This is a genomic window from Burkholderia sp. BCC0322 (genome assembly GCF_902833045.1).
In the GTDB taxonomy this organism is placed as follows: domain Bacteria; phylum Pseudomonadota; class Gammaproteobacteria; order Burkholderiales; family Burkholderiaceae; genus Burkholderia.
In genome coordinates this window covers 112,849-156,260 of the sequence record NZ_CADFDU010000016.1, presented here as the reverse complement: position 1 = coordinate 156,260, position 43,412 = coordinate 112,849, and the positions used below count along the sequence as shown (strand labels likewise).

Sequence of the window (43,412 nt, the reverse complement as noted above, 5' to 3'; positions counted from 1 at the left end):
CATCGTACGGCTCCTTTCATACTGAAAAAGTCCGCCGAAAACTCGCTTACATCATGGCACTGTTTACTGGGGGCCGCTCAAAAAACTGCTGCTTCGTGTCGTGCGCCCGGGTGAACTGCGCAGGCGTCAGATAGCCGAGCGAACTATGAGGCGGTCGGTGTTGTACTCGATACGCCATTCCTCAATCAGCCGCTTGGCGTGGCGCATCGAGACGAACCAGTGCTCGTTCAGGCATTCATCGCGGAACCGCCCGTTGAAGCTCTCGATATAGGCATTCTCCACCGGCTTGCCAGGCCGAACGAACGACAGCGTGACACCGGCTTCGTAGGCCCATGCATCCAGCACCTTACCAGCGAACTCCGGCCCGTTGTCGACCGTGATGGATGCGGGTAAGCCTCGCATCTCCTTGAGCTGCTCGAGCACTTGCTGCACTCGTAAGCCCGGCAGCGAAGTATCGACCTCGATGACCAGGCACTCGCGCGTGTACATGTCGCAGAATCATGGTCACAACCTGATCTTCGTATCGGAACTGGCGGCGATAAATCGGCTGGCCTCGATTACCGAGGAGGCGAACGCCGGCAAAGCGTTCGGGCTAGTCGTGCAAGAGGTCGTCGAGGTCGCCGGCTTGTATAGCGACTACGTTGTCGCGGTCTTGACGGCATTGCTTGGAAACGATGTTATTGATTCACTGATGATCGAGGAGATGCCGCGGGCAAAACAGATTGAACCTAGATCCGACAGGATCATGTTCTTTGAGCTGCCTGTCCGTGATTAGGGATGTTTCGTATTTTTAGACGATCTTTGTGAAACCAAATGAAGAGTTGATTTTGACCACAAAAATACTCGAAGAGCGGGGCTACTTCTGGTGGAACGACACACCGCTGCCGGACAATCACTTTGCACCGCCGGAAGCCATAACGGGTACGCTTTCTATCGATGAGAGCGGGCGAATTCGGCTTAAGCTCGACAACTACTTCGATAACGAACATGGTCCCATGGCAGTGCTAGTTTCAGGAGCGCAGGAGTTGCCTCCCGACAGGACTATCCAGGGGCGACTCATAGACAGCAACAAATGCGTACTGTTGCTTAGCTTGCGGCGACGCGGTGGGAGATTTAGCAGCAACGGCGTCTCATTCGACGGCTTTGCAGCCGACTACTGTTTGATCTCGCGGTTGACCAGACCATTTGGCGTGAAGCCGATTCTTTTCGACACAATGGACGTCGACATGGACGGGTTCGAGGGGTGGTTGAGACTCGGCAGTATTGAGACGAAGCGAACGAGATCAAGCGTCGCCGCGAAACATCGTCTTCCGAAGCCTTGTCTATATGAGCTCGGTGATTGTGCACTGTCAGTGCGCTATGACATCTTGGCGCCGTTTCCGAGTTCTCATGTACATCGATCGCATGAGCTCCGACTCGTCGAGAGCGCGTTCATTCGCGTGAAGTACAAGCAGAAACGTTCGCTGGACGAAATGCTCGAAGAGTATCGACTTGTTCAGGACTTGTTCATCTTGCTTACAGGTTCAAATTACTCGCTGGCGCGGCCGCGCTTAAAGGCCAATCGTAGTATTTTTGACGTGTACTTTTACGGCCAGCGTCGGTCTTCAGAGATGCCGGAGTGGCGAGACTGCTGGACAAATTTTATTCAATTGCGAGAAAGTTTCGGGAGGGTATTCGATGCTTGGCGACAAAAGCATAGCGAATTTGGGCCCGGTTTCTACCTGTATCTTGGTACGCGCCGTGGTATGCAATTGTATGTCGAGCATCGGTTTGTGAATCTCATCTGGGGCCTTGAGTCACTCCATCGTCGTAAGGAAGGAAATTTCGCGCCTGCTCCGAAGTTGCAGGAAAAGATTCAGCGCATCTTGGGGCAAGTTGCTAACAAACGTGATCGTAGTTGGCTTGAAGGCCGACTTAAAAATGCAAGCGAGCCATCGTTGCAGGAACGACTGTTCGAGATGTTCCGCGCGCTTCCGCTCGATTTTCTCGATGTGAATTTGCAAAATTTTTGTGCTGCGTGTGCTAAGGCCCGCAACGATATTTCGCACTTTGGAGGTCAACGTCACGAGGGGAAATATCAAGACTTCGTCAAGGATGTAGCAATGAAAACGGAGGCTGTGGCGTACATGTACCATGCACTGCTGCTAAAGGAGATTGGCGTCGATATGGAACAGACTAAGCAATGGTTGTTCGATGGACCCAAATCACACGAGGTACTGCACGCATTTCGGGAAACCGGGCTCTTGGCATGAAGTAGCGCACTGAATGTTCATATCCTCGTGCAGATTTGCTCCATTCCACCTAAGCCTAGCTATCGCCCAACGTTGATCGGGATGACCGAAGCGCCAGCCTCAAGGGCGTCGAGGTGATCTGCCCAGTGCTGCATCATCTTTCGGCGCTCATGCAGGAATTCGGCGTGCACGTATGCGGCAGTGACTTGATTGCGTTCCGCATGCGCGAGCTGACGATCGACGACGTCTCGACTGTAACCGAGTTCCCTTAGCACGGTTGCGGCCAAGCCGCGGAATCCGTGGCCGGTCATTCGCGACTTGTAGCCCATGCGATAGAGCGCGTAGAGCATGGTGTTGTTCGAGATGTGGCTTCGACCTTGGACGCTATAGAACACATGCCGGTGGGCGCCGTTCAGCTCACGCAAGGCGGCCAATGTGTCGAGAGCCTGACGCGACAGCGGGACAATGTGCGGGTCGCGCATCTTCATCCGCTCGGGAGGAATCCGCCACTCGGCGGCACGTTCGTCGAACTCATCCCACTCCGCGTTGATCATCTCGGTTGTTCGAGTGAACGTCAGTGCCATGAAGCGGAGCGCCAGCCGCGTGACGAGATCGCCTTGGTACGCGGCGATGTCTCTCATGAGTTGCGGGATTTCAACGGGCTTGACCCGCGCCATGTGTTTGACGCCACTACCTTTCTTGAGAACAGTCTCGGCGTCGATGTCGGCAGCGGGGTTGCGAGGGCATCGCCCCGTCATGATTCCGTACTGGAACACCGCCCGCGAGCGCTGGAGGATGCGCCTTGCTGTCTCTCGCACACCGCGAGATTCGACAGCTCTCAGGATCTCGAGCATGTCGGGCGCCTCGATGTCTCGGATCGGACGGTGGCCGATTCGGGGGAAAACATCGACCTCAAGCGAATTGATCACTTTGCCGGCATACACTTCGGTCCAGCCATCCTTCTGGGTCACAAACCACTCGCGCGCGACGGCTTCAAACGTCGACGCGGCTTCGATTGCCCGGGTGCGTTTAACTTCCCGCTTCTGCTCGGTGGGATCGGTGCCGGCGGCCAGTTGCTTCCGCGCATTGAGGCAGGCCTGTCGAGCCTCAGCCAGTGTCACCTCTGGATAGACGCCGAAGGCGGCGCGGTTCTCTTTGCCGTCGAATCGATACTTCATCCGCCAGTATCTTGATCCATTCGGCATGACCTCGAGATACAAGCCCTTGCCGTCAGCTAGGCGGTAGGGCTTGTCGGCCGGCTTGGCCTTGCGGATCTGCATCTCGGTCAGCGGAGTAGCGCGCTTCGGCATGGCGTGGGGGCATCGAGTTTGGGGGCATGGAGGCATGTCCCAAAAGATGCCCCCAAGTTAGGTTGCTTGTAGTGGGTAACCTTGGGCAATGATGGCAGCGAAAGTCCGGGCGACACAAGGCTGTGTGCGACCTTTTGGGTAACCATGGGAGACGATGGGAACTTGTTTGGTCCCCCCGACAGGAATCGAACCTGTATCTAGCGCTTAGGAGGCGCTTGTTCTATCCATTGAACTACGGGGAGAGCCATGTCCGGGTAATCGCAAAACACGCGAACCGGACGGCGGTGTGGACAGCGCGCAGAGTATAGCAAACACGCGGCGCGTCGGCGGGGCGGAATGCACGCCGACGCGTGTGATCGCGCAATCGGCCGCGACCGGAAAATCAAAGAATCAGCGAATCAGAAATCGACGACAACAAAATCGTCCTTGCCCACATCGCACAGCGGACAGCGCCAGTCGGCGGGAATGTCGGCGAAACGGGTGCCGGGCGCGATGCCTTCGTCGGGCAGCCCTTCCGCTTCGTTGTAGACCCACCCGCAAATCAGGCAGACCCAGCTCTGGTATTCGGTTACTTCGCTCATGTAGCGCTCGGGAAAAATGGAAATCCGGTGATGCCGTCCGCGGCCTGGCCGGCGGACGAAAGGCGCAATGGTACCGGAATTTCGCCGAACGGCTCCGCAACGTCGTGTTAAACGTACGCATCGCGAACAACGCAACCGAAACACATGTGCCTTGCGTGCGGTGTATGCTTCCCGGGCTGTCCAATCATAAGGAGAATGCGATGCTGAACAGAAAGTGGATCGCGGGTGCGGTGTGTGTGGCGGCGATGGCCGTGTCGACGATGGCGCGGGCCGAGGCGCGCGTGTATTTCGAAGCGCCGAGCGAAGGCGCGACGGTGTCGAACCCGGTGCACGTGAAGTTCGGGGTCGAAGGGATGGAACTTCGACCGGCCGGCGACATGACGCCGAATACCGGCCATCATCACCTGCTGATCGACGGCCGGCCGATTCCGAAGGGCGACGTGATTCCCGCGAGCGAACGTTCGCTGCACTTCGGCAAGGCGCAGACCGAAACCGATATCAAGCTGCCGCCCGGCCAACATACGCTGACGCTACAGTTCGGCGACGGCATGCACCGGTCGTACGGCCCCGAACTGAGCTCGACGATCTCGATCAATGTGAAGTAAGCGCGTATGCCGCGTACGGGCGCCTTGGGCGTCCGGCGCGGAATGATCGATCGGCCGGCCTTGGGCATCCGGCCGACGCGGGCCTTTTGCCCGGAACCCGCGCCCGGCGTCTGCGACCGGCAGCCGGGCGCACCCGGTGTACGATCGCATCGCATCGACGCGCTTCGCTGGACACGGCCTGCCAGCCGTCGAAGGCGCGTTCCAACCCGCCCCTCGACCCGTTTGCCGGGCTTATCCGTCCGGCCATACCGGTGGCGTCGCCCGCGACCGGTACAATGGGCGCTTCCGATTTCTCTCATCGCCGTCTCCCCATGTCGCTCTATTCCATTTCCGGCGCGCAACTCGCGTTCGGTCACGTCGCGTTGCTCGATCACGCGGATTTCTCGCTGGAAGCCGGCGAGCGCGTCGGCCTGATCGGCCGCAACGGCGCGGGCAAGTCGTCGCTGTTGAAGATCGTCGCCGGGCTCGCGAAGCCCGACGACGGGCTGGTCACGCGCCAGCAGGAGCTCGTGACCGTCTATGTGCCGCAGGAGCCTGAATTCGAGCCGGGCGCGACGGTGTTCGACGCAGTGGCATCGGGGCTGGCGCACACGCGCGAACTGCTCGAAGAATACGATTCGATCGCGCACCGCCTCGCGGATATCCCCGAAGGCGCCGAGCACGATGCGTTGCTCGCGCGGATGAACGCACTGCAGTCGTCGCTCGATGCGCACGACGCGTGGAGCTGGCGCACGCGCGTGTCGATGACGCTCGCGCAGATCGGCCTGGCGGACGTCGACGCGCCGGTCGACGCGCTGTCGGGCGGGATGCAGAAGCGCGTCGCGCTGGCGCGCGCGCTGGTGCTGCAGCCCGACGTGCTGCTGCTCGACGAACCGACCAACCACCTCGACTTCGACGGCATCCGCTGGCTGGAAGAGCTGCTCGTCGCGCAGCGCGCGGGCCTGCTGTTCATCACGCACGATCGCGCGTTTCTCGACCGCGTCGCGACGCGCATCGTCGATCTCGATCGCGGCCGGCTGCTGTCGTACCCGGGCAATTTCTCCGCGTACCAGACGCGCAAGGCGCAGCAGCTCGAAATCGAGCGCGTGGAAAACGAGAAGTTCGACAAGCTGCTCGCGCAGGAGGAAGTGTGGATCCGCAAGGGCGTCGAAGCACGCCGTACGCGCAGCGTCGGCCGCATCGCGCGGCTCGTACAGATGCGCAACGAGCGCGCGGAGCGCCGCAACGCGCAGGGCAACGTGAAGCTCGACGTCGCGCAGGGCGAGAAGTCCGGCAAGATCGTCGCGGAGCTGACCGACGTGACGAAGCGCTACGGCGGCCGCACGGTCGTCGATCGCTTCTCGACGACGGTGATGCGCGGCGACAAGATCGGCTTCATCGGCCCGAACGGCGCCGGCAAGACGACGCTGCTCAAGCTGATTCTCGGCGAACTGAAGCCCGACGAAGGCACGGTGCGCACCGGCACGAACCTGCAGGTCGCGTATTTCGACCAGATGCGTGCGCAGCTCGACCAGGAAAAGAGCCTCGCGGATACGATCAGCCCCGGCAGCGAATGGGTCGAGATCGGTGGCGTGCGCAAGCACGTGATGAGCTATCTCGGCGATTTCCTGTTCGCGCCGGAACGCGCGCGTTCGCCGGTGAAGTCGCTGTCGGGCGGCGAGCGCAACCGGCTGCTGCTCGCGCGCCTGTTCGCGCGTCCGGCCAACGTGCTGGTGCTCGACGAACCGACCAACGACCTCGACATCCCGACGCTCGAATTGCTCGAAGAACTGCTGGCCGACTACGACGGCACGGTGCTGCTCGTCAGCCACGATCGCGCGTTCCTCGACAACGTCGTGACGTCGGTGATCGCGGCCGAGGGCGACGGCAAGTGGCGCGAGTATGTCGGCGGCTTCACCGACTGGCAGATCCAGAGTGCGCGTGCGGATCAGCTCGCGCAGCAGGAAGCGGCAAAGCGCGTGGTCAAGGACGCGGCGCCCGTCAAGGAAGAGGCCGCGAAAAGCGCTGCGGGCCGCAACGCGCAACGCACGGTGAAGCTGTCGTTCAACGAGCAGCGCGAGCTCGATTCGCTGCCGGAGAAGATTGCCGCGCTCGAAGAGGAGCAGAAGACGATCAATGCGCAACTCGAAGACGGCTCGATCTTCGCGAAGGATCCGCAGGAAGGCACGCGCCTGACCGAGCGGTTCGCGGCGATCGACGACGAATTGCTCGCCGCGCTCGAACGGTGGGAAACGCTCGAGGCGAAGCGCAAGCCCGCGTAAAACGCTTGACGCGTCGCGCGGCCGGCGGCCGCCGCGCGCGATTCCGCGATTGGCGTGCCACGCGGAACCAGTAAAATACCGCGCGTCCCGGGCAGCGCAGCGCACGCCGCGCGCCCGCTTTCGGAGCAGTCCAAGCACACCGTTGTTTCGATTCGCTTTTTTACGGAACTCAACGTTTTGTCCACGACGTTATCCACACGAGGTGTGGACAACGTCCCGATGAATGACGAAATTCAGCGCCTATGTCAACGAAGAAACCCAGCGCGGCCTATAGCGAAGCATCGATCAAGGTGCTCAAGGGTCTCGAGCCGGTCAAGCAGCGCCCCGGCATGTACACCCGTACCGAGAATCCGCTTCACATCATCCAGGAAGTTATCGACAACGCGTCCGACGAGGCGCTCGGCGGCTACGGCAAGCAGATCACGGTCACGCTGCACGCGGACCAGTCGGTATCTGTCGAGGACGACGGCCGCGGCATCCCGTTCGGCATGCACCCGGAAGAGGGCGTGCCGGTCGTGGAGATCGTCTTCACGCGCCTGCACGCGGGCGGCAAGTTCGACAAGGCCGCGGGCGGCGCCTACACGTTCTCCGGCGGCCTGCACGGCGTCGGCGTGTCGGTGACGAACGCGCTGGCGACGCGCCTCGACGTGACGGTCTGGCGCGACGGCAAGATCGCGGAACTCGGCTTCGCCGACGGCGATGTGGTGAAGCCGCTCGCGACGCAAGGTGCGGGCCGCGGCGAGAAGAAGTCCGGCACGCGCGTGCAGGTGTGGCCGAATCCGAAGTACTTCGATTCGCCGAACCTGCCGCTCGGCGAACTGCAGCGCCTGCTGCGCTCGAAGGCCGTGCTGCTGCCGGGCGTCGAGGTCGTGCTCGTCAACGAGAAGACCGGCGAGCGCCAGACGTGGAAATATGAGGACGGCCTGCGCGGCTACCTGCTCGACGAAATGAACGGCAGCGAGCTGCTGATCCCGCTGTTCGAAGGCGAGCGTTTCGCCGATTCGCGTTCGGGCGACGACACCTTCGCCGAAGGCGAGGGCGCGTCGTGGGTCGTCGCATGGAGCGAGGAAGGCTCGCTCGTGCGTGAGTCGTACGTGAACCTGATCCCGACGCCGGCCGGCGGCACACACGAATCCGGCCTGCGAGACGGTCTCTACCAGGCGGTCAAAAGCTTCGTCGAACTGCACAACCTGCAGCCGAAGGGCGTGAAGCTGCTCGCGGAAGACGTGTTTGCGCGCGTGTCGTTCGTGCTGTCCGCAAAAGTGCTCGATCCGCAGTTCCAGGGGCAGATCAAGGAACGCCTGAACAGCCGCGACGCGGTGAAGCTCGTGTCGTCGTTCTCGCGTCCGGCACTGGAGCTGTGGCTGAACCAGCACGTCGAGCACGGCAAGAAGCTCGCCGAACTGGTGATCAAGCAGGCGCAGGCGCGCACGCGTGCGGGCCAGAAGGTCGAGAAGCGCAAGAGCTCGGGCGTCGCGGTGCTGCCCGGCAAGCTGACCGATTGCGAGACGGAAGATATCGCGCGCAACGAACTGTTCCTCGTCGAGGGCGACTCGGCGGGCGGCTCAGCGAAGATGGGCCGCGACAAGGAATATCAGGCGATCCTGCCGCTGCGCGGCAAGGTGCTGAACACATGGGAAACCGAGCGCGACCGCCTGTTCGCGAACAACGAGGTGCACGACATCTCGGTCGCGATCGGCGTCGATCCGCACAGCCCGGACGACACCGTCGACCTGTCGAACCTGCGCTACGGCAAGATCTGCATCCTGTCGGACGCGGACGTCGATGGCTCGCACATCCAGGTGCTGCTGCTCACGCTGTTCTTCAAGCATTTCCCGCAACTGATCGAGCGCGGCCACGTGTACGTCGCGCGTCCGCCGCTGTTCCGCGTCGATGCGCCCGCGCGCGGCAAGAAGCCCGCGCAGAAGCTCTATGCGCTCGACGACGGCGAACTCGAAGCGATCCTCGACAAGCTGCGCAAGGACGGCGTGCGCGAGACGCAATGGAGCATCAGCCGCTTCAAGGGTCTCGGCGAAATGAGCGCCGAGCAGCTGTGGGATACGACGATGAACCCCGACACGCGCCGCCTGATGCCGGTGAAGCTCGGCGAGCTCGACTACGAGGCGACCGTCGCGCGCATGACGATGCTGATGGGCAAGGGCGAGGCAGCCGCGCGGCGCGGCTGGCTCGAGGAAAAGGGCAACGACGTCGAAGCGGATATCTAAGCCGAGCGCCCGCGCGGCCGCGGATGACACCCGGCCCGGCCTCACGCCACTTACGAATACGGAATTCAGATGGACGACAACACTTCCGATCTCTTCGCCGGTTCCGATGCACCGGACGCCGAAGCGCTGACGCTCGGCAACTACGCGGAGCAGGCGTATCTCAGCTACGCGGTCAGCGTCGTGAAGAGCCGCGCGCTGCCCGACGTGTGCGACGGCCAGAAGCCGGTGCAGCGCCGGATTCTCTACGCGATGAACGAAATGGGCCTCGGCCCGGACGCGAAGCCGGTGAAGTCGGCGCGCGTGGTCGGCGACGTGCTCGGTAAATACCACCCGCACGGCGACCAGTCGGCGTACGACGCACTGGTGCGTCTCGCGCAGGATTTCTCGCTGCGCTACCCGCTGATCGACGGGCAGGGCAACTTCGGCTCGCGCGACGGCGACGGCGCGGCGGCGATGCGATACACCGAAGCACGCCTCACGCCGATCGCGAAGCTGCTGCTCGACGAGATCGACCAGGGCACGGTCGACTTCATGCCGAACTACGACGGCTCGTTCGAGGAGCCGAAGACGCTGCCGAGCCGCATGCCGTTCGTGCTGCTGAACGGCGCGTCGGGCATCGCGGTCGGTCTCGCGACCGAAATCCCTTCGCACAACCTGCGCGAAGTCGCGGCGGCGGCGGTCGCGCTGATCCGCAATCCGAAGCTCACGCACGCGGAGCTGATGAACCTGATTCCCGGCCCGGATTTCCCGGGCGGCGGCCAGATCATCTCGAGCGACACGGAAATCGCGGCGGCCTATGAAACCGGTCGCGGTAGCCTGAAGGTGCGCGCGAAATGGAAGATCGAGGATCTGGCGCGCGGCCAGTGGCAGCTCGTCGTCACCGAGCTGCCGCCGAGCACGTCGGGCCAGAAGGTGCTCGAGGAAATCGAGGAGCTGACGAACCCGAAGCTCAAGCTCGGCAAGAAGACGCTCACGCCCGAGCAGCTCAACACGAAGAAGGCGATGCTCGACCTGCTCGACGCAGTGCGCGACGAGTCGGGCAAGGAAGCGGCGGTGCGGCTCGTGTTCGAGCCGAAGTCGCGCACGATCGACCAGACGGAATTCGTGAACACGCTGCTCGCGTATACGAGCCTCGAATCGAACGCGACGCTGAACCTCGTGATGATCGGCGCCGATGGCCGGCCGGGCCAGAAGGGCCTGCTGACGATCCTCGACGAGTGGGTGAAGTTCCGCCAGTTGACGATGACGCGCCGGTGCCGCCATCGTCTCGCGAAGGTCGACGACCGCATCCACATCCTCGAAGGGCGGATGATCGTCTTCCTGAACATCGACGAGGTGATCCGCATCATCCGCGAGTCGGACGAGCCGAAGGCCGCGCTGATGAGCGCGTTCGGCCTCAGCGAACGGCAGGCGGAAGACATTCTCGAAATCCGCCTGCGCCAGCTCGCGCGGCTCGAGAAGATCAAGATCGAGAAGGAACTCGAAGCGCTGCGCGACGAAAAGGCGAAGCTCGAGGAACTGCTCGCGAACGAAAGCGCGATGAAGCGGCTGATGATCAAGGAGATCGAGGCCGACGCGAAGCAGTATGGCGACGACCGCCGTACGCTGATCCAGCAGGAAAAGCGCGCGACGTTCGAGGCGAAGGTGGTCGACGAACCGGTGACGGTCGTCGTGTCGCAGAAGGGCTGGGTGCGTGCATTGAAGGGCCACGGGCTCGACCCGGCCGGCTTCACGTTCAAGGCCGGCGACCATCTGTATGCGGCGTTCCAGTGCCGCACGCCCGACCGCCTGATCGCGTGGGGCAGCAGCGGCCGCGTGTACTCGGTCGACGTGTCGGTGCTGCCGGGCGGGCGTGGTGACGGCGTGCCTGTCACGTCGCTGATCGAGCTCGAATCGGGCTCGCACCTGATGCATTACTTCGCGGCGCCGGCCGACCAGCAACTGCTGCTCGCATCGAGCAACGGCTTCGGCTTCCTCGCGAAGGTCGGTGACATGGTGAGCCGCGTGAAGGCCGGTAAGGCATTCATGACGATCGACGCAGGCGCGGTGCCGCTCGCGCCAATGCCCGTGCTGCCGAATGCAACGCAGATTGCGTGCCTGTCGAGCGGCGGCCGCCTGCTCGTGTTCGGGATGGACGAGATGAAGACGCTGTCCGGCGGCGGGCGCGGCGTGATCCTGATGGCGCTCGACGACAAGGAAACGCTCGTTCAGGCGCTCGCGATCGATCCGGCGGGCGTCGTGCTGATCGGCACCGGCCGCGGCGGCAAGGCGATGGACGAGACGCTGTCGTATGCTGGGCTGGCGCCGCACGTCGGCAAGCGCGCACGCAAGGGCCGCGCGCCCGACACGAAGCTCAAGGTCGTCAGCGAACTGCGTCCGCTACTCGGCTGACGCTGCGCACGTTCGATCGTCCGGCTCGGCCGCGATCGAAGGCCGCACCTCCGCTTCGGCGGACGTGCGGCCTTTCCTTTTGGAGGGACGATTCGGGTAAGCAAGTGTGGCGCTGTCGCGCGGAACTTGCAAAATACTGTGAAATCGCGCCTGGGGTCTGAACCGTACAGCGACAATCCGGTCGAACGTCGCTTGAGCCGCGTGCGACGCGGCCGTTCGCCGCACCCAACTCCTCACAGGATCGCCGTCATGTCCCATGCTGTCTCCGTCGCGCTGTTTCTTCATCTGCTGGCCGTCGCCGTGTGGGTGGGCGGGATGGTCTTCGCCAACTTCTGCCTGCGTCCGGCGCTGTCCGACCTGTCGCCGCAGCTTCGGTTGCCGCTGATCGAAGGCGTGTTCGGCCGCTTCTTCAACTGGGTTTCGGGTTCCGTGATCGTGATCCTGCTGTCCGGCGGCTTCCTGCTCGTGGAATTCGGCGGCGCGCACGCGACGTGGTCGCTGCACGCGATGGCCGGGCTCGGCGTCGTGATGATGCTGATCTTCGGGTATATCCGGTTCGCGCTGTTCCCACGCATCCGCCGTGCCGTGCAGGCACAGAAGTGGCCGGACGGCGCGCGCGCGGTGAATACGGTGCGCTTGCTCGTCCTCGTGAACCTCGTGCTCGGCGTCGTCACGATCGGCGCGGCGGTGCTGTCGCGCGGGTTCTGATCGACCGGGGCTGGCCGGCTCGCGTGCAGCCGCCGCTGCACCGGCAAGCGCTGTTACGCGGCCAGCATCGCATCGAGCAGCCATGAGCCGACCGGGCCGAGCGGCCGGTTGCGCGACCAGACCGCATCGACCCGTACGCGGCGAGGCCAGCCGCGTGCACACAGCTCGCACAGGCGATCGCGCGCAAAGTGGTCGACCATCCAGCGCGGCAGTTCGGCCCAGCCGAATCCCAGCACGGCCATCTCCAGCAGCATCAGGTAGCTCGGCGCCAGCCAGTGCTGCGTGCCGACGACGATCCGGTCGTCGGCGCCGCGGCCTTCCGTTTTCACATAGGTATTGAGGCGCAGTTCGCGCACGTCGCGCAGCGCGGCGTGCGGCACGTCGGCATCGCCGTATGCGGCGAGCGCGTGCGTGCGGCCGACGAACAGCCCGATCTCCGACTCCTCCGCGATCGTCGCCGCGCCGATATCGGCCGGGTAGCTCGCCCGCGCGGCCATCAGCCCGAGCTGCGCGCGCCCCTGCTGGATCAGGTCGAGCACGTCGTCGTGCTCGGCGATCTGGCATTCGAGCTCGAGCGCCGGAAAGCGCTGTTCGAGCGCCAGCAACGTTTCCTCGTAGCGCTTCGACTGGTACGTATCCGATACGACCAGCGTCAGCCGTGCTTCTTCGCCACGCGCCAGCCGCGCGGCCGTGCGGTCGATCGCCGCGCCGGCTTCGAGCGCGCGCTGCACTTGCGGCAACAGTGCGCGCCCGGCGTCGGTCAGCGTCGGCGCGCGCGTCGAGCGGTCGAACAACTGCACGCCGAGATCGATCTCGAGGTTCGCGATCGCCTCCGACACGGTCGACTGGCGCTTGCCGAGCTTGCGCGCAGCGGCCGTGAACGAGCCGAGCGAGGCGGCTTCGGCGAATGCGAGCAGGGCTTCGGGTGTATGGCGCATGCGGCGCTCCGGATGGCGATATATCGGTGAAACCGATGATATCAAACTGGATTCACACGGTTTCGCCGATCAAAATGGCTGCCATCAGTGAAGTACACGAATCGGAGGGAATCATGAAACAGGTCAACAAAACGGTGACGGAACGGCTGCTGCATGCACTGACGTTCGAGCTGGTTGCGATCGCGCTGTGCGCGCCGATCGGCGCGTGGCTGCTCGACATGCCGGTGGCGCACGTTGGCGTGCTGACGGTGATGGTGTCGCTGATCGCGATGGCGTGGAATATGGCGTTCAACACGCTGTTCGACCGCTTCGAGCGGCGGGCGGGATTGAAGCGCACGCTCGGCATGCGGATCGCGCATGCGGTCATGTTCGAGCTCGGCCTCGTCGCGATGGTGGTGCCGGTAGCCGCGTGGTGGCTGAACGTGAGCCTCGTCGAGGCGCTGCTGCTCGACCTCGGCATCGTGCTGTTCTTCCTGCCTTACACGTTCTGCTTCAACCTCGCGTACGACGCGTTGCGCGCCCGCTGGATGGCGCGCCGGGTCGCGGTGCAGGCAGGTTGAAGACGCACGGGCGAGAGGGGCGAATGCCGGTAGCACCCGGCGGGGCGGCGGCGGTCGCCCGTCAGCGCGCGGCGGCCAGCAGCCACACGCCGCACGCAACCGCGACCGTGCCGTACACGGCATAGACGGGCACCTTGAAGCGCGCAAAGCATAGCGTCGCGAACGCGCCCGTCAGCCAGTAAACGGGGTCGGCTGGTTCGCGGTACAGGATCTTCACGACGGCGACGACGAGAAAGCCCGTCGTCGCGGCACGCAGCAGGCGCATCCCGTGCTCGAAGCGCGAGTGGCGCTTGAGCCGGAACAGGTGGTTCTGCGCAAACACGACGAGGCACCCCGACGGAATGAACAGCGCGGCCGTCGCGAGCAGCGCGCCGACCCAGCCGTCGGTCAGGTAGCCGAGAAACGGCACGACGTTCAGCAGCGGTCCCGGCGCGACAGGGGACAGTGCGAACGCAAGCGTGAAGTCGTGATCGGAGATGCCCGTTGCGGGCGTGACGAACAACGTCTTGAGCACGGGCAGCGCGGAAAAGCCGCCGCCGAACAGCGTCATGCCGGCGCCGGCGAGGCGAGGCCACAGCAGCGTCGCCTGGTAATCGCCGGGCAGCGGCACCGCGAACAGCGTGACGAGCACGCCGAGCAGCACGAGCAGGTTGCGGTCGCGGGTCGACAGCGTGAAATCGACTGCGTCGCGTTGCGGCGGTCCCGTCAGCCAGCCCGCCGCGAATGCCGCGAAGAGAATCCCGACGAAAGCGGCCGCATTATGCGCGAAAGCGAGCAGAATCGTCGACAGTGCGGCGATCAGTTGTTCGCGCCGCGTGCGCGCGAGCGAGCGCAGCTGCTTGGCCCACGTGACGCCGATCAGCGCGGCGAGCACCATCCCGAAGTGATTGATCAGCATCGGCGCGGCCAGCGAGCGCACGAGCGGCGTGCGATAGAAGATCGCGAACAGCGTCATCAGGATGGAGAACGGCAGCACGCTGGCGATGCCGGCGATCCACGCGCCGACGCGGCCGTGCAGGATCTGGCCGACCTGCACCGCAACGTTGCAGCCGACGGGGCCCGGCACCAGCCAGGCAAGCGCGACGAGATCGCCGAATACGTTGGGCTCGATGCGCCGCAGCCGTTCCACGTAGTGGCGTTCGAGCTGCGCCATCATCGACAGCCCGCCCCACGAAACCGCCGAAATGCTGGCGACGACCTTGAACAGGTCCCACAGGGAAGCCTGCGCCTGTTCGACATCATCGGTCGCTTCGATTTCGACGGTGGTCATGTTGGTGGTGTGGGCAAGGGGCCCGATCTCTCGCGTGTGGCCATGCCGGCGGCCCGCCGACACCTTGGCCCTCCCGATTGTCCGCCGCGCACCGTGACACTGCCATGCGCGAAAACGCTAGTTCATGAACCAGGCAATCGGATCGGAAAACGAAACAATGACGGCGCGCCACGGCCGCGGGGCGCTTACGCGCCCGTGCTGCCGGTCGCGCGGTGCGCGATCACGTTCGGCGAGTCGCCGCGAACGCCGAAGCGCGCGATCAGCGCAGGAATCGCGTCGGCCGGCACCGGTCGCGAGAACAGGAAGCCCTGCGCCTCGATCTCGCCGAGCGCGGCCAGCCACGTGATCTGCTCCTCGGTTTCCGTGCCTTCGACGACGACGGTCAGGCCAAGCGAGCGCGCGAGATGCACGATCGACGACACCATCACGCATACGCTGCGGTCGTTCGGGATGGCCTGCACGAACGAGCGGTCGACCTTCAGCGTGTCGACGGAGAAGCGGTGCAGGTACGACAGCGACGAATAGCCGGTGCCGAAATCGTCGAGTGCGATCCGGATACCGAGTTTCTTCAGTGCGACGATCTTCTCGGACACGAGCTCCGGATATTCCATCATCGCGGTTTCGGTGATCTCGATTTCGAGCCGGTTCGCGTCGATGCCGGTTTCCTGCAGCGTGCGCGAGATCGTCTCGATCAGGTCGCCGCGCCAGAACTGCACGGGCGAGATGTTGACCGCGAGCGTCAGCGTGTCGTGGCCCTCGTCGCGCCAGCGCGCGATCTGCTCGCACGCGGTGCGGATCACGAAGTCGCCGATCGGCACGATCAGGCCGGTCGATTCGGCGATCGAAATGAATTCGTTCGCGGAGATGATCCCGTGCTCGGGGTGATCCCAGCGCGCGAGCGCCTCGAAGCCGGTGATGTGGCGGTGCGTGAGGTCGATCTTCGGCTGGTACGCGAGGAACAGCTGCCCCTCGGCGAGCGCGACGCGCAGTTGCTGTTCCCAGCGCATCAGGTGGTCGGCGCGGTGCGACAGGTGCGGCGCATAGAACTGGTAACAGTTCTTGCCGGCGTCCTTCGCGCTGTACATCGCCAGGTCGGCCTTCTTCAGCAGGTCGATCTCGCTTTCGTTCGCGACGGAGTGCAGCGCGATGCCGATGCTCGCATGCAGCACGAACGAGCTGCCGCGCACGTCGAACGGGTCGCCGAACATCCGGATGATCGCCTCCGCGAGTCGCACCGCGCGCCGCTCGACGTCGTCGCCCTTCATCACGACGACGAATTCGTCGCCGCCGATGCGCGCGAGCGAGCCTTCGTCTCCGACCGCATCGGACAGGCGCGACGCGGTCATCTGCAGCACGATGTCGCCGGCGTTGTGGCCGAGCGTGTCGTTGACGGTCTTGAAGTTGTCGAGATCGATGAACAGCAGCCCGAGCCGCGACAGGCTCGTCGGCATCGACACGTCGTTGCGCAGCCCGCGCAGCGTCGCGTAGCGGTTCGCGAGGCCGGTGAGCAGGTCGTATTCGGCGAGCTGCGTCATTTCGCGCTCACGGCCGAGCAGCTTGCCGATCAGGCCCGTTGCGACGCCGAAGAACGCAAGCATCGCGAGCGTGATGAAGCTCGTCATCAGCAGGTAGACGTTGCGCGTGTGGTAGTAGTCCGCGAATTCCTCGGTTTGCGACAGCCCGACCATCACCGCGAGCGGGTAGCCGTCGAGGTGGCGGTACGACACGATGCGCGTCACGCCGTCGATCGGGTCGATGATCGTGCCCGTCACGCGCTCGGCGATCGGGTAGACGCCCGACGCCGAAAACGCGCCGGGTGCGTTGCTGAGCGAGCCCGTGCGCCGCGCGAGCACGGCGCCCGTGTCGGACACGACCGCGATCACGCCTTCCTTGCCGATCGCCGCGTTGTTGTAGAAGTCGTTCGTGAAATAGCTCGGGTCTTCCGACACGACGACGATGCCCGCGAAGCTGCCGTCCGGGTTGTTCAGGCGCCGCGTCATCTGCAGCGTCCAGTGGCTCGACACGCGGCCGAGCACGGGCTTGCTGATGAACAGGCGGTCGTCGTTGTGCGCGAGGTGGACCTTGAAGTGCTCGCGGTCGGACAGGTTGATCGGCTGCGGGTGAAGCTCGGCCGTGTTCGCGAACAGGATGCCCTTCGCGTTGACGAGCGACACCTGGATCAGCGTGTCGCTCGGCACGACGCCTTTCTCGACGGCGCTGGCGAGGTTGAAGCGGGCCGGCGACTTCTCGAATTCGAACTTGACGAAGCGGGTGATCTGGTCGACCTGGTGGATCGCCTTGACCGTATGCTGCTCGAGCGCGGAGGACAGGATCGCCGCGGAAGCCGCCGCTTCCTTGTACGCGCTGTCCTTTTCCACCGACAGACGCGCGATGATCACGGCCCACAGCAGCGCAAGCGCCAGCATCCCGAGCAGCGGGATCGCAAATAGCGCACGCCGGCGCGATCTGCGCGGCGCGCGTAGCGGCCGGGTCGGCGGCGTGTGGTTGGACCGGGCGGAGCTCATCGAAGAGGGTGGCGTCCTGCTCGCGTGCGCCATCCGTCCGGATGGCTGGCTATGGTTCGGGTTGTCCCGACGTCTGTTCGTTCGCGGGACACGCAACCATGGACAGACCTCCGAAACAACGGATTAGGCCCGATATTACTGGCTGGAACGTTTTTGCGATAGCCGGGCAAATCGTAGGCGGCGCCGGACGGACCGGCGCCGTCGCACATCGCGAAATGTCAGGCGGGTGACAGGAAGGTGCCGTCGACGACCGTGACGACATGGCCGCCGACCCACGTGGTGCCGTCTTCGTCGTAGCTGACGAAGATGCGGCCGTCGCGGCCGATCGCCGTACCCTGGCGGGCCGTATACGACTGGCCGGGGCGGCGTTCCTGCCGCGTCAGCAACCCGGCGAGCGCGGCGTTTGCGCTGCCGGTGACGGGATCCTCGCCGAAGCCGAAGTTGCCGCCCGTCATCAGGCAGCGGATTTCGAACGTCGCGGGGCCGCCTTCGGCGTGCGGCGCGTAGAGCGCGACGCCGTCTGTGTCGTAGCGGCGCGTGAGCGCCGCCAGCGCGGCCGGATCGGGCGTCAGGCCGAGGCAGGCGTCTGCCGACTTCAGCCGCACGACCAGCCACGGTGCGCCGTTGTCGACCGCGCAAGGCTCGGCATCCAGATCGAGCGCGTCGCTGCGCAACGCGGCAGCCAGTGCCGCGTAGTCCGAACGGTCGAGCGGCGTGACGCGGGCCGGCGGCGCGGCGAACGCCCAGCCGTCGGCCTGCTCGCGCAGCGCGACCCGGCCGACCCCGCACTGCTGGATCAGCCGGCCCGGCGTGCGCGGCTGTGCGCCGCTTTCCAGGAACGCATGCGCGGTGCCCAGCGTCGGGTGGCCGGCGAACGGCAGCTCGCCCTCCGTCGTGAAGATCCGGACGCGGTAGTCGGCTTCCGGATCGGTCGGCGTGCAGACGAACGTCGTTTCCGACAGGTTCGTCCAGCGGGCGATGGCGAGCATGTCGGCGTCGCCGAGCGAATCGGCGTCGAACACCACGGCGAGCGCGTTGCCCTTGAACGGCACCGACGTGAACACGTCGACCTGCTTGAAGCGGACCCGATGACCGGACATCACGGTGCGTCCGTTACGCAACTTCGGCGATCAGTTCGATTTCGACGCACGCGCCGAGCGGGATCTGCGCAACGCCGAACGCCGAGCGCGCGTGCTTGCCTGCGTCGCCGAACACTTCCGCGATCAGTTCCGACGCGCCGTTCGTCACGACGTGCTGTTCGGTGAAGTCGAGCGTCGAGTTGACGAGGCTCATCAGCTTGACGATGCGCGTGACCTTGTTCAGGTCGCCGGTGTGGGCGTGCAGCGTCGCGAGCAGGTCGATCGCGATCGAGCGGGCGGCGGCCTTGCCGTCTTCCGTCTGCAGATCCGCGCCGAGCTTGCCGGCCCAGACCTTGCCGTCCTTCTTCGCGATGTGGCCCGACAGGTAGACCGTGTTGCCGCTTTGTGCGCTCATCACGTAGGCGGCGGCCGGTGCACCGGCGGTCGGGAGCTCGATGCCGAGCGACTTCAGCTTGTCGTAGACGTTAGCCATGTGTTCGATTCCTCGTAAAGGGTCGTGACAGGAAAAAGGGGATCAGAGGCGCTCGCGCAGCAGCTTGCCGAGGCGCGCGACGCCTTCCTCGATCTTCTCGGGCGGCACCGTCACGAACGACAGGCGCAGCGTGTTCTGCTGCGCGTTGTCCGCGAAGAACGGCGCGCCCGGCACGAACGCGACGTGGTTGTCGACGGCCGCGGCGAGCAGCTTCATGCTGTCGATCTGCCCCGGCAGGTTCACCCAGATGAACATCCCGCCTTCCGGGCGGTTCCACGTGACGCCTGCCGGCATGTGGCGCTCGAGCGCGCCGAGCATCGCGTCGCACTGCGCGCTGTACAGCTCGCGGATCGTCGGGATGTGCTCGTCGAGGAAGCCGTCCTTGATCACTTCGTGCGCGATGCGCTGCGTGAGCGTCGGCGTGTGCAGGTCGGTGGCCTGCTTGGCCTGCACGAGCTTGAAGTGGAGTTCCTCGGGCGCGATGATGTACCCGATCCGCAGGCCCGGCGCGAGCACCTTCGAGAACGTACCGAGGTGCACGATGTGGTCCGGCGCCATCGACAGCATCGTCGGCAGCGGCTCGCCGCGGTAGTTCAGCGCGCCGTACGGATCGTCTTCCAGCACCGGGAACGGGCTCGACTGCGCGAACGCGGCAAGCGCGCGGCGGCGCTCGACGGGCAGGCGGCGGCCGGTCGGGTTCTGGAAGTTCGGCTGCGCGTACAGCAGGCGCGCGCCTTGCGTGAGTTCGGGCGTGAGGCCGTCCGGCAGCAGGCCCTGCTCGTCGGTCGGCACCTGCACGTAGCGCGGTTCGTACAGCGAGAACGACTGCAGCGCGCCGAGGTAGGTCGGGGTTTCGACGAGGATCGGGCTGCCCGGATCGACGAGCGCCTTGCCGAGCAGGTCGAGCGCCTGCTGCGAGCCGGTCGTGATCAGCACCTGCGACACGCGCACGCTGTAGCGCTCGGCGATCCATTCGCGCAGCGGCAGGTAGCCTTCGGTCGCGCTGTACTGGAGCGCGGCGGCCGGCGCGTCGCGCAGCACGCGATCGGCGGCCGCGCGCATGCGCTCGGCCGGGAACGTGGCAGGGGCGGGCAGGCCGCCGGCGAACGAGATGACCTCGGGGCGTTCCGTGACCTTCAGGATTTCGCGGATCGCAGAGCTCGTCAGCTTGCGTGCGCGTTCGGAAAGCTGCCAGTGCGGCGGATGCAGGTCGCTCGGATTCATAGTCTCCTCGTTCGGATATCGTGGTCAGTCAAGAAAGGTCGTTCGGGCAAATCGCTTCGACGCCGCCGGGTGGGCAGGCACGAGCGCGATCGAGCCTTCGCGGCCGGGTGGGCAAACCGATCAGGCAAAACGTCCATTATGGCGCAGCTGTTCAGCCGGCGCGAGCCGGTTGCGGGGCGGCGGCGACCGCCGAGCGGCGCCCGAGCACCACGGTGGCGATCACCGCGGCGGCGAACAGCCACGTCGACGGCGTCACCGTTTCGCCGAACAGCAGCGCGGAAAAGGCGATCGTGAAGAAAATCTGCAGCAGTTGCACCTGGCCGACGCGCGCGATGCCGCCCATCGCGAGCCCCGCATACCACGCGAAAAAGCCGATGAATTGCGAAAAGAGGGTCACGTAGCCGAATGCGAGCCACGTGCGCAGTGCGAGCGGGCCCGGATGCGCGGCATGCTGCATCCACGCGAGCCAGCCGACCGGCAGCACGAGGAATGGCGCGGACACGACGAGCGCCCAGCAGATCACCTGCCAGCCGCCGATCTGGCGCGCGAGGCGCGCGCCTTCCGCATAACCGAGCGCGCCGATGCCGACCGCGACGAGCATCAGCGCGTCGCCGGCCTGCACGGTGCCGCCGCCGTCGCGCAGCGCGAACGCGATCACGAGCGCGCTGCCGGCCACCGCGCTGGCCCAGAACGCCTTCGACGGCCGCTCGTGCGACAGCCAGGCCGCGTACAGCGCGACGAACAGCGGCTGCAGGCCGTTGACCACCGCGCCGTGCGAGGCCGGGACCGTTTTCATCGCCCACGCGGAGAACACCGGGTACGCGATGATCACGCCAGCCGACGTGATCGCGAGGCTTTTCAGCTGCGCGCGGGTCGGCAGCGGCTCGCGGCGCCACCACAGCAGCAGGCCCGCCGGCACCGCGGCGGCGAGCGCGCGGCCGAGCCCGTTGAGCAGCGGATGGAGTTCGGAGACGACGATACGCGTCATCGGCAGCGTCAGGCTGAAGATCATCACGCCGATGAGGCCGAGCAGCATGCCCCGGGTTTCGCGCGAATTCATGTCGTGGGTGTCTCCGTGTTGCAGTGTCGGTGTAGTCGAAGGGGCGGCGAGGCGCTCAGCGCAGCGTGCGCGCGCCCTGCGGCGTGTCGAATTCGGCGACCAGCGCGGGCGGGCCGTCGGCGGCTTCGAGGTCGAGCAGGTGGGCGGCGCCGAGCCAGTCGAGCTGCTTGCGGATCGCGTCCGCATGCGGGTGGGTGCCCTTGAGCGCCGTCAGCGCGACGCCGTCGCCCGGCAGCGATTCGGCCGGGTGGCGCGCGCTGTCCCACTGGATCAGCGACGGCAGGAGGCCATCGCCTGCGCCTTGCCATGCGGGGAACGTGCCGTCATCGGGCACCGTGAGGCCCCAGCTCAGGTCGCCGCGCCGCATCGCGACGACCGGCGGGATGCGCGCCGGATACTGGCGCTGCCACAGCGCGAGCTGGCGCGGACGGTCGACGCGCGCGACCCAGTGCGCGAGAAATGGGCCTTGCGCGAGCCGCGCGTGCATGGCCGGGTCGTCGAGCCCGAACAGCCGTGCGCGCGGCGGCTGCGCGCCGTCGTTCGGCGCCGGCGCATCGGGATCGATCGCGATCACTTCGAGGTAGAGCCCGCCCCACGCGCCGAACAGCGCATTGTGGGTCCGCATCAACGGGTGGCGGCCGCCGCCGGCCGGTTCGATACCGAGCGCGTCGGCGACATGGCGTACGCCTTCGTCGAGCGTGCGCGCGGCGATCACGAGATGGTCGAGTGTCAGGGAGCGGGCTGGCATGAACGTCGGTCAGGAAGCGAAAGTGTCATGGTGGGCAGGCGACGCGCGGGGCGGTGGCCGGACCGGCCGGCGTACCGGCCGCAATGCAGGCCGGCGGGCGCGGTGCCAGGTGCGGCGGGGCCGAGACGGTGGCCGCACCGTCGCCATTCCGGTCAACTGTAATCGTCGCTACCGGCACAGTAACGGTACAATCGGCACGATAGCCTTCGGTACAGTTGGAGCTGCCGCCCATGTCCACCGTCCCACTCGCCCAGATTCCCGTGCCGCACGACACTGCCACGCTCACGCTCGTCGACCAGCTTGTCCAGTGGGCGCGGCGGCGCATCGACGAACGCGTGTTCCGGCCCGGCATGCGGATGCCGTCGATCCGCAAGCTCGCGCTCGACAAAAGCGTGTCGCGCTTCACCGTCGTCGAGGCTTACGAGCGCCTCGTCGCACAGGGCTACCTCGACTCGCGGCGCGGCTCGGGCTTCTACGTGCGCGAGCGCACGGCCGCCGGCCCGCAGCTGGCCGACAGCGTCGCACGCGTGGCCGAGGCCGCGCCGGTGCACAACACGATCGACGTCGTCTGGCTGCTGCGCAACATGCTGCACACCGTCAGCCCGGAAAAGGGGCCGGGTCTCGGCTATTTGCCGGGCCGCTGGCTCGACGGCGAGCTGATCACCGGCGCGCTGCGCGCGCTGGGGCGCCAGTCCGGCGCGCAGATGCTCGGCTTCGGCACCGCGCAGGGCTTCCTGCCGCTGCGCCAGCAATTGCAGACGCGCCTCGCCGAAGTGGAGATCGGCGCGAAGCCCGAACAGATCGTGCTGGTGTCGGGGATCACGCAGGCGATCGACCTGATCTCGCGAATCTATGTGAAGCCCGGCGATGCGGTGATCGTCGGCGATCCTGCGTGGTTCCAGATGTTCGGCCGCTTCGCGGCGCAGGGCGCGCAGCTCGTCGGGATGCCGTACACGCCGGACGGCCCCGATCTCGACGCGCTCGAGACGCTCGTGCAGATGTGGCGGCCGAAGATGCTCGTGATCAACTCGGTGCTGCAGAACCCGACCGGCACGTCGCTGTCGGCCGCGCAGGCGTTCCGGATCCTGAAGCTCGCGGAGGCGTACGACTTCCTCGTCGTCGAGGACGACGTGTACGGCGACCTGTGCCCGCCGAGCTATCCGGCCACGTGCCTCGCGAGCCTCGACCAGCTCAAGCGCGTGATCTACCTCGGCAGCTATTCGAAGACGCTCGCCGCGAACCTGCGGGTCGGCTACGTCGCGTGCGCGCCGGAGATCGCGAAGGCGATCACCGACCAGAAGATGCTGGTCGGGATGACGACGCCCGAGCTCAACGAGCGCGTGCTGTACAAGATCCTGACCGAAGGGCATTACCGGCGCCATGTCGAGCGGCTGCGCGCGCGGCTCGACGGCGTGCGCGACAAGACCGCGCGGATGCTGGAGCGCACCGGGCTGGGGCTGTTCACGATGCCTGCGGCCGGGATGTTCCTGTGGGCCGACACGGGCGTCGATTCGGACGCGCTCGCGGCCGCCGCGCACGAAGCGGGATTCCTGCTGACGCCCGGCAGCCTGTTTTCGCCGCAGCAGTCGTCGTCGACGTGGACGCGCTTCAACGTCGCGAACTGCGGCGATCCGGCGTTGCCGGGGTTTCTCGCGCGCTATATCGACTCGGCCGTGCGACGCGCGTCGTGACGCGGCGCCGCACGCCGGCCCTTGAAATCGCATGTGCCGCCCCCAGATAGGCGCGCGAACCGCCGGCGCCGGGCGGTCGCCCGTTCGCGGGCCTCGCGGCATCGCGCGCCGGCCGCCTGCGCCACACCATCCAAGTTCAAGTAAGAGGAAACAGCATCCATGGCACATGAAACGATGAGCTTTCAGGCAGAGGTCAAGCAACTCCTCCACCTGATGATCCATTCGCTCTACAGCAACAAGGAAATCTTCCTGCGCGAACTGGTGTCGAACGCGTCCGACGCGGCCGACAAGCTGCGTTTCGAGGGGCTCGCGGACAACGCGCTGTACGAAAACGATCCGAACCTGCGCATCCGCATCGGCTACGACAAGGCCGCGCGCACGATCACGATCGACGACAACGGCATCGGCATGAGCCGCGATGAAGCCATCGCGAACCTCGGCACGATCGCGCGCTCGGGCACCAAGGAATTCTTCACGAAGCTGTCCGGCGACCAGCAGAAGGATGCGGCGCTGATCGGCCAGTTCGGTGTCGGTTTCTATTCGGGCTTCATCGTCGCCGACAAGATCACCGTCGAGACGCGTCGCGCGGGCCTGCCGGCGAGCGAGGCCGTGCGCTGGGAAAGCGCGGGCGAAGGCGATTTCACGATCGACGCGATCGAGCGCGCGCAGCGCGGCACGACGATCACGCTGCACCTGCGCGAAGGCGAGGACGAACTGCTGTCGTCGCATCGCCTGAAGTCGATCATCCAGAAGTACTCCGACCACATCGCGCTGCCGATCCTGATGCAGAAGGAAGAATGGGATCAGGAAAAGGGCGAGATGGTCCTGAAGGACGAGGGCGAGACCGTCAACCAGGCGAGCGCACTGTGGACGCGTTCGAAGGGCGACGTCACCGACGAGCAGTACACGCAGTTCTACCAGCACATCGCGCACGACCACCAGGATCCGCTCACGTGGACGCATAACCGCGTCGAGGGCCGCAGCGAGTACACGCAACTGCTGTTCGTGCCGTCGCACGCACCGTTCGACCTGTGGAACCGCGACTATCGCGGCGGCCTGAAGCTGTACGTGAAGCGCGTGTTCATCATGGACGACGCCGAGCAACTGCTGCCCCAATACCTGCGCTTCGTGAAGGGCGTCGTCGATTCGGCCGACCTGCCGCTGAACGTGTCGCGCGAGATCCTGCAGGAAAGCCGCGACGTGAAGGCGATCCGCGAAGGCGTGACGAAGCGCGCGCTGTCGATGCTCGAAGAGCTCGCGAACGCGGAAGAGGATGCCGGCAAGGAAAAGTACAAGACGTTCTGGGGCGCATTCGGCCAGGTGCTGAAGGAAGGCCTCGGCGAGGATCACGCGAACCGCGAGCGCATCGCGAAGCTGCTGCGCTTCGCGTCGACGCACGGCGATACCGACGCGCAGGACGTGTCGCTTGCCGACTACGTGTCGCGCATGAAGCCCGAGCAGAGCAAGATCTACTACGTGACGGCCGATACGTGGCAAGCGGCGAAGAACAGCCCGCATCTCGAAGTGTTCCGCAAGAAGGGTGTCGAGGTGCTGCTGCTGACCGATCGCGTCGACGAATGGATGCTGTCGTTCCTGCATGAATTCGACGGCAAGCCGCTCGCAAGCGTCGCGCGCGGCGATCTCGACCTCGGCGAGCTGAACGACGAAGAGAAGAAGGCGCAGGAACAAGCGGGCGAGGCGATCAAGCCCGTCGTCGAGAAGATGAAGGAAGCGCTCGGCGACAAGGTGAAGGAAGTGCGCGTCACGTTCCGCCTGACCGATTCGCCGTCGTGCCTCGTTGCCGACGACAACGACATGAGCGGCTACCTGCAGCGGATGCTGAAGGCGGCTGGCCAGAACGCGCCGGCGATGCAGCCGATCCTCGAGATCAATCCGGAGCACGCGCTCGTGAAGCAGTTGAACGCAGACAGCGCCGATTTCGGCGACTGGTGCCATCTGCTGTTCGATCAGGCGCTGCTGGCCGAAGGCGGCATGCTCGACGATCCGGCGAGCTTCGTGAAGCGGACCAACGCGCTGCTGCTGTCGCGCGCCGCGTGAAGACGCGCCTGCGATTCGACGGCGGTCAGGCCGGCTGGCGCGAGACGCCGCGGCCTGGCTGCACGCTCGACCAGCGCGACTGGCTGACGCGCGGCGGATCGCTGACCGCGCACCTCGCGCGGCTCGGCCGCGTGAGCGTGCGCGTGACGCGCGAGGCCGTCGACTGTCCGTGGTTCGACGAGCCGGACGCGGTCGCCAGTGCACCGCGCGCGCCGATGTGGGTGCGCGAGGTGATCCTCTCGGTCGACGGCGCGCCGTTCGTCGCCGCGCACAGCATCGCGCCGCTTTCCGCCAGCAAGGGGGTATGGCAGGCCATGCGGCGGCTGCGCACGCGGCCGCTCGCGGAGCTGCTGTACAGCGATCCGCAGGTCGAGCGTTCGGCGCTCGTCAGCCGGCGCGTGATCGCCGGCCATCCGCTGTATGCGCTGGCGACCCATGCGCTTGGCGGTGCGCGAGCGCCGCATGCGTTCGTCGCACGGCGCTCGGTGTTCCAGCGTCACGGCAAGCCGTTGATGGTCACCGAGTGCATGCTGCCCGCGCTGTGGCGCCATCTCGATGCGCACGGCGACGGGCCGCGCTCGGGCGGGCCGGGCGGAGGCGCGTAATGTTGCGGGGTTTCCCGCCGGTCGTCACGGCGAATACGCACACGATGATCATCGGCAGCTTTCCGGGCGAGGCGTCGCTGGATGCCGCGCAGTACTACGCGCATCCGCGCAACCAGTTCTGGCGGCTGCTAGGCACGGTGCTCGGCGAGCACGGGCTGCACGAACTCGCGTACGACGCGCGGCTCGAATGCGTGCTGTCGCACGGGATCGGCATCTGGGACGTACTGGCCGCGTGCCATCGCGAGGGCAGCCTCGATTCGGCGATTCGGAATGCGAAGCCGAACGACTTCGACTCATTGCGTGAGCATGCGCCGCTGTTGAAGAAGGTCTGCTTCAACGGCAAGACGGCGGGGCGGTTTGCGGAGGTGATCGGCGCGGCGGGGTACGACACGCTTGTGCTGCCTTCGTCGAGCCCGGCGAATGCGATGCTGACGTTCGAGCAGAAGCTGGTGCAGTGGCACGGGATTCGCGCGTGACGCATTGACGGATCGTCCCTCATTCGTCCTTGCCCCAGCGCCATTTCGGCTTGTCGCCCTTCAGCCAGCACACGACTGTGAGCGCAGCCACCAGCGCTACGATGCATGCCGCGAACGCCAGCGGTGACCGGGCGGGCGAGACGTGCGTCGCAACCGCGACGATCCCGAGCACAAAGAGCAGCAGGACGACCCAGCCTTGCCACGCGACCGGCAACCCCCATCCCCAGCCGTAGCGTTTCGCCGGGAACCAGATCTTCTTGTGGATCGACTCCATGGAACCTCCTCGACGCCGCGCGGACACCTGATCGCATTGTGCGCCGAATCCGATCGAGGCATGGCGCGCCGACGGCTACCTCCAGGTCCTTTCATGCGAGTGGTGACGAATCCGACGGCAATGGCGCGGACGTGGCGAAGGCGTGTCGGTCCGGCGGCGGGATCGTCGCCAATGCTATCCTCTCGTCCGCTAAAACCAGCTTCACCCAGCGAGATTCACACATGACCCGACTGATCAAGCGCGCGTCCGCCGAGGCGCGCGCGTCCAAGCGCAGCAAGCCGTCCGCCTACAACGGCTCCGAGAAACTCCAGCCGCCGCGCTTGAAGCGCCGCCCGGACATCGACGAACACGACGATGTGCCCGTGCTCGAAGCGCCGCGCAAGCCGCGCTTCGCGCCCGTCACGTTCTCCGAAGAGGGCGGCGTGCGCTTCCTGCACTTCGGCACCGAATGGGTGCAGGGCGCGATGCGGATCTCGAAGCCGCTGCATATCGAGCTCGAGTACGCACAACAGATGATGGCGTGGCTGCTGTTCCTCGAAACGCCCGGGCGGATCGTCCAGCTCGGGCTCGGCACCGGCGCGCTGACCAAGTTCTCGCATCGCTTCCTGCCGCACGCGAAGGTCGAGGCCGTCGAGCTGAACCCGGCCGTGATCGTCGCCGCGCGCACGATGTTCGCACTGCCGCCCGACGATGCACGTCTTGCCGTGCACGAAGCCGACGCTTGGGATTTCGTCAACGATCCGGCCAACCGCGGCACGACGGGCGCGATCCAGATCGACCTGTACGACGCGACCGCGCGCGGCCCCGTGCTCGACAGCGTCGCGTTCTACCGCGCGGTGCGCGGTTGTCTCGCCGATGCGGGCATCGCGACGATCAACCTGTTCGGCGATCATCCGAGCTTCGTGCGCAACATGAAGCACCTGAACGCGGCGTTCGATCATCGCGTGATCGCGCTGCCGGAAGTGCATGACGGCAACCGGATCGCGATCGCGTTCTCGGGCCCCGCGCTCGACGTGTCGTTCGCGCAGCTCGACGAACGTGCGAAGCTGATCGAGGACACGCTGAAGCTGCCCGCACGCAAGTGGATGAAAGCTTTGAAAGAAACGACCGGCGCACGCGACACCTCGTTCGCGATCTGACGCTTCGTGCACCGGCGGCATGCCGGTGCAACCTCGCGACAAGGGGCGGATCACCTCGGGTTCGCCCCCGCTTGACCGCGTGCTGGCGGCTCCTATACTGGCGCGAAGCCAGGGGAGCCGCAGCCTACCCGTTTTGCGCTCCTCTCGGCGCCGTACCCGCTCAACAAGATCGATAACCGGGATAGAAGAGGAGACGTCATGGCTCACGATGCCGACGCCAACCGGGCCGCCAAGCGCTGGCTCTGGCTGCTGGTGCTGCCGCTGATTGCGATGGTCTGGGTACCGTCGTACAGCAAGATCGAACCGCAATGGTTGGGTTTTCCGTTTTTCTACTGGTACCAGCTGCTTTGGGTCTTCATTAGCGCGGTGATCACGGCGTTCGTGTACTTCAAGACCAAGAACGCGTGGAAGGCGAGCGGCCCGCAGGGAGGTGCGCGATGAATCTCGGTGCAACCTTCGTCTTCGTCCTGCTGTTCATCGGCGTCACGATCATCGGTTTCCTGGCCGCGAACTGGCGCCGCGGCGATCTCGCCCATCTCGACGAATGGGGCCTCGGCGGCCGCCGCTTCGGCACGATCGTCACGTGGTTCCTGCTCGGCGGCGACCTCTATACGGCCTACACGTTCGTCGCGGTGCCCGCGCTCGTATTCGGCGCCGGCGCGATGGGCTTCTTCGCGCTGCCGTACACGATCCTGATCTATCCGTTCGCGTTCGTCGTGTTCCCGAAGCTGTGGAGCATCGCGAAGCGGCACGGCTACGTGACGGCCGCCGACTTCGTCAACGCGCGCTACGGCAGCCGGATGCTCGCGCTCGCGATCGCGGTGACGGGCATCGTCGCGACGATGCCGTATATCGCGCTGCAACTCGTCGGCATCGAAGTGGTGATCGGCGCGCTCGGCTTCGATACGACCGGTTTCGTCGGCGACCTGCCGCTGATCATCGCGTTCGCGATCCTCGCCGCGTACACGTACACGTCGGGCCTGCGCGCGCCCGCGATGATCGCGATCGTCAAGGACGTCCTGATCTACATCACGATCGCCGCGGCGGTCATCGTGATCCCGGCGAAGCTCGGCGGCTTCGGGCACATCTTCGCGAGCGTGCCGCCCGCGAAGCTGCTGCTGAAGGCGCCCGACGCGATGAGCCTGAACGGCTACAGTGCGTACGCGACGCTCGCGATCGGCTCGGCGCTTGCGCTGTTCCTGTATCCGCACTCGGTGACGGCGATCCTGTCGTCGTCGTCCGGCAACTCGATCCGCCGCAACATGGCGATGCTGCCGGCGTATTCGTTCGTGCTCGGACTGCTCGCGCTGCTCGGCTACATGGCGCTCGCTTCCGGCGTGAAGGACATGCCGCAGTACGCGCCGTACTTCAAGGCGTTCGGCCCGAACTTCGCGGTGCCCGCGTTGTTCCTCCAGTATTTCCCGTCGTGGTTCGTCGGCGTCGCGTTCGCGGCGATCGGCATCGGCGCGCTGGTGCCGGCCGCCATCATGTCGATCGCGGCCGCGAACCTGTACACGCGCAACATTCACCGCGAGTTCGTGAACCGCAACATGTCGCACGAGCAGGAAACGCACGTCGCGAAGCTCGTGTCGCTGATCGTGAAGGTCGGCGCCGTCGCGTTCATTCTCGGACTGCCGCTGACCTATGCGATCCAGTTGCAGCTGCTCGGCGGGATCTGGATCATCCAGACGCTGCCCGCGATCGTGCTCGGCCTGTACACGCGCGTGCTCGACCATCGCGGCCTGCTGGCCGGCTGGGCGGCCGGCATCGTGTGCGGCACGTGGATGGCGATCTCGCTGAAGCTGGCCGGATCGATCTTCACGATCCACCTGTTCGGCCTCGCGATTCCCGGCTATGCAGCCGTGTGGTCGCTGATCGTGAACCTGGTGGTGGCCGTGGTGGTGAGCGTGCTGGTGCGCGTGATGGGCATGGCGCATGCTGAGGATCGCACGCGGCCGGAGGACTATCTCGACGTCGTCGAGGGCTGATTCCCCGGTCTTCTGTCGCAGTTTCGACACGACGCCCGCGATGCAAATCGCGGGCGTTTTGCATGGTGCGCCGCGAACGCCGCGTGTGGCCGTGTGCTCGTTTCGCGGCCGACGATGCGTCCGGCGCGTCCAGCGCGTCAAAGGGTGGCGCCGCATCGCGCATCGTGATCGGCGATCGCAAGTACGACGAAGTGTGGGCGGCGGTTGCGCAGTTCCATGCGGCCGGCAAGCAGAAGGGCGCGCGCGTCGCGTGCCGCCCGAACGACACGCTCGAGCAGGCGCTGGTGGAGGTGCTGCGCAAGTAACGGTCCCGCCCGGATCGCCGCGGCTGCGCGGCGGTCCGGGCGGCTGACGCGTGCGTTACTGGCCCGCGCGTTGCGCGAGGTCCTCGCGCTGCGACAGGTCCTCGACGTTGACCATCCAGTGCACGCCGAAACGATCCTTCGCCATCCCGAAGCCGAGCGCCCAGAACGTCTTGCCGAACGGCATCGTCACTTCGCCACCGTCGGCGAGTGCATTGAACAGCTTCTGGCCTTCCTCGACCGTCGCCGGGTTCAGCGACAGCGAATAACCGGCATGCGTGCCGCCGCCGGGCTGACTGCAGTCGCCGTCCGAGCACATGATCATCGAGTCGCCGATCGTGAAGCTTGCGTGCATCACCTTGTCGGCCATCTCCGGCTTCATCGGGTAGTCGGGATTCGGCGGCGCGTCCTTGAAGTGCATCTTGAACATCGTCTTCGCACCGAGTGCCTTTTCGTAGAACTGAAGGGCTTCGTCGGCGCGACCGTAGAACGTCAGGTACGGTTGGACTTGCATCGTTGTCTCCTGTAGTGGGGGAGCCGTCCTGCGCATCCGCGCGGGTTCGGCGTCGTGCGAGACTGACTGGGAAAGGGGGCCTCGGGAGGCGGCCGACGCACCCGTGACGTGGATTGTAGTGCGCGCGCTTGACGATGGAATGAAAAATAAAAACGGCCGCGAACATGACGTTCGCGGCCGTATGCGGGGTGCGTGCTGACGGCTGTTGCCAGTGTTGCTGACAGCCGCTGACGCGTGTCGCGGCTCAGCGCAGCGAGTCGATCAGCTTCTCGAGCTTCACCGCATCGGCGGCGAATACGCGGATGCCTTCGGCGAGCTTTTCGGTCGCCATCGCGTCGTCGTTCAGCTGGAAGCGGAACGCGGCCTCGTCGATCTCGACGCGCGCGGCGGGCTTGTCCTGCAGCGCTTCCGGCGACAGCTTGCGCGTGACGGTCTCGTTGCTGTCCTGCAGCTTCTGCAGCAAATCGGGACTGATCGTCAGCAGGTCGCAGCCGGCGAGTTCGGTGATCTGGCTGGTCGTGCGAAAGCTCGCGCCCATCACTTCGGTCTTGTAGCCGAACGTCTTGTAGTACGTGTAGATGCGGCGTACCGACTGCACGCCCGGATCGTTCGCACCACCGTCCTTCTCTTCATTCCACTCCGCGCCGGCCTGCTTCTTGTACCAGTCGTAGATGCGGCCGACGAACGGCGAGATCAGCTGCGCGCCGGCTTCCGCACACGCGGCGGCCTGCACGAGCGAGAAAAGCAGGGTCATGTTGCACTTGATCCCTTCCTTCTGCAGCACTTCGGCCGCGCGGATGCCTTCCCACGTCGACGCGAGCTTGATCAGGATGCGCTCGCGGCCGATGCCGGCTGCTTCGTACAGCTTGATGAGCTCGCGGCCCTTGTCGATCGAGCGCTGCGTGTCGAACGACAGGCGCGCGTCGACCTCGGTCGACACGCGGCCCGGGATCAGCTTCAGGATCTCGGTGCCGAATGCGATCAGCAGGCGGTCGATGATGAAATCGGTGCTTTCGTTGCGATGATCGCGGACGGTTTTCTCGAGGATCGGCTTGTACGCATCCTTCTGGACGGCCTTCAGGATCAGCGACGGGTTCGTGGTCGCGTCGCGCGGCTGGTATTGCGCAAGCTGCTGGAAATCGCCCGTGTCGGCGACGACGGTCGTGTACTGCTTCAGCTGGTCGAGTGCGGTAGTCATGGCGATTCGGAAGAAGGGCGCAACGCGCCGGGTTCTCACGGGCCGCGCGAACGCGGCGGCGAAGCGAGGCGGCGCCGGGCACCGCCTTCGATCCGCTATTCTAGGCCCGATTCGTGTCGGGCACGTTCTGGCGTGTCCGATGGCCGCAGCGGCGGGCGCCGTGCCGCGTCACGCGGGGCGGCGCGCGTTCAGGATCACCTGCGTGACGATCCCCGCGACGAGCCCCCAGAATGCCGAGCCGATCGACAGCAGCGTGAGGCCCGACGCGGTGACCATGAACGTGACGAGCGCGGCTTCGCGCTGCTTCACGTTCTGCATCGCGTTCGCGAGGCCGCTCATGATCGAGCCGAACAGCGCGAGCGCGGCGACCGAGACGACGAGCGCCTTCGGCAGCGCCGCGAACAGCGCGGCGATCGTCGCGCCGAAGATCCCCGCGATCAGGTAGAACGTGCCGCACCACACGGCGGCCGTGTAGCGCTTCGCGCGATCCTCGTGCGCTTCCGGGCCCGTGCAGATCGCGGCCGTGATCGCAGCGAGGTTGACGCCGTGCGAGCCGAACGGCGCGAGCAGCAGCGACGCGAGGCCGGTGGTCGCGATCAGCGGCGACGACGGGGTCTGATAGCCGTCCGCGCGCAGCACCGCGATGCCCGGCACGTTCTGCGACGCCATCGCGACGACGAACAGCGGAATGCCGATGCTGACGATCGACGCGATCGAGAACGCGGGCATCGTGAACACGGGTTTCGCGAACGCGATGTGAAAGCCGCTGAAGTCGAGCAGGCCGAGCCCGCCGGCGACCGCCGTGCCGACGATCAGCGTCGTCGGAATCGCATAGCGCGGCGCGAGCCGCTTGACGATCAGGTACGTGAAGAACATCGCGAGCACGAGCGCCGTCTGGAACTGCGCGGCGCGGAAGATCTCGATGCCGATCTCGAACAGGATGCCCGCGAGCAGCGCGGCGGCGATGCCGGCCGGAATCTTGCGCATCAGCGTGTCGAACAGGCCGCTCACGCCGACGGCCGTCAGCAGCACCGCGCAGACGACGAACGCACCGATCGCCTCGGGATAGGGCATGCCCGGCAGCGACGAGATCAGCAGCGCGGCGCCGGGCGTCGACCACGCGACGACGACGGGCGCGCGAAAGCGCAGCGACAGGCCGATCGTCGTCAGCGCCATGCCGATCGACAGCGCCCAGATCCACGACGAGATCTGCGCATCGGTGAGGTGGGCGGCGCGGCCGGCCTGGAACATCAGCACGAGCGAGCTCGTGTAGCCCGTCATCATCGCGACGAAGCCGGCGACGAGCGCCGAGACGGAAGTATCGGCGAAAAAGCGGCGGCCGCCGGCGCGGCTGACGCTCGCGGTGGGGGAGGGGTTCATGCTATCTCCGGGGGAGCCGCTCGGGCGCGGCCTTCGAGTCTTGGGGGGGTTACTTGCTGAGTGCGCGCATCGCGGTTTCGAGACCCGCGAGCGTGAGCGGATACATGCGATGGCCGAGCAGGTCGCGGATCACCGCGACCGACTGCCGGTATTCCCATAGCCGCTCGGGCTCCGGGTTCAGCCACGCATGGTGGGGGAACTGGTCGGCGAGGCGACGCAGCCACACGGCGCCGGCTTCCGGGTTGTTGTACTCGACCGAGCCGCCGGGCTGCAGCACTTCGTACGGGCTCATCGTTGCATCGCCGACGAAGATCAGCTTGTAGTCGGGCGTGAACTTGTGCAGCACGTCCCACGTCGCGGTGCGTTCCGAGTGGCGGCGGCGGTTGTTCTTCCACAGGTGGTCGTACACGCAGTTGTGGAAGTAGAAGAACTCCAGGTGCTTGAATTCGGCCTTCGCGGCCGAGAACAGCTCTTCGGTGCGCTTGATGTGATCGTCCATCGAGCCGCCGACGTCGAGCAGCATCAGCACTTTCACGTTGTTGTGGCGCTCGGGCACCATTCGCAGGTCGAGCCAGCCCGCGTTCGCGGCGGTGCTGCGGATCGTGCCGGGCAGGTCGAGCTCCTCGGCGGCGCCTTCGCGCGCGAAGCGTCGCAGCCGCCGCAGGGCGACCTTGATGTTGCGCGTGCCGATCTCGACGGAATCGTCGTAGTCGCGATACGCGCGTGCTTCCCACACCTTCACCGCGGTGCGGTTGCCGTTCGACGGGCCGCCGATGCGTACGCCTTCCGGGTTGTAGCCGCCGTGCCCGAACGGCGACGTGCCGCCGGTGCCGATCCACTTGTTGCCGCCTTCGTGGCGCTCCTTCTGCTCGTCGAGCAGTTCCTTCAAGCGCTCCATCAGCTTGTCGAGCCCGCCCATCGCGTCGATCTGCGCCTTCTCCTCCGGCGACAGCTCGCGCTCGAGGCGCTTCTCGAGCCAGTCGAGCGGAATGTCGAATGCTTCGGACGGCAGTGCGGACACGCCGTGGAAATACGCGCCGAACGCCTGGTCGAACTTGTCGAAGTACTGCTCGTCCTTGACGAGCGTCATCCGCGCGAGGAAGTAGAACGCGTCGATCGACGGCGAGATCAGCCCGGCCTTCAGCGATTCGAGCAGCGTCAGGTATTCCTTCACCGAGACGGGCAGCTTGGCTGCGCGCAGCGCGTAGAAGAAATTGAGCAGCATGGCCGGGCCTTCGCGGGTGGGAGAGGATTACCGGTTGTGCCGGTTCATGTAGACGAGCCGTTCGAGCAGGCTCAGGTCCTGCTCGTTCTTCAGCAGCGCGCCCGCGAGCGGCGGCACGATCTGCTTCGCATCCGCGCCGCGTAACTGGTCGGCCGGGATGTTCTCGGCGAGCAGCAGCTTCAGCCAGTCGAGCAGCTCGGACGTCGACGGCTTCTTCTTCAGGCCCGACACGCCGCGCAATTCGAAGAAACTCTCGAGGGCCGCGCGCAGCAGCTCCTCGCGGATGTCCGGGAAATGGACCGCGACGATCTTCTGCATCGTCGCCGGATCGGGAAACTGGATGTAGTGGAAGAAGCAGCGCCGCAGGAATGCGTCGGGCAGCTCTTTTTCGTTGTTCGACGTGATGATGACGAGCGGGCGATGCTTCGCGCGGACCGTTTCCCGTGTTTCGTACACGTGGAATTCCATCCGGTCGAGCTCGCGCAGCAGGTCGTTCGGGAATTCGATGTCGGCCTTGTCGATCTCGTCGATCAGCAGCACGCTCGGGTGCTCGGCATCGAACGCCTGCCACAGCACGCCCTTGACGATGTAGTTCGAGATGTCCTTCACGCGCTCGTCGCCGAGCTGCGAATCGCGCAGCCGCGACACGGCGTCGTATTCGTACAGGCCCTGCTGCGCCTTCGTGGTCGACTTGATGTGCCACTGCAGCAGCGGCATGTCGAGCGCGGCGGCCACTTCCTCGGCGAGCATGGTCTTGCCGGTGCCGGGCTCGCCCTTGATCAGCAGCGGGCGTTGCAGCGTCAGCGCGGCATTGACCGCGAGCTTCAGATCGTCGGTGGCGACGTAGTGCGAGGACCCTTCGAAACGCATGGCGGCGCTCTTCTCAATCGGGGAAAAAAACCCAGTATAAGTCAGAAGGGCTGTCCGGTTGGGCCGTGCCCGCGTATCGTTGCGGGACGGTGGCGGGGCGAACCGGGGCGCCTTATGGACGCGTTCCCCGCCGACGCGGTACAATCTGGCCGTTTTTTTTGGCCTGCGTGGCGATCCGATAAGCAAAACGGCGCGGGCCGTTGCCGCTTCGGCGCCAGTTTCCCCTCAAGCTAGGTTACAAGAGCTATGAACAAATTCGTCGGCAAACACGTCGTTGTCGCAGCGCTCGTGGCGCTCGCGGGCAGCGCGCAGGCGGCCGGTGTGGTCGGCAACCCGAAGGACGGGGCGAGCAAGGTCGCCATGTGCATCGGTTGCCACGGCATCCAGGACTACCGCGCGGCGTACCCGGAGGTCTACCGGGTGCCTGTCCTCGGCGGCCAGAACCAGCAATATCTCGAGAACGCGCTGAAGGCCTACCGCAAGAAGGATCGTCACTTCCCGTCGATGAATGCGATTGCCGGTTCGCTGACGGACCAGGACATCGCGGATCTGGCGGCGTACTACGCCGCCCAGAAGGCCGACTCGAAGGACAACCCCTACAAGTAAGCGCGCGCCGCCGATCTCTCCGGCGGGACAGGAGCATTCATGAACAACGCATTCAAGACGGCGGCGGTTGCACTGGCGGCCGGCCTCGCGATCGGTACCACGCACGCGGCGGACATCACGAAGGGCAAGGAACTGGTCGAATCGCACAACTGCGCCGCCTGCCACGGCGCGCAGATGAACAAGCCGATCAACGCCGAATATCCGCGCCTCGCCGGCCAGCATGCCGACTACCTCGTGTGGGCGATGCGCCAGTACCAGATGGGCCTGACGAATCCGCTGATCGGTCGCAACAACGCGATCATGCAGGCACAGGTGCAGAGCCTGTCGGTCAGCGACATGAAGGACATCGCGGCCTACATCGAGTCGCTGAAAGAAACCGATCTGGTGTTCAAGAAGTAAGCGCGACGGGCCCGACGGGCCCGCGCAGCAAAAATACCCTGCCGAGGCGGGGTATTTTTTTGTCCGCGCGCCGGCGCCCGCGGGCCGCAGCCGCGGCGCTCAGTCGCGCGACGCGCGGCGCAGGATGCGCTGCAGGTACGCGTCGGTATCGGGCGGCGTGTTGGTGCGCTGGGCTTCCCAGATCGTCTCGCCGAGACATTCCATGATCACGTGCTGCGCGTCGTGGGTCGAGTCGAGCCTGGCCGCGAGCTTGTCGTGCGCGGCACGGATGCCGGGCGGCTGGTCGATCGACAACTGCTCGCTGATCGCGAGATGCATCGACAGGTGCAGGAACGGGTTCGTGCGGCCTTCCTCGGGCGTGTACTCGCGCGCGGTGGCGCCATCGGCGTCGGCGAGTTCGTCGTGGTATTCGGGGTGCTCGACGATCCAGTCGGCTGCCATCGCTTCCAGCGGCGTCAGGATCTCGCCCGCGCGCTGCTTGCGCCAGGTCTCGGTGAAAAAGCGACGCACTTCGTCGCGACTTGGATTGAACATGGTGGGGAAACGTCGTGATTCGGACGGCGTGATGCCGCGTCGCGCATTGTACGCCGGGTCGGCGGACGGCGCTGGTCGTGGGCGGGGGCGGGGGCGGATTGCGCGCGCTGGCCGCCGCGGTGATCTATTCGCTGGACATCGTCGGCGGCACGAAGGCGACGCGCGGCGTCGATCGGCTCCCGACCACCGCGATCATCCGCCTGTCGGCGACCGCGACGCTCGTGGCGATCGCCGCCGTGCGAACCACCGCGTCCGGCGCGCCGCCGCGCTGGCCCGCGACGGCCGGCGGTTGGGCGTCGATGCTCGCGATCGCGCTCGTGTCGACGGTCGCGGCGATGCTCGCATGCCGTGCCGGGCTCGAACGGCTCGGGGCTGCGTGCGCGTCGATGCCGTCGGCGCTCGAACCGGTCGTGACAGTCGCGCTTGCGGCGCTGCCGTTCGGTGAGGCGCTGTCGCCGCTGCAGTGGGCGGGTGGCGTCGCGATTCCGGCAGCCGTGCTGGCGTTGGTGCGTGCGGGCGATGTGGCGGCGGACGATGCGACGGCGACGTCCAGCGCGTAGTTTGAACGGGGACCGCGGGGGCGATGGCGCGGGTGGCGACGCGCTGTCGTGGCTGCGGTTTGCCGGCCGAGCAACGACCGACGCGGCGTGCGACGTGCGTCCGACCGCATGGCGCCGGGCGGCTGCGCCACGTCAGCCGCGGTTGCGCGTCACTCGTTCGGCGGCGGCGTCTTCGGCCGGAATTCGCACAGCGGCTCGATCGCGCAGTGCCAGCATTCGGGCTTGCGGGCCTTGCACACGTAGCGCCCGTGCAGGATCAGCCAGTGATGCGCATCCTGCAGGAATTCCTTCGGCGTGAACTTCTCGAGCGCGGCCTCGACGGCGCGCACGTCCTTGCCCGGCGCGAGCCCGGTGCGGTTCGCGACGCGGAAGATATGCGTGTCGACCGCGATCGTCGGCTGGCCGAACGCGGTGTTCAGCACGACGTTCGCGGTCTTGCGGCCGACGCCAGGCAGCCCTTCGAGCGCTTCGCGATCGGCCGGCACCTCGCCGTCATAGCGCTCCAGCAGGATCCGGCACGTCGCGACCACGTTCTTCGCCTTGGTCCGGTACAGGCCGATCGTCTTGATGTACTCGGTGACGCCTTCTTCGCCGAGTGCGACGATTTGTCGCGGGGTGTTCGCGACCGGAAACATCTTCCGCATCGCCTTGTTGACCGATACGTCAGTCGCCTGCGCGGACAGCATCACGGCGATCAGCAGCTCGAACGGCGTCGAGTATTCGAGCTCGGTGGTCGGATGCGGATTGAGGCTCTGCAGCGTTTCGTAGATCGCGCGTCGTTTGCTGGCGTTCATGGAGCGTTCTGGTCGGGCGGTGCGGACGGGCCGCCTGGGCCGTCGTTGCCTGCGTCGTTCACTTCGTCGGTGCCGCTCGCGGCTGCCGCTTCGGCGTCGCGTTGGGCCTGTTGTTCGGCGAGCCGTTTGCGGCGCGCCTCGGCCGCGTCGATCTGCGCCTGGACGGCCGCGCTCACGCCTTCGGTGTTCTTCGGCCCGGCGCCTTGCCCGGACAGCTCTTCCTTCTTCTTGCGCGCCCGTTCGAGCGCGGCGGCGATGATCGCGCGCTTCTTCGCTTCGGCGTCGTCCGTGGCCGGGGCGGCGGATTGCGTTTCCGCTGGTGCCGCAGCCGGCTTCGCGGCACTGGCCGCGCGGCGTGCGGCCGCGCGTGCTTCGGCGGCCTCGCGTTCGCGGCGCTGGCGCGCGAGCCGCAGATCGTGGCGTTCGCGCGCGGCATCGGCCTGTTCCTGCGACCACGCGTCCCAGCCGGTGCGTTCGCCGGTCACCGGCAGCATCGCGATGCAGTCGACCGGGCAGGGCGGCACGCACAGGTCGCAGCCCGTGCACAGCGATTCGATGATCGTATGCATCTGCTTCGGCGCGCCGACGATCGCGTCGACCGGGCACGCCTGCATGCACAGCGTGCAGCCGATGCACAGGCTTTCGTCGATGAAGGCGACCGCGCGCGGATGCTCGCTGCCGTTGACGGGGTTCAGCGGAATCACCGGTTTGCCGAGCAGGCTCGACAGGCGCGCGATGCCTTCGGCGCCGCCGGGCGGGCACTGGTTGTAGTTCGCGTCGCCGGCGGCGATCGCCTCGGCGTACGGGCGGCAGCCGTTATAGCCGCACTTCGTGCATTGCGTCTGGGGAAGCAGATCTTCGATGCGATCTGCGAGTGTTTTGGAATCGGTCACGGTGACAACGGGCGCAGCGGCGCCGAATGGCTCTCGGCCACGTCGGGCGCGGCCGGAAAGGTTTGCCAAAGCTCGATTATCGCCGATTTCCCGCATTGCGCTGGACGCCGTCTGTGCGCATAATCGAACCGCTTTTTTGCAGGGGCTCAGCAGGAGGGCGGCCGCCCGCGGCGCGCCAGTTCCACGGCGGCCGGCGCCGAGGCGGTGGGGGTGCCGGTCCGGATCACGCGGCTCACATAGCAAAACGCCACCATGAATCAGCCAAAAATCAAAAGAGATCCTGAAGGTACGCGGCGCCGCATCCTGATGGCGGCAGCCGAAGAGTTCGCGACTGGAGGGCTGTTCGGCGCACGCGTCGACCAGATCGCGCGCCGGGCCGAAACCAACGAGCGCATGCTCTATTACTACTTCGGCAGCAAGGAGCAGTTGTTCACGGCCGTGCTCGAACACGCGTTCTCCGCGCTGACCGAGGCCGAGCGCGAGCTCGATCTCGACGGTGTCGCGCCGGTCGAAGCCGTCACGCGGCTTGCGCATTTCGTTTGGGACTACTACCGCGACCATCCGGAACTGCTCAGGCTCATCAACAACGAGAACCTGCACGAAGCGCGCTACCTGCACAAGTCGACGCGGATCCGCGAGATGATGTCGCCGATCGTCGCGAAGCTCGGCAACGTGCTGACGCGCGGCCAGAAGGCCGGGCTGTTCCGCACCGACGTCGATCCGCTGCGCTTCTACGTGACGCTGTCGGGGCTCGGCTACTACATCGTGTCGAACCGCTTCACGCTCGCCGCGACGCTCGGCCGCGATTTCACCGATGCCGACGAGCGGGCCGAGATGGTCCGGATGAACACCGAAGTGCTGCTCGCGTATCTGCTGCGGCGCTGATGCGCTGACCGCGCCGAAGCGCCGCCCGATGTAAAAACGCCGCCGTGCGCAGGCAACGGCGGCGTTTTTTCGTCGGAACGCGGTGCGTCAGGCGGCCTTGCGCGGGCGCACGGCCTTTGCGCGTGGGCTGCCGGCGGCGGCGCGTTTCGTGGCCGGTGCGGCCGGCGCGGCCTTGGCGGGGGCGGCGGCTTTCGCCGGCGCCTTCGCGCGCGTGCGCTTCGCCGTGGCGGCGCGGGTCGTTTCGGCCGGCGCGTTGCTGGCCGGTACGGCCACGAGCGTCTTGGCCGCCGGTGCTTCCGGGACATCCTTCGTCGCGCCGTGCTTCGGCTCCGGTGCATGCTCGCGGATGAAGTCGCGCAGTTGCGGATAGATGATCGTGCGCCAGCGGCGGCCCGAGAAAATCCCGTAGTGACCGCACTTCTCGGCGGTCAGGCTGCGGCGCTGGTCCTGCGGGATACCCGTGCACAGCTCGTGCGCGACGTGCGTCTGGCCGCTGCCGGAGATGTCGTCGAGTTCGCCCTCGATCGTCATCAGCGCGGTGTGCTTGATGTCCTGCGGACGCACACGCTCGCCTTCGACGTCCCACGTGCCTTCGGCCAGGCGGAATTCCTGGAACACGATGCGGATCGTCTCGAGGTAATACTCGGCGGCCATGTCGAGCACCGCGTTGTACTCGTCGTAGAAGCGGCGGTGCGCTTCGGCGTCATCCTCGTCGCCGCGCAGCAGGCTCTGGTAGAAATCCCAGTGCGATTGCGCGTGCCGCTCCGGGTTCATCGCGACGAAGCCCGTGTGCTGCAGGAAGCCCGGATACACCTGGCGGCCTTCGCCCGGATAGTTGGCGGGCACCGTGTGGATCACGTTGTTCTCGAACCACGCGGTCGAGTGCTGCGTGGCGAGCGAATTCACCGACGTCGGGCTGCGGCGCGCATCGATCGGGCCGCCCATCATCGTCATCGTGAGCGGCGTGTCCTCGCCGCGGCTCGCCATCAGCGAGATCGCCGCGAGCACCGGCACCGTCGGCTGGCACACCGAGATCACGTGCAGGTTGCGCGCGCCGATGTGACGGATGAACTCCTGGATGTACGCGATGTAGTCGTGCAGGTGGAACGGGCCGGTTTCGACCGGCACCATCCGCGCGTCGATCCAGTCGGTGATGTAGACCTTGTGATCCTGCAGCAGCGTGCGCACGGTGTCGCGCAGCAGTGTCGAATGGTGGCCCGACAGCGGCGCGCAGACCAGCACGACCGGCTCGTCCTTCAGTTGCGTGACGGCGTCGGCGTCGTCCGAATAGCGCTTGAAACGCAGCAGCCGGCAGAACGGCTTCTCGACGATCGTCTGCTCGACGATCGGAATGTTGTGGCCGTCCTTGACGATCTGATGAATGTTGAATTCGGGCTTCTCGTAATCCTTGCCGAGCCGATACATCAGTTCGTACGCGGCGGCCATCCGCGTCGCGCCCGGCATCAGCGAGAACGGGCTGGACGGATTGGCGAACGACTTGGACGCGGCCTGGGCCCAGGCCGTGAGCGGGCTCAGCATCGCCCGCTGGAATTCGTGCAATTGGTAAAGCATGCAGGCTACTCCCGCGTGGGGGACGGTGCGCAAGGGCGGCGTGGGGCGTCGCGGCGTGCCGTGTGGGTCAGCGCCCGGCCATGGTGCACTGCAGCCGGACAATCGCGTCGATCATATCGGACAACGATGGGTGGTGCAATGCAACATTTCCCCGATTTTTCATCAAAGTTTTGCGATTTGACGTTCTCTGACCAAGTCGCTCGCGCCCCCGTTCAGCGCCCCGTCGCGACCGCCGGCGCGGGCTGGCCGGCGGCGCGCGCCATCGCGTCCTCGTGGTGCATCAGGTTCATCGCGGTATGCACGAGCGCCACATGGGAAAACGCCTGCGGGAAGTTGCCGACGAGCCGTCCGGCGACCGGGTCGTACTCCTCCGCGAGCAGCCCGAGGTCGTTCGACAGCGCGAGCAGCCGGCTGAACAGGCGGTGCGCGTCGTCGATCCGGCCGAGCAGCGCATAGTTGTCGACCAGCCAGAAGCTGCACGCGAGAAACGTGCCTTCGCCGGGCGGCAGGCCGTCGTCGTAGTCGGTCGTGCGGTAGCGCAGCACGAGCCCGTCGTGCAGCAATTCCCGCTCGATCGCTTCGACCGTGCCGACGATGCGCGGATCTTCCGGCGGCAGGAAGCCGAGCAGCGGCATCAGCAGCACGCTCGCGTCGAGCTCGTCGCTGCCGTAGCTCTGTGCAAATGCCTGTTTGCTTTCGTGCCACGCGTTGTTGCACACGTCGGCATGGATCTGGTCGCGCAGCGCGCGCCAGCGGTCGAGCGAGCCGGGCAGCCGGAACATCTCCGCCGACTTGATCGCGCGGTCGAACGCGACCCACGCCATCACCTTCGAGAACGTGAAATGGCGGCGGCCGCCGCGCGTTTCCCAGATGCCTTCGTCGGGTTCCTGCCAGATCTTCTCGAGATGGTCGAGCAGCGCGCACTGCACAGACCAGACCGTGTCGTCGGCCTGCAGGCCGCCCACCCGTGCCAGGTGCAGCGCGGCCATCACCTCGCCGAACACGTCGAGCTGCAGCTGGTTCGCGGCGCCGTTGCCGATGCGCACCGGCTTCGAGTCCTGGTAGCCGGGCAGCCAGTCGAGCTCCATTTCCGGCAGCCGGCGCTCGCCGGCGATCCCGTACATGATCTGGATCTGCTCGGGCGAGCCGGCCATCACGCGGCCCAGCCACGTGCGCCACGCGCGCGCCTCGTCGTAATAGCCGCCGCGCATCAGCGCGAGCAGCGTGATCGTCGCGTCGC

Annotated in this window: 40 protein-coding genes, 1 tRNA gene and 2 pseudogenes (1 of these 43 running past the window's edge); 20 read left to right on the top strand and 23 right to left on the bottom strand. The window is 66.0% G+C overall.

Features of this window, described 5'->3' with window-relative positions:
- Nucleotides 1-46: 46 nt before the first annotated feature.
- Nucleotides 47-492: pseudogene (locus tag HWX39_RS31590) on the bottom strand (integrase core domain-containing protein); the annotation flags it as partial.
- Between HWX39_RS31590 and HWX39_RS31585 the strand changes: the two are divergent.
- Nucleotides 488-775 carry a hypothetical protein gene (locus HWX39_RS31585; protein ID WP_175971531.1) on the top strand — a complete coding sequence of 96 codons (288 nt, stop codon included), beginning with the start codon at nucleotides 488-490 and terminating at the stop codon, nucleotides 773-775. The pseudogene HWX39_RS31590 and the gene HWX39_RS31585 overlap by 5 nt on opposite strands.
- A gap of 28 nt (nucleotides 776-803) precedes the next feature.
- Nucleotides 804-2,252 carry a HEPN domain-containing protein gene (locus HWX39_RS31580; RefSeq protein ID WP_175971530.1) on the top strand — a complete coding sequence of 483 codons (1,449 nt, stop codon included), beginning with the start codon at nucleotides 804-806 and terminating at the stop codon, nucleotides 2,250-2,252.
- 59 nt (nucleotides 2,253-2,311) lie between these two features.
- Here HWX39_RS31580 and HWX39_RS31575 read toward each other — a convergent pair whose 3' ends face one another.
- The 3 genes from HWX39_RS31575 to HWX39_RS31565 form a co-directional block, all read right to left on the bottom strand.
- On the bottom strand, nucleotides 2,312-3,541 hold the full coding sequence (locus tag HWX39_RS31575; RefSeq protein ID WP_175971529.1) for an integrase arm-type DNA-binding domain-containing protein: 1,230 nt from the start codon (nucleotides 3,539-3,541) through the stop codon (nucleotides 2,312-2,314).
- A gap of 167 nt (nucleotides 3,542-3,708) precedes the next feature.
- Nucleotides 3,709-3,783, bottom strand: a tRNA-Arg gene (locus HWX39_RS31570).
- Nucleotides 3,784-3,939: 156 nt separating this feature from the next.
- Nucleotides 3,940-4,122, bottom strand: coding sequence for a rubredoxin (locus tag HWX39_RS31565; protein ID WP_045567368.1), 183 nt, complete (start codon nucleotides 4,120-4,122; stop codon nucleotides 3,940-3,942).
- A 200-nt stretch (nucleotides 4,123-4,322) separates the two neighbouring features.
- Between HWX39_RS31565 and HWX39_RS31560 the strand changes: the two genes are divergently transcribed.
- From HWX39_RS31560 to HWX39_RS31540, 5 genes are all read left to right on the top strand, one after another.
- Nucleotides 4,323-4,727, top strand: coding sequence for a DUF4399 domain-containing protein (locus HWX39_RS31560; RefSeq protein ID WP_175971528.1), 405 nt, complete (start codon nucleotides 4,323-4,325; stop codon nucleotides 4,725-4,727).
- Nucleotides 4,728-5,002: 275 nt separating this feature from the next.
- The gene (locus HWX39_RS31555; RefSeq protein WP_175971527.1) at nucleotides 5,003-6,988 is read left to right on the top strand and encodes an ATP-binding cassette domain-containing protein; all 1,986 of its coding nucleotides are present in this window, start codon (nucleotides 5,003-5,005) and stop codon (nucleotides 6,986-6,988) included.
- A 242-nt stretch (nucleotides 6,989-7,230) separates the two neighbouring features.
- Nucleotides 7,231-9,213, top strand: a complete 1,983-nt coding sequence (gene parE, locus HWX39_RS31550; RefSeq protein ID WP_175951056.1) for a DNA topoisomerase IV subunit B — start codon at nucleotides 7,231-7,233, stop codon at nucleotides 9,211-9,213.
- A gap of 69 nt (nucleotides 9,214-9,282) precedes the next feature.
- Nucleotides 9,283-11,604 carry a DNA topoisomerase IV subunit A gene (parC, locus tag HWX39_RS31545; RefSeq protein ID WP_175971526.1) on the top strand — a complete coding sequence of 774 codons (2,322 nt, stop codon included), beginning with the start codon at nucleotides 9,283-9,285 and terminating at the stop codon, nucleotides 11,602-11,604.
- A 249-nt stretch (nucleotides 11,605-11,853) separates the two neighbouring features.
- On the top strand, nucleotides 11,854-12,312 hold the full coding sequence (locus HWX39_RS31540; protein ID WP_175971525.1) for a CopD family protein: 459 nt from the start codon (nucleotides 11,854-11,856) through the stop codon (nucleotides 12,310-12,312).
- Between the two features lie 53 nt (nucleotides 12,313-12,365).
- Here the strand turns inward: HWX39_RS31540 and HWX39_RS31535 are convergent, their stop codons facing one another.
- Entirely contained in the window at nucleotides 12,366-13,250 is an 885-nt protein-coding gene (locus HWX39_RS31535) for a LysR family transcriptional regulator (RefSeq protein ID WP_175971524.1), read from the bottom strand.
- 113 nt (nucleotides 13,251-13,363) lie between these two features.
- On the opposite strand from HWX39_RS31535, the gene HWX39_RS31530 reads away from it, so the two are divergent.
- Nucleotides 13,364-13,810, top strand: a complete 447-nt coding sequence (locus tag HWX39_RS31530; protein WP_175971523.1) for a multidrug/biocide efflux PACE transporter — start codon at nucleotides 13,364-13,366, stop codon at nucleotides 13,808-13,810.
- A gap of 61 nt (nucleotides 13,811-13,871) precedes the next feature.
- On the opposite strand, the gene HWX39_RS31525 is transcribed toward HWX39_RS31530, so the two are convergent.
- The 7 genes from HWX39_RS31525 to HWX39_RS31495 all read right to left on the bottom strand — a co-directional run bounded on the left by HWX39_RS31525 (nucleotide 13,872) and on the right by HWX39_RS31495 (nucleotide 22,209).
- Nucleotides 13,872-15,080: a chromate transporter gene (locus HWX39_RS31525; RefSeq protein WP_175971522.1), complete on the bottom strand. Its 1,209-nt coding sequence runs from the start codon at nucleotides 15,078-15,080 to the stop codon at nucleotides 13,872-13,874.
- A 185-nt stretch (nucleotides 15,081-15,265) separates the two neighbouring features.
- A complete protein-coding gene (locus HWX39_RS31520; protein ID WP_175971521.1) occupies nucleotides 15,266-17,605 on the bottom strand; it encodes an EAL domain-containing protein in 2,340 nt (779 codons plus the stop codon).
- Nucleotides 17,606-17,823: 218 nt separating this feature from the next.
- The gene (locus HWX39_RS31515) at nucleotides 17,824-18,705 is read right to left on the bottom strand and encodes a PhzF family phenazine biosynthesis protein (RefSeq protein WP_175971520.1); all 882 of its coding nucleotides are present in this window, start codon (nucleotides 18,703-18,705) and stop codon (nucleotides 17,824-17,826) included.
- 13 nt (nucleotides 18,706-18,718) lie between these two features.
- Nucleotides 18,719-19,177: a RidA family protein gene (locus tag HWX39_RS31510; protein WP_006478174.1), complete on the bottom strand. Its 459-nt coding sequence runs from the start codon at nucleotides 19,175-19,177 to the stop codon at nucleotides 18,719-18,721.
- Nucleotides 19,178-19,219: 42 nt separating this feature from the next.
- The gene (locus HWX39_RS31505) at nucleotides 19,220-20,401 is read right to left on the bottom strand and encodes a PLP-dependent aminotransferase family protein (protein ID WP_175971519.1); all 1,182 of its coding nucleotides are present in this window, start codon (nucleotides 20,399-20,401) and stop codon (nucleotides 19,220-19,222) included.
- A 151-nt stretch (nucleotides 20,402-20,552) separates the two neighbouring features.
- The gene (locus tag HWX39_RS31500) at nucleotides 20,553-21,461 is read right to left on the bottom strand and encodes a DMT family transporter (RefSeq protein ID WP_175971518.1); all 909 of its coding nucleotides are present in this window, start codon (nucleotides 21,459-21,461) and stop codon (nucleotides 20,553-20,555) included.
- 55 nt (nucleotides 21,462-21,516) lie between these two features.
- Nucleotides 21,517-22,209, bottom strand: coding sequence for a VOC family protein (locus tag HWX39_RS31495; RefSeq protein ID WP_175971517.1), 693 nt, complete (start codon nucleotides 22,207-22,209; stop codon nucleotides 21,517-21,519).
- A gap of 230 nt (nucleotides 22,210-22,439) precedes the next feature.
- On the opposite strand from HWX39_RS31495, the gene HWX39_RS31490 reads away from it, so the two are divergent.
- From HWX39_RS31490 to HWX39_RS31475, 4 genes are all read left to right on the top strand, one after another.
- Nucleotides 22,440-23,900: a PLP-dependent aminotransferase family protein gene (locus HWX39_RS31490; RefSeq protein WP_175971516.1), complete on the top strand. Its 1,461-nt coding sequence runs from the start codon at nucleotides 22,440-22,442 to the stop codon at nucleotides 23,898-23,900.
- A gap of 159 nt (nucleotides 23,901-24,059) precedes the next feature.
- The gene (htpG, locus tag HWX39_RS31485) at nucleotides 24,060-25,958 is read left to right on the top strand and encodes a molecular chaperone HtpG (RefSeq protein ID WP_175971515.1); all 1,899 of its coding nucleotides are present in this window, start codon (nucleotides 24,060-24,062) and stop codon (nucleotides 25,956-25,958) included.
- An 8-nt stretch (nucleotides 25,959-25,966) separates the two neighbouring features.
- Nucleotides 25,967-26,563 carry a chorismate lyase gene (locus tag HWX39_RS31480; RefSeq protein WP_175971539.1) on the top strand — a complete coding sequence of 199 codons (597 nt, stop codon included), beginning with the start codon at nucleotides 25,967-25,969 and terminating at the stop codon, nucleotides 26,561-26,563.
- Nucleotides 26,563-27,039, top strand: coding sequence for a DNA-deoxyinosine glycosylase (locus tag HWX39_RS31475; RefSeq protein ID WP_175971514.1), 477 nt, complete (start codon nucleotides 26,563-26,565; stop codon nucleotides 27,037-27,039). The genes HWX39_RS31480 and HWX39_RS31475 overlap by 1 nt, the downstream gene beginning before the upstream one ends.
- Before the next feature lie 19 nt (nucleotides 27,040-27,058).
- Here the strand turns inward: HWX39_RS31475 and HWX39_RS31470 are convergent, their stop codons facing one another.
- Entirely contained in the window at nucleotides 27,059-27,313 is a 255-nt protein-coding gene (locus HWX39_RS31470; RefSeq protein ID WP_175971513.1) for a hypothetical protein, read from the bottom strand.
- 221 nt (nucleotides 27,314-27,534) lie between these two features.
- On the opposite strand from HWX39_RS31470, the gene HWX39_RS31465 reads away from it, so the two are divergent.
- The 4 genes from HWX39_RS31465 (at nucleotide 27,535) to HWX39_RS31450 (ending at nucleotide 30,745) form a co-directional block, all read left to right on the top strand.
- The gene (locus tag HWX39_RS31465; RefSeq protein ID WP_175971512.1) at nucleotides 27,535-28,452 is read left to right on the top strand and encodes a spermidine synthase; all 918 of its coding nucleotides are present in this window, start codon (nucleotides 27,535-27,537) and stop codon (nucleotides 28,450-28,452) included.
- A 198-nt stretch (nucleotides 28,453-28,650) separates the two neighbouring features.
- Entirely contained in the window at nucleotides 28,651-28,893 is a 243-nt protein-coding gene (locus tag HWX39_RS31460) for a DUF3311 domain-containing protein (protein WP_011352801.1), read from the top strand.
- Nucleotides 28,890-30,440, top strand: coding sequence for a sodium:solute symporter family protein (locus tag HWX39_RS31455; RefSeq protein WP_175971511.1), 1,551 nt, complete (start codon nucleotides 28,890-28,892; stop codon nucleotides 30,438-30,440). Before HWX39_RS31460 ends, HWX39_RS31455 begins: the two co-directional genes overlap by 4 nt.
- A 62-nt stretch (nucleotides 30,441-30,502) precedes the next feature.
- The gene (locus tag HWX39_RS31450) at nucleotides 30,503-30,745 is read left to right on the top strand and encodes a hypothetical protein (protein WP_175971510.1); all 243 of its coding nucleotides are present in this window, start codon (nucleotides 30,503-30,505) and stop codon (nucleotides 30,743-30,745) included.
- A gap of 55 nt (nucleotides 30,746-30,800) precedes the next feature.
- Here HWX39_RS31450 and HWX39_RS31445 read toward each other — a convergent pair whose 3' ends face one another.
- From HWX39_RS31445 to HWX39_RS31425, 5 genes are all read right to left on the bottom strand, one after another.
- The gene (locus HWX39_RS31445; protein ID WP_175971509.1) at nucleotides 30,801-31,256 is read right to left on the bottom strand and encodes a VOC family protein; all 456 of its coding nucleotides are present in this window, start codon (nucleotides 31,254-31,256) and stop codon (nucleotides 30,801-30,803) included.
- Between the two features lie 244 nt (nucleotides 31,257-31,500).
- A complete protein-coding gene (gene tal, locus HWX39_RS31440; RefSeq protein WP_175971508.1) occupies nucleotides 31,501-32,454 on the bottom strand; it encodes a transaldolase in 954 nt (317 codons plus the stop codon).
- 168 nt (nucleotides 32,455-32,622) lie between these two features.
- Entirely contained in the window at nucleotides 32,623-33,834 is a 1,212-nt protein-coding gene (locus tag HWX39_RS31435; RefSeq protein WP_175971507.1) for a benzoate/H(+) symporter BenE family transporter, read from the bottom strand.
- A 49-nt stretch (nucleotides 33,835-33,883) separates the two neighbouring features.
- Nucleotides 33,884-35,059 (bottom strand): VWA domain-containing protein, encoded by a 1,176-nt coding sequence (locus HWX39_RS31430; RefSeq protein ID WP_175971506.1) that lies wholly within the window; start codon nucleotides 35,057-35,059, stop codon nucleotides 33,884-33,886.
- Nucleotides 35,060-35,086: 27 nt separating this feature from the next.
- Entirely contained in the window at nucleotides 35,087-35,929 is an 843-nt protein-coding gene (locus HWX39_RS31425) for a MoxR family ATPase (protein WP_175971505.1), read from the bottom strand.
- Nucleotides 35,930-36,175: 246 nt separating this feature from the next.
- On the opposite strand from HWX39_RS31425, the gene HWX39_RS31420 reads away from it, so the two are divergent.
- On the top strand, nucleotides 36,176-36,535 hold the full coding sequence (locus HWX39_RS31420) for a cytochrome c (RefSeq protein ID WP_175951078.1): 360 nt from the start codon (nucleotides 36,176-36,178) through the stop codon (nucleotides 36,533-36,535).
- A gap of 39 nt (nucleotides 36,536-36,574) precedes the next feature.
- Nucleotides 36,575-36,934 carry a cytochrome c gene (locus HWX39_RS31415; RefSeq protein ID WP_175971504.1) on the top strand — a complete coding sequence of 120 codons (360 nt, stop codon included), beginning with the start codon at nucleotides 36,575-36,577 and terminating at the stop codon, nucleotides 36,932-36,934.
- A gap of 99 nt (nucleotides 36,935-37,033) precedes the next feature.
- Here the strand turns inward: HWX39_RS31415 and HWX39_RS31410 are convergent, their stop codons facing one another.
- Entirely contained in the window at nucleotides 37,034-37,468 is a 435-nt protein-coding gene (locus HWX39_RS31410) for a DUF1841 family protein (RefSeq protein WP_175971503.1), read from the bottom strand.
- 65 nt (nucleotides 37,469-37,533) lie between these two features.
- Between HWX39_RS31410 and HWX39_RS31405 the strand changes: the two are divergent.
- Nucleotides 37,534-38,028 (top strand): annotated as a pseudogene (locus HWX39_RS31405) (DMT family transporter); the annotation flags it as partial.
- 149 nt (nucleotides 38,029-38,177) lie between these two features.
- On the opposite strand, the gene nth reads toward HWX39_RS31405, so the two are convergent.
- Both nth and rsxB read right to left on the bottom strand, forming a co-directional pair.
- Complete coding sequence (nth, locus tag HWX39_RS31400) at nucleotides 38,178-38,822, bottom strand: endonuclease III (RefSeq protein ID WP_175971502.1); 645 nt, start codon at nucleotides 38,820-38,822, stop codon at nucleotides 38,178-38,180.
- On the bottom strand, nucleotides 38,819-39,811 hold the full coding sequence (rsxB, locus tag HWX39_RS31395; RefSeq protein ID WP_175971501.1) for an electron transport complex subunit RsxB: 993 nt from the start codon (nucleotides 39,809-39,811) through the stop codon (nucleotides 38,819-38,821). Before rsxB ends, nth begins: the two co-directional genes overlap by 4 nt.
- A 156-nt stretch (nucleotides 39,812-39,967) precedes the next feature.
- Here rsxB and HWX39_RS31390 point away from each other — a divergent pair, with 156 nt between their 5' ends.
- Nucleotides 39,968-40,600 (top strand): TetR family transcriptional regulator, encoded by a 633-nt coding sequence (locus HWX39_RS31390; RefSeq protein WP_175971500.1) that lies wholly within the window; start codon nucleotides 39,968-39,970, stop codon nucleotides 40,598-40,600.
- Nucleotides 40,601-40,687: 87 nt separating this feature from the next.
- Here the strand turns inward: HWX39_RS31390 and phaZ are convergent, their stop codons facing one another.
- Nucleotides 40,688-42,172, bottom strand: a complete 1,485-nt coding sequence (gene phaZ, locus HWX39_RS31385) for a polyhydroxyalkanoate depolymerase (RefSeq protein WP_175971499.1) — start codon at nucleotides 42,170-42,172, stop codon at nucleotides 40,688-40,690.
- A gap of 212 nt (nucleotides 42,173-42,384) precedes the next feature.
- A protein-coding gene (locus HWX39_RS31380) for a glycoside hydrolase family 15 protein (RefSeq protein WP_175971498.1) crosses the window boundary here: on the bottom strand, nucleotides 42,385-43,412 show its 3' portion. Its footprint extends 802 nt past the window's final position; 1,028 of the gene's 1,830 nt are visible here — the last part of the coding sequence; its start codon lies off the right edge, out of view; its stop codon occupies nucleotides 42,385-42,387.

What these genes read in the sequence shown, in the direction of transcription:
- HWX39_RS31585 (WP_175971531.1), top strand. Translation starts at nt 488, where the DNA reads ATGTCGCAGAATCATGGTCACAACCTGATCTTCGTATCGGAACTGGCG.
- HWX39_RS31575 (WP_175971529.1), bottom strand. Translation starts at nt 3,541, where the DNA reads ATGCCGAAGCGCGCTACTCCGCTGACCGAGATGCAGATCCGCAAGGCC.
- HWX39_RS31565 (WP_045567368.1), bottom strand. Translation starts at nt 4,122, where the DNA reads ATGAGCGAAGTAACCGAATACCAGAGCTGGGTCTGCCTGATTTGCGGG.
- HWX39_RS31560 (WP_175971528.1), top strand. Translation starts at nt 4,323, where the DNA reads ATGCTGAACAGAAAGTGGATCGCGGGTGCGGTGTGTGTGGCGGCGATG.
- HWX39_RS31555 (WP_175971527.1), top strand. Translation starts at nt 5,003, where the DNA reads ATGGGCGCTTCCGATTTCTCTCATCGCCGTCTCCCCATGTCGCTCTAT.
- parE (WP_175951056.1), top strand. Translation starts at nt 7,231, where the DNA reads ATGTCAACGAAGAAACCCAGCGCGGCCTATAGCGAAGCATCGATCAAG.
- parC (WP_175971526.1), top strand. Translation starts at nt 9,283, where the DNA reads ATGGACGACAACACTTCCGATCTCTTCGCCGGTTCCGATGCACCGGAC.
- HWX39_RS31540 (WP_175971525.1), top strand. Translation starts at nt 11,854, where the DNA reads ATGTCCCATGCTGTCTCCGTCGCGCTGTTTCTTCATCTGCTGGCCGTC.
- HWX39_RS31535 (WP_175971524.1), bottom strand. Translation starts at nt 13,250, where the DNA reads ATGCGCCATACACCCGAAGCCCTGCTCGCATTCGCCGAAGCCGCCTCG.
- HWX39_RS31530 (WP_175971523.1), top strand. Translation starts at nt 13,364, where the DNA reads ATGAAACAGGTCAACAAAACGGTGACGGAACGGCTGCTGCATGCACTG.
- HWX39_RS31525 (WP_175971522.1), bottom strand. Translation starts at nt 15,080, where the DNA reads ATGACCACCGTCGAAATCGAAGCGACCGATGATGTCGAACAGGCGCAG.
- HWX39_RS31520 (WP_175971521.1), bottom strand. Translation starts at nt 17,605, where the DNA reads ATGAGCTCCGCCCGGTCCAACCACACGCCGCCGACCCGGCCGCTACGC.
- HWX39_RS31515 (WP_175971520.1), bottom strand. Translation starts at nt 18,705, where the DNA reads ATGTCCGGTCATCGGGTCCGCTTCAAGCAGGTCGACGTGTTCACGTCG.
- HWX39_RS31510 (WP_006478174.1), bottom strand. Translation starts at nt 19,177, where the DNA reads ATGGCTAACGTCTACGACAAGCTGAAGTCGCTCGGCATCGAGCTCCCG.
- HWX39_RS31505 (WP_175971519.1), bottom strand. Translation starts at nt 20,401, where the DNA reads ATGAATCCGAGCGACCTGCATCCGCCGCACTGGCAGCTTTCCGAACGC.
- HWX39_RS31500 (WP_175971518.1), bottom strand. Translation starts at nt 21,461, where the DNA reads ATGAATTCGCGCGAAACCCGGGGCATGCTGCTCGGCCTCATCGGCGTG.
- HWX39_RS31495 (WP_175971517.1), bottom strand. Translation starts at nt 22,209, where the DNA reads ATGCCAGCCCGCTCCCTGACACTCGACCATCTCGTGATCGCCGCGCGC.
- HWX39_RS31490 (WP_175971516.1), top strand. Translation starts at nt 22,440, where the DNA reads ATGTCCACCGTCCCACTCGCCCAGATTCCCGTGCCGCACGACACTGCC.
- htpG (WP_175971515.1), top strand. Translation starts at nt 24,060, where the DNA reads ATGGCACATGAAACGATGAGCTTTCAGGCAGAGGTCAAGCAACTCCTC.
- HWX39_RS31475 (WP_175971514.1), top strand. Translation starts at nt 26,563, where the DNA reads ATGTTGCGGGGTTTCCCGCCGGTCGTCACGGCGAATACGCACACGATG.
- HWX39_RS31470 (WP_175971513.1), bottom strand. Translation starts at nt 27,313, where the DNA reads ATGGAGTCGATCCACAAGAAGATCTGGTTCCCGGCGAAACGCTACGGC.
- HWX39_RS31465 (WP_175971512.1), top strand. Translation starts at nt 27,535, where the DNA reads ATGACCCGACTGATCAAGCGCGCGTCCGCCGAGGCGCGCGCGTCCAAG.
- HWX39_RS31460 (WP_011352801.1), top strand. Translation starts at nt 28,651, where the DNA reads ATGGCTCACGATGCCGACGCCAACCGGGCCGCCAAGCGCTGGCTCTGG.
- HWX39_RS31455 (WP_175971511.1), top strand. Translation starts at nt 28,890, where the DNA reads ATGAATCTCGGTGCAACCTTCGTCTTCGTCCTGCTGTTCATCGGCGTC.
- HWX39_RS31450 (WP_175971510.1), top strand. Translation starts at nt 30,503, where the DNA reads ATGGTGCGCCGCGAACGCCGCGTGTGGCCGTGTGCTCGTTTCGCGGCC.
- HWX39_RS31445 (WP_175971509.1), bottom strand. Translation starts at nt 31,256, where the DNA reads ATGCAAGTCCAACCGTACCTGACGTTCTACGGTCGCGCCGACGAAGCC.
- tal (WP_175971508.1), bottom strand. Translation starts at nt 32,454, where the DNA reads ATGACTACCGCACTCGACCAGCTGAAGCAGTACACGACCGTCGTCGCC.
- HWX39_RS31435 (WP_175971507.1), bottom strand. Translation starts at nt 33,834, where the DNA reads ATGAACCCCTCCCCCACCGCGAGCGTCAGCCGCGCCGGCGGCCGCCGC.
- HWX39_RS31430 (WP_175971506.1), bottom strand. Translation starts at nt 35,059, where the DNA reads ATGCTGCTCAATTTCTTCTACGCGCTGCGCGCAGCCAAGCTGCCCGTC.
- HWX39_RS31425 (WP_175971505.1), bottom strand. Translation starts at nt 35,929, where the DNA reads ATGCGTTTCGAAGGGTCCTCGCACTACGTCGCCACCGACGATCTGAAG.
- HWX39_RS31420 (WP_175951078.1), top strand. Translation starts at nt 36,176, where the DNA reads ATGAACAAATTCGTCGGCAAACACGTCGTTGTCGCAGCGCTCGTGGCG.
- HWX39_RS31415 (WP_175971504.1), top strand. Translation starts at nt 36,575, where the DNA reads ATGAACAACGCATTCAAGACGGCGGCGGTTGCACTGGCGGCCGGCCTC.
- HWX39_RS31410 (WP_175971503.1), bottom strand. Translation starts at nt 37,468, where the DNA reads ATGTTCAATCCAAGTCGCGACGAAGTGCGTCGCTTTTTCACCGAGACC.
- nth (WP_175971502.1), bottom strand. Translation starts at nt 38,822, where the DNA reads ATGAACGCCAGCAAACGACGCGCGATCTACGAAACGCTGCAGAGCCTC.
- rsxB (WP_175971501.1), bottom strand. Translation starts at nt 39,811, where the DNA reads ATGCGGGAAATCGGCGATAATCGAGCTTTGGCAAACCTTTCCGGCCGC.
- HWX39_RS31390 (WP_175971500.1), top strand. Translation starts at nt 39,968, where the DNA reads ATGAATCAGCCAAAAATCAAAAGAGATCCTGAAGGTACGCGGCGCCGC.
- phaZ (WP_175971499.1), bottom strand. Translation starts at nt 42,172, where the DNA reads ATGCTTTACCAATTGCACGAATTCCAGCGGGCGATGCTGAGCCCGCTC.